General features: G+C 58.5%; 36 protein-coding genes. 25 read left to right on the top strand and 11 right to left on the bottom strand.

What is annotated here, in order from left to right:
- The 3 genes from F3H98_RS26535 to F3H98_RS26525 form a co-directional block, all read left to right on the top strand.
- On the top strand, window positions 1–196 hold a 196-nt coding region (locus F3H98_RS26535; protein ID WP_280178027.1), incomplete at its 5' end, for a sigma factor-like helix-turn-helix DNA-binding protein.
- Window positions 197–469: 273 nt separating this feature from the next.
- Window positions 470–1,744 (top strand): hypothetical protein, encoded by a 1,275-nt coding sequence (locus tag F3H98_RS26530; protein WP_244621918.1) that lies wholly within the window; start codon window positions 470–472, stop codon window positions 1,742–1,744.
- A gap of 542 nt (window positions 1,745–2,286) precedes the next feature.
- Window positions 2,287–3,303, top strand: a complete 1,017-nt coding sequence (locus tag F3H98_RS26525; RefSeq protein WP_149763405.1) for a chemotaxis protein CheB — start codon at window positions 2,287–2,289, stop codon at window positions 3,301–3,303.
- On the opposite strand, the gene F3H98_RS26520 is transcribed toward F3H98_RS26525, so the two are convergent.
- The 4 genes from F3H98_RS26520 to F3H98_RS31310 form a co-directional block, all read right to left on the bottom strand.
- Complete coding sequence (locus tag F3H98_RS26520; protein WP_244621917.1) at window positions 3,293–3,607, bottom strand: response regulator; 315 nt, start codon at window positions 3,605–3,607, stop codon at window positions 3,293–3,295. The two genes, F3H98_RS26525 and F3H98_RS26520, sit on opposite strands and share 11 nt — an antisense overlap.
- Window positions 3,608–3,620: 13 nt before the next feature.
- Window positions 3,621–8,081 (bottom strand): PAS domain S-box protein, encoded by a 4,461-nt coding sequence (locus F3H98_RS26515; RefSeq protein ID WP_188130581.1) that lies wholly within the window; start codon window positions 8,079–8,081, stop codon window positions 3,621–3,623.
- Between the two features lie 1,024 nt (window positions 8,082–9,105).
- Window positions 9,106–9,291 (bottom strand): hypothetical protein, encoded by a 186-nt coding sequence (locus F3H98_RS26510; protein ID WP_244621916.1) that lies wholly within the window; start codon window positions 9,289–9,291, stop codon window positions 9,106–9,108.
- Window positions 9,292–10,273: 982 nt separating this feature from the next.
- Window positions 10,274–10,483, bottom strand: a complete 210-nt coding sequence (locus F3H98_RS31310; RefSeq protein WP_188130580.1) for a hypothetical protein — start codon at window positions 10,481–10,483, stop codon at window positions 10,274–10,276.
- A 70-nt stretch (window positions 10,484–10,553) separates the two neighbouring features.
- Here F3H98_RS31310 and F3H98_RS26505 point away from each other — a divergent pair, with 70 nt between their 5' ends.
- Entirely contained in the window at window positions 10,554–10,700 is a 147-nt protein-coding gene (locus F3H98_RS26505) for a hypothetical protein (protein ID WP_244621915.1), read from the top strand.
- Between the two features lie 88 nt (window positions 10,701–10,788).
- A complete protein-coding gene (locus tag F3H98_RS31590) occupies window positions 10,789–10,968 on the top strand; it encodes a hypothetical protein (RefSeq protein ID WP_210249712.1) in 180 nt (59 codons plus the stop codon).
- Between the two features lie 9 nt (window positions 10,969–10,977).
- On the opposite strand, the gene F3H98_RS26495 is transcribed toward F3H98_RS31590, so the two are convergent.
- The 3 genes from F3H98_RS26495 to F3H98_RS26485 all read right to left on the bottom strand — a co-directional run bounded on the left by F3H98_RS26495 (window position 10,978) and on the right by F3H98_RS26485 (window position 14,002).
- Entirely contained in the window at window positions 10,978–11,190 is a 213-nt protein-coding gene (locus F3H98_RS26495) for a hypothetical protein (protein WP_149763397.1), read from the bottom strand.
- A gap of 557 nt (window positions 11,191–11,747) precedes the next feature.
- On the bottom strand, window positions 11,748–12,371 hold the full coding sequence (locus tag F3H98_RS32620; protein WP_188130579.1) for a LuxR C-terminal-related transcriptional regulator: 624 nt from the start codon (window positions 12,369–12,371) through the stop codon (window positions 11,748–11,750).
- A gap of 377 nt (window positions 12,372–12,748) precedes the next feature.
- Window positions 12,749–14,002 carry a sensor histidine kinase gene (locus F3H98_RS26485; protein WP_149763393.1) on the bottom strand — a complete coding sequence of 418 codons (1,254 nt, stop codon included), beginning with the start codon at window positions 14,000–14,002 and terminating at the stop codon, window positions 12,749–12,751.
- Window positions 14,003–14,623: 621 nt separating this feature from the next.
- Between F3H98_RS26485 and F3H98_RS26480 the strand changes: the two genes are divergently transcribed.
- The 15 genes from F3H98_RS26480 to F3H98_RS26410 all read left to right on the top strand — a co-directional run bounded on the left by F3H98_RS26480 (window position 14,624) and on the right by F3H98_RS26410 (window position 39,449).
- Complete coding sequence (locus F3H98_RS26480; RefSeq protein ID WP_149763391.1) at window positions 14,624–20,809, top strand: peroxidase family protein; 6,186 nt, start codon at window positions 14,624–14,626, stop codon at window positions 20,807–20,809.
- Between the two features lie 72 nt (window positions 20,810–20,881).
- Entirely contained in the window at window positions 20,882–22,639 is a 1,758-nt protein-coding gene (locus F3H98_RS26475; RefSeq protein WP_149763390.1) for a type I secretion system permease/ATPase, read from the top strand.
- A 251-nt stretch (window positions 22,640–22,890) separates the two neighbouring features.
- Window positions 22,891–25,209 (top strand): calcium-binding protein, encoded by a 2,319-nt coding sequence (locus F3H98_RS26470; RefSeq protein WP_244621919.1) that lies wholly within the window; start codon window positions 22,891–22,893, stop codon window positions 25,207–25,209.
- Window positions 25,210–25,224: 15 nt separating this feature from the next.
- Window positions 25,225–26,526 carry an HlyD family type I secretion periplasmic adaptor subunit gene (locus tag F3H98_RS26465; RefSeq protein WP_149763386.1) on the top strand — a complete coding sequence of 434 codons (1,302 nt, stop codon included), beginning with the start codon at window positions 25,225–25,227 and terminating at the stop codon, window positions 26,524–26,526.
- A gap of 48 nt (window positions 26,527–26,574) precedes the next feature.
- Window positions 26,575–27,249, top strand: a complete 675-nt coding sequence (locus tag F3H98_RS26460) for a response regulator (protein ID WP_149763384.1) — start codon at window positions 26,575–26,577, stop codon at window positions 27,247–27,249.
- A 752-nt stretch (window positions 27,250–28,001) separates the two neighbouring features.
- Window positions 28,002–28,724, top strand: a complete 723-nt coding sequence (locus F3H98_RS26455) for a sugar transferase (protein WP_244621913.1) — start codon at window positions 28,002–28,004, stop codon at window positions 28,722–28,724.
- 17 nt (window positions 28,725–28,741) lie between these two features.
- Complete coding sequence (locus tag F3H98_RS26450; RefSeq protein WP_149763382.1) at window positions 28,742–29,971, top strand: glycosyltransferase; 1,230 nt, start codon at window positions 28,742–28,744, stop codon at window positions 29,969–29,971.
- Complete coding sequence (locus tag F3H98_RS26445; protein WP_188130577.1) at window positions 29,940–31,175, top strand: polysaccharide pyruvyl transferase family protein; 1,236 nt, start codon at window positions 29,940–29,942, stop codon at window positions 31,173–31,175. The genes F3H98_RS26450 and F3H98_RS26445 overlap by 32 nt, the downstream gene beginning before the upstream one ends.
- Window positions 31,172–32,614: a hypothetical protein gene (locus F3H98_RS26440; protein WP_149763378.1), complete on the top strand. Its 1,443-nt coding sequence runs from the start codon at window positions 31,172–31,174 to the stop codon at window positions 32,612–32,614. The genes F3H98_RS26445 and F3H98_RS26440 overlap by 4 nt, the downstream gene beginning before the upstream one ends.
- Window positions 32,615–32,632: 18 nt before the next feature.
- On the top strand, window positions 32,633–34,468 hold the full coding sequence (locus F3H98_RS26435; protein WP_149763376.1) for a GumC family protein: 1,836 nt from the start codon (window positions 32,633–32,635) through the stop codon (window positions 34,466–34,468).
- A complete protein-coding gene (locus F3H98_RS26430; RefSeq protein WP_149763374.1) occupies window positions 34,465–35,088 on the top strand; it encodes a methyltransferase domain-containing protein in 624 nt (207 codons plus the stop codon). Before F3H98_RS26435 ends, F3H98_RS26430 begins: the two co-directional genes overlap by 4 nt.
- Window positions 35,089–35,104: 16 nt before the next feature.
- A complete protein-coding gene (locus F3H98_RS26425; RefSeq protein WP_244621912.1) occupies window positions 35,105–36,040 on the top strand; it encodes a glycosyltransferase family 2 protein in 936 nt (311 codons plus the stop codon).
- Window positions 36,041–36,177: 137 nt separating this feature from the next.
- The gene (locus tag F3H98_RS26420; protein WP_188130576.1) at window positions 36,178–37,344 is read left to right on the top strand and encodes a glycosyltransferase family 4 protein; all 1,167 of its coding nucleotides are present in this window, start codon (window positions 36,178–36,180) and stop codon (window positions 37,342–37,344) included.
- Between the two features lie 132 nt (window positions 37,345–37,476).
- Window positions 37,477–38,310: a class I SAM-dependent methyltransferase gene (locus tag F3H98_RS26415; protein WP_149763370.1), complete on the top strand. Its 834-nt coding sequence runs from the start codon at window positions 37,477–37,479 to the stop codon at window positions 38,308–38,310.
- Window positions 38,283–39,449 (top strand): glycosyltransferase, encoded by a 1,167-nt coding sequence (locus F3H98_RS26410; protein ID WP_188130574.1) that lies wholly within the window; start codon window positions 38,283–38,285, stop codon window positions 39,447–39,449. The genes F3H98_RS26415 and F3H98_RS26410 overlap by 28 nt, the downstream gene beginning before the upstream one ends.
- A gap of 29 nt (window positions 39,450–39,478) precedes the next feature.
- On the opposite strand, the gene F3H98_RS26405 is transcribed toward F3H98_RS26410, so the two are convergent.
- On the bottom strand, window positions 39,479–40,300 hold the full coding sequence (locus F3H98_RS26405; protein ID WP_149763366.1) for a glycoside hydrolase family 16 protein: 822 nt from the start codon (window positions 40,298–40,300) through the stop codon (window positions 39,479–39,481).
- 136 nt (window positions 40,301–40,436) lie between these two features.
- Here F3H98_RS26405 and F3H98_RS26400 point away from each other — a divergent pair, with 136 nt between their 5' ends.
- The 4 genes from F3H98_RS26400 to F3H98_RS26385 all read left to right on the top strand — a co-directional run bounded on the left by F3H98_RS26400 (window position 40,437) and on the right by F3H98_RS26385 (window position 46,115).
- Complete coding sequence (locus tag F3H98_RS26400) at window positions 40,437–42,002, top strand: lipopolysaccharide biosynthesis protein (RefSeq protein ID WP_149763364.1); 1,566 nt, start codon at window positions 40,437–40,439, stop codon at window positions 42,000–42,002.
- 151 nt (window positions 42,003–42,153) lie between these two features.
- On the top strand, window positions 42,154–43,401 hold the full coding sequence (locus F3H98_RS26395; RefSeq protein ID WP_188130573.1) for a polysaccharide biosynthesis/export family protein: 1,248 nt from the start codon (window positions 42,154–42,156) through the stop codon (window positions 43,399–43,401).
- 630 nt (window positions 43,402–44,031) lie between these two features.
- Window positions 44,032–45,471, top strand: a complete 1,440-nt coding sequence (locus F3H98_RS26390; protein WP_149763409.1) for a sensor histidine kinase — start codon at window positions 44,032–44,034, stop codon at window positions 45,469–45,471.
- Window positions 45,468–46,115, top strand: a complete 648-nt coding sequence (locus tag F3H98_RS26385) for a response regulator (RefSeq protein WP_149763360.1) — start codon at window positions 45,468–45,470, stop codon at window positions 46,113–46,115. The genes F3H98_RS26390 and F3H98_RS26385 overlap by 4 nt, the downstream gene beginning before the upstream one ends.
- Window positions 46,116–46,211: 96 nt before the next feature.
- On the opposite strand, the gene F3H98_RS26380 is transcribed toward F3H98_RS26385, so the two are convergent.
- A complete protein-coding gene (locus tag F3H98_RS26380) occupies window positions 46,212–46,766 on the bottom strand; it encodes a hypothetical protein (RefSeq protein ID WP_149763358.1) in 555 nt (184 codons plus the stop codon).
- A 1,050-nt stretch (window positions 46,767–47,816) separates the two neighbouring features.
- Here F3H98_RS26380 and F3H98_RS26375 point away from each other — a divergent pair.
- Window positions 47,817–48,596 carry a Crp/Fnr family transcriptional regulator gene (locus F3H98_RS26375; RefSeq protein ID WP_188130572.1) on the top strand — a complete coding sequence of 260 codons (780 nt, stop codon included), beginning with the start codon at window positions 47,817–47,819 and terminating at the stop codon, window positions 48,594–48,596.
- 204 nt (window positions 48,597–48,800) lie between these two features.
- Here the strand turns inward: F3H98_RS26375 and F3H98_RS26370 are convergent, their stop codons facing one another.
- Window positions 48,801–49,844 carry a Gfo/Idh/MocA family protein gene (locus tag F3H98_RS26370; RefSeq protein ID WP_188130571.1) on the bottom strand — a complete coding sequence of 348 codons (1,044 nt, stop codon included), beginning with the start codon at window positions 49,842–49,844 and terminating at the stop codon, window positions 48,801–48,803.
- Between the two features lie 1,085 nt (window positions 49,845–50,929).
- A partial coding sequence (locus tag F3H98_RS26365; protein ID WP_483237996.1) for a dioxygenase family protein occupies window positions 50,930–51,280 on the bottom strand: 351 nt, incomplete at its 5' end.

Raw genomic sequence — 51,280 nt, 5'->3', positions numbered from 1 at the left:
CAATGAAGAAACCGCGGAACTGCTCGGCCTGCGTCCCGAAACAGTGCGGACGCGGCTCCATCGCGCTCGCCGTCTCGTTCGCAAAAAGCTGGACGAACAGATTGGTCCCGTGCTGCTGAATGCATTTCCCTTTGAGGGCCGACGCTGCGAGCGACTAACCGCGACCGTTATGGATCGTCTCCAACTTCCAACCTAGCTGCGTGAAGGAAGACGCCCTTTTTCTGCGTCTGACCTTTCGGGTGTCGGCAGAAGTTCAGTGGTTGATAGGTCGGCACGCTGGATGACGGGAACCTTTTGCCCGTTCGATCATCCAATAGTGTGGGCCCAGATTCGGTGACACGTCGCCGAACCGATGCGCCGACTGGAAAATCATGTTCGGGAGGACAGGGCAGTGTCTGCACGGTTCAATCGAATTGGCGTCTCCATGGTCTTTCTACTGTCTGCGGCTCTCATACCAGCCGCCGCTCAAATGCGTTCGAAGGAACCGAGCGGCGGGAACGAATACGATGCCGCTGCCGCCGAGCAGGCCGAGCAATATCTGGAGGAAGGCCGCGAGACGTTCCGGTTCGACACGTTTGGCAGCGAGGACTTTTGGGGAGCCAGGATGAAGCTCCACGAGGCCATCGCTGGCGAGAAACTTGGCGGCAAGGGGCCGGGTCTCAGCCCGAAGACAGCTCTCGAGCTTGGGCTGAAGGTCGACATCAACAAGATTCCCGAGGCTGTCGCCAAGGCGCTCAACAAGGGTGAGGTCGACCTCACCGATCCGGCCAGCACGCTTGTCCTTCTCAAGGCCAACGCAGTCGTCGGCGTGACCGGTTTCTTTAGCGCGGACGGCAAGGCGCTGGCCTCGGTCGGCATTCAGTGCGCCCTGTGCCATTCGACCGTCGATGACGCCTACGCGCCCGGGATCGGTCACCGGCTGGACGGCTGGCCCAACCGCGACCTCAACATCGGGGCGATCGTTGTGCTGGCGCCTGACCTGACTGCCTTTACCGAGATGCTGCAAATCTCCGAGACCGAGGTTAAGAAGGCGCTCGAAGCATGGGGGCCAGGCAAATTCGATGCCCAACTGAACCTCGACGGAAAGGCATTCCGGCCCGATGGCAAGACATCGGCCACGCTCAATCCCCCCGCCTTCGGATTGGCCGGGGTGAACAACCATACCTGGACTGGTTCCTGGGGCACCGTCAGCTATTGGAACGCCTATGTCGGCAATCTCGAAATGCACGGCAAGGGCGTGTTCTACGATCCACGTCTTGATGATGCCGAGAAGTATCCGGTCGCGGCCAGAACGAAACAGGGCCACAAACACGACAAGGAGGATCGGATCACGGCCAAGCTGCCGGCGCTTCATTTCTATCAACTCTCGCTGCCGACGCCCAAGTCGCCCGAGGGTTCCTTCGATCGCGCCGCCGCCAAAAGAGGAGAGGCACTTTTCAACGACAAGGCAAAATGCGCCACATGCCACGTGCCACCGATTTTTACGGAACCTGGGTGGAACCTGCATACGGCCGATGAGATCGGCATCGATAACTTCCAGGCAATGCGCTCGCCGGACGAGCGCTACCGGACCGCGCCGCTACGGGCGCTATGGGACATGGATAAAATCCACAAGGGCGGGTTCTACCACGACGGCCGGTTCGCCACGCTCGGCGACGTCGTCAAGCACTACGATAGTCATCTCCGGCTTGATCTCACCGAACAGGAGAAGAGCAACCTCATCGAATACCTTAAGTCAATTTGACCGGCATCCGACGCCACCGCACTTCAGTGGGTGGCGATAGGGAGGAAAGTTCATGAACGAAGATCGTTGCGACATGAACCGCAGAGCGACACAAGATGGCGGAACGTTCTCCAGGCGCACGTTTCTTCGAGTGTCCATAACCGGCGCTGCGATTGTCGGTGGGAGCGGGCTTGCTGCTTGCATGTCGGGTCAACCAGCTGCGCGCGGCGCTGGAACAACACTAAAGTCTGTGGCACGGTACCAGTCTTCGCCAAATCAAGGTCGTCGCTGCGGGGGATGCAGCCATTTCCTCAGGCCAAACGCATGCGAGATCGTTGCGGGTGAAATCAGCCCGGACGGCTGGTGCCGCTTCTATGAGCCGCGGCCAACTTGACCGGCCGGTTCATTGCCCGTCCTTTTTTGGACCGCAGGCTGCGGCAGGCTTGTTGATAAGGGCGTCATGGCGGTTGCGATCAGTGCGCCGCCAAGCAGAGATCCACTGAACCTTCCTCTGTTTCCGGCGTTAATTCAATTGGGTCGTCGAACCGCGTTCCGAGGGTCTCATGGCACGCTCCACAGTCATTGCAATCGGCGCGTCAGCGGGCGGAGTCGCAGCCCTGTGTAGGATCGCGGCCGCTGTGCCAGATACGCTCAAGACCCCCATTCTCGTCGTATTACATATCGGCACTCATCGAAGTGAGCTGCCTAAGCTTTTGAATGCAGCCGGACCCTTACCCGCAAAACATGCCGAGGACGGCGAAATGATTAAGCCTGGCCATATTTATGTTGCGCCGCCCGACCGCCACATGACCGTGACGCGAGGCAGTCTGCGGTTGCTACGGACCCCGAAGGTGAACTGGGCGCGGCCGGCAATCGATCCGCTGTTCCGCAGCGTGGCGGAAGGCTACGGTCCCAGTGCCATCGGAGTGATCCTGACCGGCAATCTGAATGACGGTTCGCTCGGCCTCGGCGAGATAAAGCGTTGTGGCGGAATCGCGATTGCGCAGGATCCGGACGACGCCGCCTACCCGGAAATGCCGGCCAGCGCAGCCGCACATGTCGCGCTCGACTATCGCGTGCCAATTGCAGAGATGTCGAATTTGCTCATTCGACTGGTCAGTGGAGATGATGGAAAGGAACTGGTCATGCCGATCACGCTTTCTCAACCGAATGCCGAGCCAGATCCTCAAATTATCGACGGCCAGCCCTTCGAACGTCCAATCGCGGTAACTTGCCCGGAATGCGGCGGCGCACTCCACGCATCCGGAGACGGAGAGATCATCAAGTTCGGCTGCCACATCGGCCATAGTTACACCGCAGAGATCATGGCCACGGCACAGTTTGATGAAATGGAACGGACGATGCGCGCGGCCGTCAGATTTCTCAACGAACGGGCCGAATTCTGTCTCCAGATGGCTGAGCACGCCCGCCTAACGCAACCAGACGCCTCTGCGGCTTGGCAGGCTGCCAGCAAACAGGCACTTGATCGCGCCTACAAGCTACGCGACCTTGTCGAGCAGGATTGGATCACGCCAGAAACGTTCGCTGTGGACCAAGCAACCCGTCAAGTCAGGGCTTGATCGGCCTGAGTTGCGCAGCGATAGCTTGCCTCAGTTCCTGCGGTCCATATGGCTTTCGCAAGACCACTTCGTTGCGATAGCCGTCGACGAGACCTTCGGCGCCGTATCCGGTTGAGAAGACAAAGGGGATATTTCTGTTACGCAGTATGTCGGCCACAGGAAAAGATTGCGCGCCAGCGACATTGATATCGAGCACGGCAAAATCGATCTGCTCTTCGCGCGCGAGTTCGATCGCATCTCGCAAATGGTTAGCAGGTCCAACTACCTCAAACCCCATCTCCGTCAGCAAATCCTCAAGGTCCATTGCGACTAGGAACTCATCCTCTACGACTAGAATCCGCCTCGCGTTTGCCTGTCTCACCTTGTCCCCCGAGCACATCTTGCCCGACCGGCATGGGTGCATTGATTGTGCAGACAAGACCGGAGGGTTCGTATTGAACGCGCACCTCGCCGTCGAGTTCCGACGCCAGAGCCCGTTCGATCAGGCGTGATCCGAAGCCTTTTCGCTCTGGGGGAATAACTTCCGGGCCGCCGCTTTCCTCCCAGCGCAGGACCAAACGGCGATCCTCCCCTTCTTCATCGATGCTCCAAACGACACCAACGTGCCCGCTCTCCGCGGACAGAGCACCGTATTTGGCAGCGTTTGTGCTGAGTTCGTGCAGCGCCATCGACATCGCCAGCGCGGCGGTCGGCGAAAGTTGCACATTCGGTCCGTCGACGTCGAAGCGGTTTTCACCGCCCGCATGCGGTTTGATCGTGTCGGAGACAATCTCTCGAAGGCTCGCGCCCACCCAGCTTTCACGCGTCAGCACGTCGTGCGCATTCGCCAGATTGATCAACCGCGCTCCGAATGCGGCACGTGCCTCTTCCATCGTCGATGCGCGGCCAAGTGTCTGCGACGCGATGGACTGGACGACCGCCAACGTATTCTTGACGCGATGATTGAGCTCGTCGATGAGGATTTTGCGGTGTTCGTCCGCGCGCCGCCGTTCGGTCATGTCGCGCGCGATCGTGGATGCGCCGATGACCCTGCCTTCGCCGTTCCGAAGTGGCGAAATGGTCAACGAGACCCAAACGGGAATTCCATCCTTGCATAGCCGGATCGTCTCATAATGTTCGATGTGTTCGCCCTGGCGAATGCGATTGAGAATCCCTGCTTCCTCGTCATGTCGGTCTTGCGGGACCAGCGTCATGATGGATTTGCCGACGATCTCCTCCGCAGTGTAGCCGAACAGGCGCTCGGCTCCGTTGTTCCAGCTGGTGACTGTTCCTCTGAGGTCTTTGCTCAGAATCGCGTCGTCGGAGGTTTCCACGATTGCGGCCAGCCGTTCCGCCAGCGCCTCCGCTCGTTTGCGCTCCGTGATGTCCACCAGCATGTTCACCGCCCCGATAAGAGAGCCTAAGGCGTCGAAGCGCGGTGTTGGATAGACGAGCAAAGGCACGAGATCGCCGTCCGGCCGCTCGACCACTGCCTCGGCCCCCCGTATCGGCCGTTTCTCCTTCAGAGCGATGGCCATCGGGCACTCGTCGTGCCGCATTAGCGTGCCGTCCGGTTTTCGCATACGCCATGACCCGCAGAATTGCTCTTTCCCGAGCACCGGCTCGCGGCCCCAGATTTCGACGGCTGCCGGATTGTAGGAGGTGATCATCCCGGCAGCGTCGGTCGTGTAGACTGCGCCTGGAAGGGCCTCTATCAAGTCTTTCAGGCTTTGCTCGCTGTGGCGGATTGCACTCTCGCTCTTCCTGCGCTCGGTGATGTCCTCGATGGAGAGCAGAACCATATCGTCGCGGCCGCCGTTGCGCGACAGCTTGTTGGCGTTGAGCAGCATGCAACGCCGACCTATGTCACGAAATTCATGCTCGACTTCGAAATCAACGACCGCTTGGTTCTTGGACAAAACTTCTTCGATAAGCGCCCGCAGGGCGGGAATGTCCCATTGGCCGTTGCCTAGCTCGTAGACGAGTCGGCCAGCGGTTTCCTGCTGGCGAACCTGAAACTGATCGTAGAAGGCTAGATTTGCCGACTGGACGCGTAGCTCCCCATCCAGAACGAGTAGCGGTTGGCGTGTGGTTTTCACCACGGCTTCTGCATAGACGCGCGCTTCGTTGACCGTGTCGGCAGCCTGTTTGCGGTCAGTGATATCGCTGAAGGTGACGACCACGCCTGCGATATGGTTGTCGCGCGTGCGATAGGGAAGCATGCGGCGCAAGAACCACCGGCCGGTATCGCTCGGAACCTCGACCTCAATTGTGGTTAGCTTCTTCAGCACGGTTTCGGCATCTGTCAACAAATTCTCATCGGAGAACTTCCGGGCGAAATGGATGATCGGGCGGCCGACGTCCGAAGATACCAGGTCGAAAAGTTCCTTTGTCGCTGGCGCGAACCATTTGATACGCAACTTGTCGTCAAGAAACAGCGTAGCCGTCTCCGACCCAGCCAGGAGATTGTTCAGATCATTGGTGGCGCGTTCCAGTTCGCCGATCTTGTGCTGAAGCTGGTTGTTGACCGTGTTGAGCTCCTCGTTGAACGATTGGAGCTCCTCTTTTGACGTTTCGAGCTCCTCATTGGTCGACTGAAGCTCCTCGTTCATTGAAGTGGCTTCCTCATTCGAAGCTTTCAACTCTTCATTGGCCGTCTCCAGATGTTCGATGGTGTGACGCAATTCTGCGCGGGTCGTCGTCAACTCTTGCTGAAGGGCGCGCTCGCTCGACGTAGCCTCCCCGGCATCCTCACGAATGGCCGCTGGACCGGCCTCGGCAGTCGGGGAATCCGGCAAAAAACTTACAAGCAGATGGCCACCGCTCTGCGGGGAGGCCGGCAAAGGAGTAACCGTTATATCGACGGAACGGCTCGAACCGCCCTGCCGGATGCGGGCCTTGACAGTCACGCTGTTCCTTCCCTCCGATGCCTGACGCATGGCAGCCCGCAGTTTATTGGCGAGCCCTTCACGTGCCATGATTAGGAGATCCCTGGTCGGCTCTCCCGATGGCTGCTCAAGGTAGTCCCTGGTCGTTCCGTGGAAATAGAGGACACGGCCCCTCTGGTCGGTCAGCACGGATGCGGGTGCATAGCGCTCCAGCAGCGCCCGCCGCGCCAACTCGGTCGCCGAAGTGGTCGCCAGCTCTGCTTGCGGCGGCAGCTCATCTTGCATGCCCGGTTCCGTTACGCTGCGGGGTGGCGGATAGTCTATGAGGTCATGCCGTGTAGGACCGACGCGCCGATATATCCGCCATTTTTTTGAGACCGTTTCGAACAAATCGTCGTGCCGCCCGATTGTTTCAGCGTTGCCGAGAAACAGATGTCCGCCTTGCCGCAGCGCGAAATGGCAAAGCGCGATGATCTTCTGCTGCGCCTCGGGTTCGAGATAGATCAGAAAATTGCGGCACGAGACAAGGTCCAGCCGTGAGAAGGGCGGATCACGCAACAGGTTCTGCGCCGCGAACATGACCATGTCGCGCAGTTCCTTCGTCACTTGGAAAGAGCCGTCGACCTTTTCGAAGAAGCGCCGGAGGCGCTCCGGCGGCTGGCCGGACAGAGCCGCGGCCGGATATATGCCGTCCCGCGCCTTGCGCAGATTATCCTCTTGAGCATCGGTTGCGAACACTTTCAGGTCGAACTGCTTGCCGACCGCCTCGGCCTGCTCCGTCACCAGCATGGCGATCGAATAAGCCTCCTCGCCCGTCGCGCAGGCGGGAACCCAGATACGCAGCGGAGTGCGGTTCTGACGCTCGGTGACCAGCGGCGCAATCACTAGTTCCGAAAGGATCCGCCAAGCCTCGGCATCACGAAAAAAACCGGTGATGCTGATCATCAAATCCGTGACAAGGGTCGTGACTTCCGCATGGTTGCCGCGCAATTCGTCCATATACTGGCCGAGCGTCGCGATGTTGCGCAGACCCATGCGGCGGTGGATGCGTCGTTGCTGAGTGCTGCGCTTGTAGCTGTTGAAATCATGTCCGGCCTGCGCACGTAAAAAGTCGAGAACCTGTTCAACCGTCGCCTCACCGCTCGGTGGAGCGCCCTCAACCTCGACATCGACGGAGGCGGAAGCGTAGCCGTGGCCGATGTAGGCAAGCAGCGCGTCCGCCATTTCTTCCGGTGCCAGGATATGATCAGCCATGCCCGCGTCGATGGCGCTTTTCGGCATTCCGTCAAATTTCGCAGTTTCGGGGGACTGCACCAGGCTCATACCACCTTCTGCCCGGATGTCCTTCAGCCCCTCGGTGCCGTTGCTGCCCGTGCCAGAGAGCACGATCGCGATCGCTCGTTCGCGATGCTCGACGGCAATCGAGCCGAATAGCGAGTCGACCGGATGCCGCTGGCCTCGGCGCACCGAAGGTTTGGAAACATGCAGCTCGCCATCGCGGACCTTCAGTTCGGTATCGGGCGCGATGACATAGACGTGATCGGGGGCGATCCTCATTCCGTCCTTGACTTGAGCGACGGGCATCTTCGTGCGACCGCTCAGAATACGCGCCATCTCGCTTTCGCGGGTCGGATCGAGATGAAGTACGACGACGAAAGCGCAGCCGCTGTCAGTTGGCATGGAATCGAAGAAGGTGCCCAGAGCCTCAATGCCGCCCGCCGATGCCCCGATGCCGACGAGCGTTATCGGCGATGTTGCCACTGCCCGGTCCTTGGAAATCGTGGAAACGATCTGGTCCCGGTGTTCCCTTGTGCCCACCTGCCGCCCTGCCGCCTGTGACTTTACGTTTTTCCGAGGCGCGGTTTTTGATTTTCCGAAACGTTTGGCTGTTCGCGATGGTTCGTCGGCCATTGGTCCTGCCCACCCGGCGCGGCACCCGTCAAGAGTGCCCATTCCTTCGTTCTCTGCCCATGACACGGCATGCGAGGGGCCTCAGCGAAACTTCGCATACCCCCCCTCTTTCGGCAATTAACTTCTGCACGGTCAGAGCGAGGGCACGCACCCAGACTCCAGAAACCCGTCTGCTCATCTTAATCGGAGATCGAAAGCGAGATGGCGTACGGTAGCTAGGTTTCGAATCTCGACATCCATTATTGGCCGGCGAAATGGGGCTAAAGCTGAAAGCACGGGTTCAGCAGGCCGTGGTCGCCCCGAAACGCTCCCTTCTGCTTTGTATAAGGAGCGATGCTGTCATGCAAAAAACATGCAGGCGAGCACCGCCAGCGCAATAGACGCAGCGATCCACAGAGCCGGCTCCCATGGCTTCATCGGCCGGCCGCCGTAGTCCGGTGATTTTTCGCAGCCCGTCATAGGTTTCCCTCAACCATTGCGTGCCCGATAAGGCGACTTGGCAATGCAGCCAGGTAGACAATAGCCGAAGGTGCAATTTCTACAACGTCACCACATCACTTGAGGCCTTGCGTACCTCACCCGCGCTTTTCGCGACCTCGCCCGCTGGAATGAGCCGTCGATCGATATCTATCCGAACACGCTTGGGCCGGGGATCCGCGTTTCTGCCGACCGCGAGCGAACTGACGGTGTTGAAATGGGAGATTCCTTCGCCGCCAGAGCGCATCAAGGCAAGGCCGGCTACGGCACGCCTTGGAGCGAGGCTAAGGCGCTGCAACGTCCCTCCCCGACGATCAGCTTGTCATTGTCGAGAAACCCTCAAGTTTCCCGCAGCGCCGGCGCAGGGCGCCATGTTCTAAGGTCCGCCACGCCTCGTTGTCTTTAGTCCTTGGCCCCGGCCGAAAAGAACAGACAGCGCCACTTGCAGACGATGGGCGGCGATGGCGCCGAATGGCCTGATCGTGGCCGCTAGCGGACTGACAGCTTGTGTGCGCCCATATTTCTATCTGCAGGGAGGCGGAGTTCGCTACTTTTGGTCTCCGCGGTCGCCGTGCCCAGGTTTCACTGCGGTCTTGGCCTTCTTCCGCACGTCCTGTGCCAGCGATTTCGAAACGTCGTCGGTTTTAGAAAAGCGCCCTTCGTTGTCGCGGCGTACATAGCGCTTGTCGCCCTTACTGGGCTCAATCAATTCGCGTTTGCGACTCATCGCCATCCTTTCGGTTCCGATTGAAACAACGCGGTGCATTCGATTTTGTTCAGTAGCGCCGGCCAAGCCGGAAGGCGAGGGGTCACCTCCCGGCCCATGCTCCTGCCGCAGGTTTGGCGGTGTGGGGGATCGCGGCAGGGTGGACACAATGCGCCTGAGGGGGCGGCCCGTCCAATTACGTTGGAAGGAGCAATACAAACAGCACTATCTGAACGATCGGTACGGAGAACCACCGCCGCGCCCTCCCCTTGCGCTCAAGGTCAGGCCGATCTTTGCTCATGCGGATTGGCTGCCTTCATGTGGCGCGGCCACGCCGAATGAGGGTCGGTCAGCGTGTGATGGACGAAACCTAGCTTTTTGTCCGGCCGGCCAACTGCGCGGCATTTCGGGCAGTATGTGTAGGGTCGAAGGTCCTTGTCGAGACAGCCGTGATCCATGCCCGACCCGTCGGGCGAGCCGAATGCTTCGCAGTGAACGGATACCTCGTCGCCCAACGCGAGCATCTTGCCGATCGTGTCGACAGAAAGAGGTAGGGATTCTCGCCTTATGCTCACATGGGCACGGAATGCCTTCCCGGCAGCCTGTGAAATTTCAAGATGGAAGGCAGCGCTTGATCCCTCACTCTGGCTTGCGGTGAGCCGTGTAACCAACCATGGGAACACCGGCAAAAGCTTTCACGACCGACTTCGCGCCAGAGCGGGTGATCTTATCCATCATTCACCCTTGTCGATTGCGGCTCCTTCATCTGTCAGATGTAGGGCACTGCAGACCTCGGATACCGCAGCCCTCCCTGCCTGGGCCGCCCCCGCGCCTAGCATGGAAAAAGCAGCGCCGGGGTGATGGCGCAGCAGGACGCCAAAAGCCCGAAGGATCGCGCTCGACGTTATCCGCTGCAGGGCGGTGTCTTTATGGCTGCGCAGAAGCCAGCGTTCCATCGGGCGAGGCAATCCGCTGCGAGCCGGATAGCCCTTCTTACGTGAACCCCTTACTAGTTCACCGCCGCCCTTTTTGGGCGTTTCGAGTGCCCAGTTGCAGCCTTCTGTGTCGCGGGGAGGAAGGTGTGGGCCGCGCCGCGTACCACGTCGATCATCGCATTAGCCGCACTCTGCGCGGCCTCGACAGCCAGACTGGCCGCCTGTGCACCCTTCTTGGCGCCCTTCTTCGCACCCTTCTTGCCCGCTGCCGCAAGATTTCTCATCGCCAACTTCCAGGCAATGCGCTCGCCGGACGGGCGCTACCGGACCGCGCCGCTACGGGCGCTATGGGACATGGATAAAATCCACAAGGGCGGGTTCTACCATGACGGCCGGTTCGCCACGCTCGGCGACGTCGTCAAGCACTACGATGGTCATCTCCGGCTTGATCTCACCGAACAGGAGAAGAGCAACCTCATCGAATATCTTAAGTCGATTTGAGCGGCATCCGACCACCGCGGGCACGCTGCAACGGTCCCGGCAGGCACTGGAACAGACGGCAAGCCTGCGGCAACTGGGCGCCGAGCTGTTGCCGGCACATCTTCTGGGCAAGCTGCCCAAGAGCAGTCGCGGCAAGGACATCCACGTCGAAACCACTATGGGTGACCTGCTCGCCGGCCTGACCGGAGATGCTTGCTTCGCAGCAGTGAAGTGCCTCGATCTCGGTTCGCACGGCGAACCGAACGTCGAACTGCTCGAGCGCACCTAACCGAACAAGTTAGAGTAACAGGGCAATTGCAGCAAAAACCATGCTGATCATTGCAACGATGAGCGTTGTATCGCTGAACCAAGTGTTGCGCCGTTGAAGTTCCGCGCGCGCTATCAAAGCAAATGTGGCTTCATCGAGATGCGCAATCTCAATCAACTCGGCGTCGGAGAGTTTCCTAGCCTGCGCATTCATTTCGGATGGAGTTCCGTGCAGCTTATCCATCTGCCTTTGACCAGACCGTTCCAACCCAGTGCTCTGATGTAAAAAATGCTGCGGGTGCGCCTATTCAATCCAAGCCTAACATGCATCCTCGCAATTGCAACTCATTTGCAAAAAAGGGCGCCGCGAAAAAATGCCGGGGGCATTCACAGGCTTCGGGAACTGCCAGCACGTGCCAGGGTTGGTCGTCATGAAGGAGGGACATGGCATCATATCGATCGCGAACCATCAAACAAGAACCTTCGTGGACTGTTCACGTGCCGTGCCGGATGAGTCTCGTCGATCCGGAACGCGATCCGATCGAATTATAGGAATCAGCATGCAAAGCTCTACGCTGAACGGGCGTTTGCAATCATTCGCCTTCAGTCCTGCGCTTATTGAGCGCATTTGCTGACGTTCGCACGGGGACTGTCTTCCGCAGCCTTTCAGAAACGCTGATGGTGCATCCTCTAGATGCGATGCTCAAGTGGATCCAACGGCATGGGGCACGAACAATTCGCTGTTTTGCCATCGGTTCCCGCGGCACGGCCGCGCCGGGCGCCACTCAAAACGTGAGACTTTCAGTTAAAAAGGGGATTGCCAGTTGCGGACGCGGTGGGCCGGATTGCAAGGACGAGTTCAAGCCTGTTCCTGGCTCGCAATTTCTGCATGAGGATCGTCATGTAGTGCTTTATCGTTTTTTCGCTCAGGCCAAGATTGCGCGCCATTTCCCTGTTGGTCTGACCCTTGAGCAAGAGGCTGGCGATCTGCTCTTCCCTTACATTGAGCGCTTTTGCCGGCGCAGCCGTCTCGCGCGCCGCTGCGGCCGTTCTCAGCGCGGAAATAACTTTGGTGGCGATGTTTTGGCTTATAAAAGTTTCTCCGCTAAGCACGGCCTTGACTGCGTGCAGGAGTTCCTCCGCGGTACTGGTGGAGGAGACATAGCCTACAGCGCCCGCGTCGAGCGCACGTACCGCATGGTCGATGCTGATTGCGGATGTGAAGACCATGACCTTTGTCTGCGGGCTTTGCCGCGCAATGACGGCTATCTTATCGATTCCACGATCCGGTCCCTCGGAGTCCAGGACGATGAGATCGGGGTGCCGCCGCACGATCATGTCGACCGTTTCCGAAGTTGGAAGGCCGAGTTCAAGCAAAACAAGAGAATCATTCCCCGCGAAGATGCGAAGGAGACCTTCAAGCATTATTGGCTGGTGGTTTATAAGCGCGACTGTTTTGCCTGTCTGCAAGTTGATAACTCCCACGCGCCGCAGTGAAAGAAATATACTTGCAGGAATTTTCATGCAACATCGACCTAATGGCGGATGTTTACTTGCAAGTACCTCTTTTGTACGTGTCCACCAGGGTGGCGGCGCATCTCGAAGGAATTTGCACGACGCGCGTGATGTCACGGCGCCGGCCGCAGCAACGATCCATTCGCGTCGGCTCAGTCAGATTGCTGATGTAAACGACAGGCCGGCTTCCCGGGCGTAGTGCAACATGTGGGCGCTGACACGAAAAAGGAGATGCATGGCCTGTCCGCTTGGTGCTGACGAGGGTCAGTCATTCGCGGCGCTGGAATTCAGGCACCGTTTCCGGCGAGGGGGATTTTGATCAGAATCATGGCGCCGTTGTCGTCGGCGGAGATGATTTCCAAGCTGCCTCCGAAGGCATCGACACGGTTTCTGATTCCGTCGAGGCCAAGCGGCTTCCTTGTCTGGTCGGTCGCGGACCTCGCGGCAAAGCCTGGGCCACTGTCGCTAATCGACACCGTTATGATCTGGCGATCGTCAATTGCCGCTTCAACTTTTTGCCCCAAGCCAGCACCATGACGGAAGGCATTGTTGAGCGCCTCCTGTACGACGCGGTAGAGGCAAATTTTCAACGGATGGGCAACTTGCATCGACAGGTTTGTATAACGCTCCGCGACTGCGGTTCCGGTTGCGCTGCGGTGACGCTGAACGGCAAGCCGAAGCGCGGATTCGAGGGGAACGGTCTCAATTTCCGGCAAGACAAGACCGCTCGAGATTTCGCGGAGCTCATCGAGGACATGTTTTGCCAGCCGCTGAACAGAGCCGGCGTCGCTCGGCCTGAGAAGGAGGGCGCTTAGCACCTGGACGGGGCCGTCATGAATATCGGCGCCGATCCTGTTCAAGACACTTTCGTTCGATTTGCTCGCGTCCATTCGGGCCAGCTCGGCCGCCTGGCGCAGCTTGTCGTTTTGATCCGACAATGCTTGTGATGCGTCTAGTTGCCTATGAAGCAAATACCGTTGACGCACGATGAGGTCGTTGGCGCTTCGAACGATCAAATACAACAGCCCTGCCATCATGGCGGTCATCGCGCCGACGATCACCCAGGTGGAACGAGTGGATCGAGAAAGCGCTGCGATCATGCCTCCGGCTTTTTCGTAAAACTCACCCACAGCGATTACCTGGGAGCTGTCTTCTTTGTAAATCGGGGCATAGACCTCCAGAAGCGGATAGTTTTTTATCATTTGACCGGCATGTTCTTTGTCCGGACTCTGCTCTATCTTTGAAGAAACCTTTCCCGCAAAGCCTGCATCCACCTCGCTTGAAGGCATTTTTTTCCCGATCAGCGACTTGTCCGTGCTGTATGCGATCGTTCCATCCCGAAGCCAAATCTTCATGCCCTCGACCCGGTGCGCCAGACCGGTGTTGTCGAGAAGATCGTCGAGCAAATCGGCTTTGCCATCGGACAGTGCTGTTCGCCCGTCGGACAATTCCTGGACATGGGCAGCCAGAAAACCTTCCATGTAAAGGGCGCCGGCATCGGCACGGGCATGAACGTAGCTGGAAGTGATGCGGGCGCTCATCCACTGACCGAGAACTACCATCAAACAGCAGACGACCAGCACGGCCGTGGCGAGGAATTGCGTTTTGGGACTGAGACTTCGCCAAGTGCTTGCCGGGGTCCATCGAGAGGCCTCCGGAACCTGCCTTGTAGACTCCACGCTTTCGCCTGAGGGGTAAGTGCCCGTGAGCAGTTCAGCGTCTGTTTGTGCTTTCCGCAGTTGCTGTCCTCGGAGTAGCGTTGCACAAGCTAGTTGTGACGGACCGCAAGCATCAGAAATTTACAGGTCGCGGTCAAGGCGGGGGAAGTTCATAAGACTGGCTGCTTGGTACCATGGTCCGACTATTTATCAGACCAAAGTCAGATCATGCAGATACCAATGGGTTATATTCCTCTCTCCTAAAGTTGCTCAAGTAGCTCGACTTCCGCCCATACGCCGACCCCGGTCAAAGTTGCATCATGCTTGGAAGGAAGTCCCGGGGCATGCGCCTCGTCGCGGCCGGAACCTCCGAAAGAACATCGCGTCGTCTCGACTCGAATGCGAGCGAAGGATGATGGCGAGCGTGCGTTACGCAACCGCTACTCTGCTCTCTTGAGCCGAACGCCTTGGGAGCCAGCATAGCCAACCACTGGGGAGCAGAAAATGGTCAAGTACATCCGTTCGGATCTGGACTTCATCCTCGAGCAGATCAAGATTTCTGAAGCCCATGCGGCCGGTACGCCGCTCAGCGATCTCATCCCGGCGCCGAATCTAAGCTTCGGGCTGCGGACAGTGGATGGCACGTACAACAACCTGCTTCCCGGGCGGGAGAACTGGGGCGCGGCCGACAACGAGTTTCCCTCGCTGCTGGACCCGAATTATCGTCCCGCGACCCCGGTTGATATGAATGGACCGGCGCCGGGCGGTGTGACGGCTTCGTCTTACAACCCCTCCAACAATCCGGGCAACATCGTCGTCGACGGCAGCCTGCGCACGATTTCGAACCTGATCGTCGACCAGACGCTGGACAACCCTGCCGCCATCATGGTCGCGCTTGAACGCGCCGGCGTTGCGGGCGACCCGCTTGTGATCGCGGCAACCATCAAGGCGGAGTACCAGACCGTCAAGCCGTTCATCGAGGCGGCGGAGGACGCCAACCTCGCCAACATCAATGCGCAACGCACACTGGTCTCGGCGCAGCAAGCGCATGACACGAACCCCACACCGGAAACCCAGGCGGCCCTGGATGCCGCCATCGCCGCCGCCGCGCAGACACAGGCCGATGCCGATGCTGCCAATGCAGCGTTGGCCATTGAGCGCGTCGAGCTCGACGGGATGCTGACGGCCAATGGCATCGAAATGGACGGCGACAATATCAAGCTGACCAATATTGCACCGGACGAAGGCCTTTCGGCCTCCTTCAACTCGTGGTTCACGCTGTTCGGCCAGTTCTTCGACCATGGCCTCGATCTCGTCGCCAAGGGCAACAGCGGCACGGTGTTCGTGCCGCTTCAGCCCGACGATCCGCTTTACGATCCGACGAGCCCCACCAACTTCATGGTTCTGACGCGCGCGACGGTGCTGTCGCCCGGTGTTGACGGCGTTGCCGGCACCGCAGACGACCATGCGCTTCCACTCAACACGACGACATCGTTCGTCGATCAAAACCAGACCTACACGTCGCACGCGTCGCACCAGGTTTTCCTGCGCGAATATACGCTGGTCAACGGGCGGCCGGAGGCCACGGGCGCGTTGCTCGACGGTGCAAATGGCGGCTTGCCGACCTGGGGAGAGATCAAGGCTCAGGCGCGTGACATTCTGGGCATCGATCTGACCGATTACCACGTGGGCAATTTGCCTCTGCTGGCGACCGACGCCTACGGCAAATTCATTCCCGATCCGATAACCGGCTTCCCGCAAGTCGTTATGCTCGGCGTACCGGCCGGCTCGCCACCGACGCTGCAGTCGGGCACCGTGGCGAATCCGCTGGAACTGGTCGACGCAACGAACCCGGCGGCCGCCGTGCACCTTGCCGTGCGGACTGGGCATGCCTTCCTGGACGATATTGCGCATACGGCTGTGCCGATCGGCAAGATCGCCGACGGCGACACCGAGATCGGGCTTGGCAATCCCGGCAATGGCAGCACCGAGTATGACAACGAATTGCTCGACTCCCACTTCGTGACGGGCGACGGGCGCGGCAACGAAAACATCGGCCTGACCGCCGTCCACCATGTGTTTCACTCCGAACACAACCGGTTGATGGAACACACGAAGGACGTTGTGATCGATACCGGCGATCTCGACTTCATCAACGAATGGCTCGACGTCGCAATCACGGAGTTGCCGACCACTCCCGCAGCACTTGCCGCGCTCGACTGGAATGGCGAGCGTCTGTTCCAGGCGGCGAAGTTCGGCACGGAGATGCAGTACCAGCACCTTGTCTTCGAGGAGTTCGCCCGAAAGATCCAGCCGAACGTCAACGTGTTCCTGGTTCCTGACGGTTACGACGTGACGATCAACCCGAGCATCGTCGCCGAATTCGCCCATGTGGTTTATCGCTTCGGGCATTCGATGCTCACAGAATCCATCGATCGCTTCGATCCGCAGTTCAATGACGAATCGATTGGCCTGATCGAGGGCTTCCTCAATCCGATCGAATTCGCCTCACTGGGCTCCGAAGAAATGGCGGGCTCGATTATCCGCGGCATGACGCGCCAGGTCGGTAACGAGATCGACGAATTCGTCACCAGCGCCTTGCGCAACAACTTGCTCGGCCTGCCTCTCGACCTCGCGACGATCAATCTGGCCCGCGGCCGCGACACCGGTGTGCCCTCGCTCAACGCAGCACGGCGCGAATTCTACGAAGTGACCAACAACGACGCGATCCTGAAGCCTTATGAAAGCTGGATCGACTATGCCGGGCATCTCAAGAACGAAGCCTCGATCATCAACTTCATCGCCGCTTACGGCACACACGCACTGATCACCGGGCAAACCACCATCGAAGGTAAGCGCGATGCCGCGTTGACCATCATCACCGGTGTTTCGGTTGGCGGTCTCGCGGTTCCGGCGGATGCCGAAGACTTCCTCAATGGCCTCGGCGCATACGCGGCAGATCTCGGCGGCCTCGAGAACGTCGACCTGTGGATCGGCGGTCTCGCCGAACAGATCACGCCGTTTGGCGGCATGCTTGGCTCCACGTTCAACTTCGTGTTCGAAACAACGATGGAGAAACTGCAGAACGGCGACCGCTTCTACTACCTGCAACGGCTAGACGGGCTGCATCTCTTCAGCGAGATGGAAGCCAACTCCTTTGCCGCCATGATCATGCGGAACACCGACGCGACCCACCTGCCGTCGGACGTGTTTTCGACCCCGGGCCTCATTCTGGAGATCGACCGCACCAGGCAGTACAATCCAGGCCTCGGCGAAACCGCCGGCGCCGACGGTATCTTGGTCGACGACCCGACCACCACTCTGGTCGACGAGTCGGCAGACAACCTAGGCAACGACCCAACGGGTGGCTCGATCCTGACGCCTCTTGTGATCCGTAACAATCCCGGGACCGCCGGGCCCGACACCAACTACCTGCGCTACACCGGCGGCGACCACGTCGTGCTGGGCGGCACCGATCCCGGCAGCGCGGTCAACCCGTCCGGCAATGACATCCTGATTGCCGGCATCGGCGACGACACGCTGTTTGGCGACGGCGGCAACGACAAGCTTGAAGGAGGCCACGGCAACGACATCATCAATGCCGGCGACGGCGACGACATCGTTACCGATGTAGGCGGTGACGACAACATCAAGGCCGGAGAAGGCCATGACGCCGTCCAGGCCGGTCCGGGCCTAGACCTTGTACTTGGCGGCGCGGGCCAGGACTTTATCGTCCTTGGTACCGACATGGGTTCGGAAGTGTTCGGCGGCGAAGGCAACGACTTCATCTTCGGCAACAAGAACGCCGAGCGCATTCTCGGCAATGAGGGTGACGACTGGCTAGAAACCGGTACCTTCGATGGCGCGCCTGGCGACAACTTCGACGAAATCTTCGCCCGCGACGGTGTGCGCGGCAATGACGTCTTCCTGGGCGATGGCGGCTTCGACGAATTCATCGGCGAAGGCGGTGACGATATCATGGTTGGCAGCCCTGGCCGCGGCAAAATGGCCGGAATGTCCGGCTACGACTGGGTTACATACAAGGATAACCTGACCGGCGTGAACGCGGATCTGTCTATTCCGATTATTTTCGACGAATTTCCAACACTGCCGCCGAACGCCTCGCAAGACGCCTTCGAGTCTATGGAGGGACTTTCGGGCTCGGCATTCGACGACATGCTGACGGGTTCCGAGGTAACAGCAGCGGAGCGGCTGCCGGCCAACCAAGGCGGAACGGAAGGTATCGCTGGAAGCGCCCTCGACACCGAAGGTATTGCCCTGATCAACGGCTTACAAGCCCTGCTGGGAGCTGGGGTGACGTCGTTCAGCGAAGGCGACATCATCCTCGGCGGCGACGGCAGCGACAGGATTGCGGGCCTCGCTGGCGATGACATCATCGACGGCGACAAGTGGCTCGACGTACAGATCGGCGTTTACGCGCCCGGCGATACCGGACACACCGGCGCGCCGCTTGAACTTCACGAGAGCATGACGGCACTGTCATCCCGGATTTTCTCGGGCGCGATCAATCCCGGTCAGCTCGGAATCGTACGGCGGATTGTAACGGCAGACGGCGCCGGCGATATGGACACCGCAGTCTTCTCGGGTAACCAGGACGAGTACGTTTTTGGTACGGATGCGTTCGGACGCATGACTGTGTCGCACGTAGGCGGAACTCAAATAGACGGCACCGACACCATCATAAACATCGAACAGCTTCAGTTCGCTGACGGGTTCGTCAGCCTGGTCAACGATCCGGCGACCGGGGCACCGGCCATCAGTGATACGACCCCGACCGAAGGCTCGCAACTGACGGCTTCTGTCGGAACGCTTGCCGATGCGAATGGCTTCAATCCTGCAAACGTCACCTGGCAATGGCAAGTCGAGACGGGAGTGGGAACCGGTCTCTTTACCAACATCGCCGGCGCGACAAATGCCAATTTCACGCCAGGTCAAGCCCAGGTTAACAGGCAAGTCCGAGTGGTCGCGAACTTCCTCGACAACCGTGGCTTTGCCGAGAGCGTGGCCTCTGCGGCCACCATCGTTGTCGGCGATTTGGTGACGGGGCTCGCAGGGGCCGAAATCATCGTCGGCACCGAAGGTCAGGACAATCTGTCTGGTGCTGGAGGCAACGATACCATCAGCGGCCTTGGCGGTAACGACACGCTAAATGGCGGTGACGGTGACGACACCTTGGACGGTGGCGCTGGCAACGATACCATGACTGGCGGCAACGGAAACGACACCTTCGTTGTCGACAGCGCCCTGGACGTCGTCAATGAAGGCACCGGTGGAGCCAGCGGCATCGACACAGTGCAGACCACTTTGGCCAGCTACACACTGAGCGCCAACCTCGAGAACCTGACCAAGCTCGGCGGGGGCAACTTCAACGGCACCGGCAACAACGGAGCGAATGTGTTGACCGGCGGCACCGGCAACAACACCCTGAACGGGCTGGGCGGCAACGACACGCTGAACGGCATGGGCGGCAGCGACACGCTCAACGGCGGCGATGGCAACGATACGCTGAATGGCGGCGACGGGGTCGACACGCTGAACGGCGGCAACAACGATGATGTCCTCGACGGCGGCGCTGGAAACGACGGTATGGCCGGCGGCGCCGGCAACGACACCTATATCGCCGGTACTGGGGATGTGATCATCGAGAACCTGAACGCCGGCACCGATACAGTGCAAACCGTGCTCGGCAATTATACACTCGGTGCCAACGTTGAGAACCTGACAAAAACCGGTCCCGGTATCTTTAACGGCACAGGCAACGCGCTCGCCAACATCATCATCGGCGGCGGTCTGAACGATACCTTGTCCGGCCTCGCTGGGGACGACCGTCTCGACGGTGGTCTGGGCAACGACACCATGATCGGCGGCGCCGACAACGACACCTATGTCGTCAACGCAGCAGGCGACGTCGTGACGGAAGCGGCGGGCGCCGGTACGGATACTGTCCAAACAACGCTCGCATCCTACACATTGAGCGCCAATTTGGAGAACCTGAGCTACACCGGCGCCGGCACCTTTACCGGAACGGGCAACGGTTCAGGCAACGTCATCACTGGCGGCGGATTGAACGACAGCCTGAATGGCCTGGCGGGCAACGATACGTTGAACGGCGGCAACGGAGACGACACGTTCCTCGCCCAGAACGCGGACGGCAATGACGCTTACAACGGCGGAGCTGGCACCGACACCTTGAACATGTCCGCGGTAACCGGCGCAACTTCGGTCAATTTCGCGACCGGCGCCGTGACGGGAGCCGGAACCGACACGATCAACTCGGTCGAAAACGTGATCGGCGGAGCCGGGGTGAATACGTTCACTGCGAGCAATACTGCAGGTGTCGTCAACACCATGACCGGCGGCGGCGGAAACGACGTGTTTGTCTTCGGCACCAATGCCGCTGCCAATGGCGACGTGATCACCGACTTCCAGGCGGGCGACCGCGTGGACCTGTCTGGCATCGACGCCAACTCGGTTACCGGAGGCAACAACGCCTTTACGACGCTGCTCCAGGGCAATGTGGCGTTTGGCGCCCAAGCTGTTTTGCGCACCTACCAGTCGGGTGGCAACACAGTCATCGAGGGCAACAACGACGGCGACACCGCGGCCGACTTCTCGGTCACGCTGTCCGGAAACGTGGCGCTTACTCTGGGTGGAAGCTTTATCGCTTAGGCAACGAAGGGGACCGGCCGCGGTTGCGGCCGGCCCCCGATCACTTCCATCAGCCATTCTGGGGGCGGGTAAATGCCGAAAGAACAGCCAAAATCGATTGCGCGCCGACGCAGCGTTGAATCCATCACCAAGGAATTCCGCGGCATCGGCCTTTTCCTTTTCCTCACCTCTGGCCTCATCAACGTCCTGGCGTTGACCGGGGCGTTTTATATGCTGCAGATCTACGATCGCGCGCTGACCAGCGGCAGCATCCCGACATTGGTCGCCCTGTCCATCCTCGCGATCGGCCTGTATCTTTTTCAGGGTGTGTTCGACGTAATCCGGTCGCAAGTCCTTGTCAGGGTCGGAGCGCGTCTGGACAAACGCCTCGCCCCGCTTGCGCACCAGGTTGCGGTCGACATGCCCCGCTACGGGTTCTCGAACGCGGAGTCGCTCGAGCGTGGGCGCGATGTCGACGTGGTCCGCAGCTTTCTCGGCTCGCAGGGACCGATGGCTCTTTTCGACCTTCCATGGGTCCCGATCTATCTGATCTTCGCCTATTTCCTGCATCCGATGCTGGGGGCCCTGACGTTCGGCGGGGCCTTCGTGCTTGCGCTGATGACAGTGGCTGCCGAACTGTTGCTCAGGCGGCTCTCCAGCCATGCGCAGCAGTCTGGCGTGAGCCGCGGCGCCATCGCAGACTCCAACACCCGTAACTCCGAAATCCTGAAAGCCATGGGCTTCGCCGACAGGGCCGTCACGCGCTTCGAGGTGGCCAACAGCGAGCATCTCGCCCTTCAGACCCGCTCCAGCGACATCAACGGCACATTCGGGGCCATTTCGCGGGTGCTGCGCATGATCCTGCAATCAGCGATCCTTGGACTTGGCGCATACCTGACAATCATCGGTGAGCTTTCCGCCGGCGCAATCATCGCATCGTCGATTGCCTCGTCACGGGCGCTGGCCCCAATCGATCTTGCCATCACCAACTGGAAGGGCGTCGTCGGCGCGCGGCATTCCTTCAGACGGCTGGTCGATACGGTAACGGCACTGAACGAAACACCGAAGCCGATGGTGCTTCCCACACCCAAGTCGACGCTCACCGTCGACAAGATGACGGTCGTTGCGCCAGCCTCGGGACGCATTCTGCTGAGCGACGTTACCTTCGAACTCAAGGCGGGCCAGGCGCTTGGCGTCATCGGACCAAGCGCCAGCGGCAAGACAACCTTCGTCAGGGCAATCACAGGCGTCTGGCCGGTGCTTCGTGGCAGTGTGCGCTTGGACGGTGCTGAGATGGGACAATGGGAAGATACCGCGATCGGCAAGTTCATCGGCTACCTGCCGCAGGATGTCAGTCTGCTCGATGCAACAATCGAGGAAAACATTTCCCGTTATGCCGAAAAGCCGGACCCCATGGGCGTGATCTCCGCCGCCCGCGCCGCGGGTGTCCATGAGATGATCGTTCATCTTCCGGAGGGATATCACACCCATATCGGTCCTTCCGGCATGGTGCTTTCCGCGGGGCAGCGACAGCGAATCGGGCTTGCGCGCGCGCTCTATAACGACCCTTTCCTGGTTGTCATGGACGAACCCAACTCCAACCTCGATGGCGAGGGCGAGGCTGCCCTAACCGAAGCCATCCGAGGCATCCGCGCTCGCGGCGGCATCGCCATCATTATTGCCCATCGTCCGAGCGCGCTTGCCGCCGTCGACCTCGTTGCCGTGATCCAGAACGGCAAAATGGCCGCGTTCGGCTCGAAATCCGAGATCCTGGCGCCCCAGCCAGTCAATGGACGCCCCGACGTTCGGCCAATGGCTGCAAACACTGCCCGCCAGGGAGCAATGTCATGATCGAAGTTACCGGTCTTCAACAGCAGAAAGAACCTGCCGATCCTCGTTCGGCGCGCCGTTTCGCATTCGAATCCGCCGAGACCCTGTCGAAGCTACCGATGTACATTGCGCTGCTTTTGACGGGCATCGCGGTCTATTTCAAAAGCGCGATGCCGGCGCGAGCCGAGGCTTCGCCCGAGGTCGCCCCGGAACCCGGTCCGTTCGAGGACGAGAGCGGTGCTGCTCCAGTCGACTTCGGCCGGTTGACCGCGGTGCGTCCAGATGCGGTGGCGTCAGCTGAAGAGGACCGCGAGCGGCCAGAACGGCTGGAACCGCTGGATTTTTTTGCCCAAGCCCCATCGCGTGGGAACGTCATCGACTTCCCGTCTCCAATGAAACTGATAAGGGTCGGAACCAACCCGTTCGGTCTCGACACCTTGCCGCCGATAGAAGCTGCGTCGCAATTTTTTGGGTCGAACTACACCGCGGCGGCCCATGTCTCATCCGCCAGGAAGACCGCCGAGCCGTCCACCCAGCCCGAAGACGAAAGTGACGACCTGCTTGCACGTCTGCTGGAATCTATGAGTGGCGGAAAGGACAGCGAGACACCCACGCCAAGCTCCAGCCAGACCGGCAACAACCCCGATCCCGTCGATCCCATCGATCGCGATCCCGGGCCCGTCACCAACAATCCTGATCCTGATACCGAAACCGACGGAGGAGATCCGGAAGAGCCTCGGCGCGGCAACCGCGCACCCACCGTGGGCGGCCAGAACCGCCTCAACGACGTAATGATGGCGCAGGTTGTTCTGATCGGACTGAGCGAATTGCTGATGAACGCTGAAGATGCCGACGGCGACGAACTCACCGTCACCGACGTTTCAGTGTCCAGTGGCAGTGTAGTCGCGCACGAAGCCTTCTGGATTTACACGCCACAGCCCGGCCATCTCGGCGAGGTGAGGGTTACGTATTCTGTTTCCGACGGACTGGAAACTGTGGCCCATTCGGCGAACTTCAATGTCGTTGACACGATCCCGATCATCCCTCGCGGAACGGCGACCCTTGGAGACGACTGGCTTGTTGGCACCGCGGATGCGGACGTCTTTGACGGGTTGGCGGGCCATGACACTATCGAGACGCTGGAGGGAAATGACGTCATTCGCGCGGGAGATGGTAACGACACGCTCAACGCGGGAAGCGGCGATGATATCGTGTTCGCCGGCGGCGGCAACGATGCGGTGAATGCAGGGGACGGCAACGACGAAGTGCATGGCGAAGAAGGCGACGACACGCTGTTCGGCGAAGCAGGCGACGACACGCTCGACGGTGATGCAGGTGATGACCAGATTTCAGGCGGTTCCGGCGACGATATGGCCAGAGGCGGCGCCGGACGCGACATCGTGCAAGGCGACGATGGCCAAGACACTCTGCACGGCGGCGACGGCGGCGACATGCTGGCTGGCGGCGACGGCGACGATGATATCGCTGGTGACGCTGACGACGACACCCTCTATGGCGACGCCGGTAACGATGCCTTGGACGGTGGAGAGGGCGACGATTCACTTTTTGGCGGCGACGGCGATGACAGTGTCTTGGCGAGCCTGGGCGCTGACTTTGTCGAAGGCGGCGCCGGACGCGACATCGTGCAGGGCGAAGACGGCAACGATTCCCTCCATGGCGGCGCCGACGACGATATCGTGTCCGGCGGTCAGGGCGACGACACAGTTGCCGGTGATGAAGGGCAGGATACGCTTTACGGCGACGCCGGAAACGACGTGCTGGACGGCGGCGACGGTGACGATTCGATCTTTGCGGGCGATGGCGCCGACACCGTCGCGGGGGATGATGGATCCGACTATATCGACAGCGAGGATGGGGACGATGTCATCGACGCGGGCGCCGGGGTTGACATTGTTTTTGCCGGTAGCGGCAACGACGAGATCGCGGGAGGCGATGGCGCCGATGTCATCGACGCTGGAGATGGAGCCGACACGGTGTCTGCAGGAAGCGACAACGACCTCATCATCGTAACACTGGACGCCGACGGCGACGTCTATAACGGGGGCGATGGGGTCGATGCGCTGGACATGTCGCAGACAAATTCGGGCGTGGCTGTCGATCTGATCAACGGTACGGTGTCGAGTGCAGAAATCGGCACCGATGTCGTCTCGGGGTTCGAAAGGATCATCGGCGGCTTCGGGAACGATACATTCCAGGCCGGCGGACAGTCCACCACTTTTGCCGGCGCGGCAGGCAACGACACCTTCACGTTTGCAATGTCAGCAACCAGCGGCATAGCGGCCGGTCAGCTGGTCCATGAAATCATTGATTTCATGGTGGGCGACCGCGTGATGGTCGAGCAGTTCGAGATTTCCGATACAGCGCGGGATGCGGCGGAAGATCTCTTCTCACGCGTTTACGATGGGCAAAGCAACGGCGGTAGCGCTGTGCCGATCCGCATCCGATACGAGCGGTTCGACGACATGGATCATACGGTGATCGATGTCGACTTCGATCTGAACAACGAATTTGAAATGTCGATCGACATCTACGGGCACCACACGCCGTATGTCTACAACACCGTCGCGTAACCTGGAGGGCATGGCATGTCCGGACAATTCAAAACTGCGGGCGGGTTCGGCCTTCGCTCGCGCGTCGTCTGCGGAGCTGTTTTCGGTGCTCTCCTGGTCGGCGGTTGCGGCGCGTGGGCTGCCACCAGCAGGCTTTCCGGAGCGGTGATCGCGCAGGGTGTGCTGCGGGTCGACGAGCATGTCAAAGTTGTTCAGCATCGTGATGGTGGCATAGTCACGGCCATTGCCGTACGCGAAGGCGACGCGGTCAAGCAAGGGGACGTGCTGATCAGCCTCGACGGCGTACAGGCACGCGCCGAACTGGCGATCATTCGCTCGCAGCTCGACGAACTTGCCGGCAGGCGTGCTCGCCTCGTTTCGCAACGCGAGGGAAACGAGTCTATAATATTCCCAAAAGGCTTCGCCGATGACTCTCCGGAGAAAAACCTCATCGCCATGGGAGAGCTTCAGCTCTTCAAGCGGGATCTTCAGAACCGGATCCGGATGAAGGAGCAATTGAAACTGCAAGCCGACCAGCTCGACCAGGAAGTGGCAGGTCTGGCGTCGCAACTTTCGGCCCTTAACGAAGAGATCGCGTTGGTCGAAAAGGAACATGCAAAAATCGAGGGGCTTTCCGGCCAGGGATTGGTCGAGGGATCGCGCCTGTACACAATCAGCCGCGACCTGGCCCGTATGACGGGTCAGCGCGGAGAGATCGAGGCAAGCCGGGCGCGGGCGGCAGCGAAAGGCAGCGAAATCCAGCTCCAGATCATCGGGATAGAGCAAACAGCGAGAACGGAAGCGCAGCGGGAATTGCGCAGCGTCGACGCTACTATGTCCGAACTCAAGGAGCGATATACCGCGACGGAGGACCGTTTGATCCGCACCGAAATTCGAGCCCCGATCAGCGGCATTGTCAACGAGTTGAAAGTGCATACAGTCGGCGGCGTGGTTAGTCCGGCCGAAACGCTCGTCACGCTGGTGCCACACAACGCTCATCTGAAGATCGAAGTTCGTCTGCGCACCGTCGATGTCGACCAGATCGGCCTCGGTCAGAAGGCGAAGTTGCGATTTTCGGCATTCAACCAGCGGACAACCCCGGAAGTCGAGGGCCGAGTCGATCATATATCCGCCGCTGCACAACACGATCCGCGAAGCGGCGACGCCTTCTACATTGGCGATGTCGAGATCGTTGGCGACTTGACACGTATCGGCCGCCAGTCTCTCCTCCCTGGCATGCCAGTGGAGGTATTTGTGGAAACCGAGGAAGTCACTGCCATCAGTTACCTGGTTAAACCTTTCACTGACCAGATGGCACGTGCCTTCAGGGAAGAGTAGGTCGCAGATGATTCCCAGTCGACGGTTGTTAGCAGGAAAGACGGCAACGTGAAGCCCATCACTGTCGCATTGATTGACGATCATCCGCTGGTGGTCGATGGCTTGACCCGGGTCTTCGAGCAGGACGGCGATTTCAAGGTGGTTGCCAAAGGGGTTTCGGCGGACGAGGCGGTCATCCTTGCCGAACAGCACCTCCCGGCGATCGTGTTGATGGATCTCAGTATGCCCGGCGACGCATTCGAGGCCATCACGGAGATCGTACGGGCACCCGCCGAGGCCAAAGTGGTCGTTTTTACAGCCTTTCCTAACATAGATCTTGCACTTCGGGCGCTGGAAGCAGGAGCAAGTGGTTACATTCTGAAAGGCAGCCCCGCACACGAGCTTTTGAGGGGGGTCCGAGCAGTTCACCAGGGCGAAACATACATAACCGAAGGTTTTGCTTCCAAGGTCATCACCGCCCTACGTAGTGCAGCTGTCAAAGCCATCGCTTCTCAACCCGTCAAACTCGGTTTTCGCGAACAGCAAATCGTGGCGCATTTGGTAAAGGGGCACACGAACAAGGAAATTGCTGCCGACCTGGGTTTGAGCGAGCAGACGGTAAAGCGCCACATGACGCTGATTATGCAGAAGCTTCACGTCCGCAACCGCGTTGAAGTCGCGATGGTGGCGCAAAAATTGGGTGGAGAAAAAGACCCCTTCGGCCCCACAGCAGTATCGAGGTGAAAATGCAATCAGCGGCGAATTGAATTGGCCGACTGGTTCCGTGTTTTTCAAAAGCGCGTCGTTTGCGGAGAAGCGACGACTCTCATGCGTGATGCGCGCCTGTCCGATGTTGCGAACGTTAGCTTCTTTTCGCGCTCTTTTCGTCCATCCTGCGTATCCTCCGCTTTCGACGAGAATCGCGCGACGCAGCTAATGCAGGGATAACGGCCCGTCGATTGGGGCCGACGGGCTACTGTCGCAGAACGGTAGCGACATGGCTTGGGCCTTCGCTCGCGACAACCGTCGCCACCGCCGATGACGGAATGGCAACCGCGAAACCACCCGAATTCTCAGCCGTGGAGGTCGGTGACTGTGGTGTGTCTGTCAATTGTTGGTCAGAAGCCGCCGCTCAAGCGATGCGAAGTCTGAAGTAATCGGACACGATTGCAGGTTCGCGTACCACCCGGGGATTTTGGCGCTGTTCAATTTGGCGATCGACAGCAGTTGCGTGGCTGCGATTTTCGCTGCTCAGCAATTTCCGAGCAAGTTGTCCTCAGACGTATGCAGGGTGGTTCCAGATGCGCCGCTCCGGACCCTTCCCGGACCTTGCCGCCGAAAGAAAATTGCAGACGAATCCTGAATCCAAACCACACCTTGGACGCCGTCCTGCCGCGGGCCCGCTCCAATCAAAAGGAAAAATATGATGTCGCTGTGCCTGCGGTCACAGCTAATTGGATTTTACATCTCTAATAAGGGGAGCTGTGAGATCGCTCTTGCCCGTCGAGCAGGATAAAGAGGCTATGGTGGACCACCTTGGTTTCTTCAATGAAAGACTGGCTGCTCGACGCGCTGTTTGGTCGCTGCCGGGGTTTAGCATAAGTCCCACTGGCGGGATTCAGAAACGAATTTTTGATATATTACTCGCTTCTCTATTTCTTGTAATACTTTCACCTTTGTTTCTCTTTGCAGCTCTCGCTATTAAATTATGCGATCGTGGTCCTGTCTTTTTTACCCATACGCGAATCGGTTTCTTGGGTTGTCCGTTCGGATGCCTGAAATTCCGAACAATGGCTATCGATGCAGATGAGAGGTTGGCTGCATATTTGGCAGCCGATGAAGAATTCGCCGCCGAATGGGCCACCAAGCGCAAACTGAAAGCCGACCCGCGCTTGATCAGAATTGGCGCCGCCTTACGCCGGTCGAGCATCGATGAGCTACCACAGCTGATCAATATATTGCGCGGTGAGATGAGCTTGGTCGGACCCAGACCGATCGTAGCCGACGAGCTTGCCTACTACGGGGCAAGCGCCGAACTTTACCTCGGCGCTCGACCTGGCTTGACGGGCGCCTGGCAAGTCGGAGGTCGCAGCGACACCTCCTACGAGATGCGCGTCCAAATGGACAAGAATTATTGTCTAGATTGGTCGATGTTAGGAGATGTTGCTATAATAATTAAAACTATCCCTGTAGTTTTTCTCGCACGTGGATCCTATTGATAGTGGATGCGTCAAATATGAAAGTAGCAATTGTACACTATTGGTTGGTCGGGATGCGAGGCGGGGAGAGAGTCCTTGAGGCGCTTTGCGATCTATATCCAGATGCGCACGTATATACACACGTCTATTTACCAGAAGCTGTGTCTCGATCCATCTCCAGTCACATGGTGACTACGACCTTTATCGGGCACATGCCCTTTGCGGCAACCATGTACAAAAAATATTTGCCGTTAATGCCAATGGCGCTCGAACAGCTCGACCTGTCAGGATACGACCTCGTTATCAGCAGCGAATCTGGGCCTGCAAAGGGAGTTATCGCGCATCCCGATGCCGTACATCTTTGCTACTGCCATTCTCCGATGCGTTACATCTGGAACCTATACCATCAATACCGCTCCGATGCTGGAATGACGACGCGGTTCATGATGCCGGCATTCGCCCACTATCTCAGAAGCTGGGACCAACTGAGCGCCGACCGCGTCGACGCTTTCGTGGCCAACTCCCACAATGTGGCCCGCCGGATCTGGCGCTATTACGGTCGCAGGGCTGCCGTAGTCTATCCGCCCGTCGATATAGATTCGTTTCGCGCCAATTCTGGTACCCCCCGAGGCGATTTCTACCTCTTGGTTGGCGAACTTGTTGCTTACAAGCGCGCCGATCTCGCGGTGCGGGCCTTCAACCACCTGAGAAAAAGGTTGGTCGTAATAGGGGGCGGCGAGATGCTTGCCTCGTGTCGCCAGCTCGCAGGCCCGACAGTAGAAATTTTGGGCACGCAGCCGATTGATGTTCTGAGGTCTTCTTACGCTCAGGCCAAGGCGCTGGTTTTCCCCGGGGAAGAGGATTTTGGCATTGTGCCGGTCGAGGCCATGGCCGCCGGTTGCCCGGTTATCGCGTTCCGAAAAGGTGGCGCTTGTGAGACCGTCCTTGAAGGTAAGACCGGCGTTTTCTTTGAGGAGCAGACAGTAGAAAGCCTCGTCAGTGCGGTTCGGAATTTCGAAACGGTTCGCTTTGATCCGGAGTTCATTGCCAACCACGCTGCGACCTTCGGAACAGCACGTTTCAAGCGGGAAATGTGCGAAGTCATTGATGCCGTCATGGAAGCAAAGGGACAGCGGCCAACACCGGTAGCGCCTTATAGGGCAGAGAATTCGACACGAATTCCATCCACTCATCCCGTTGATCTATCGTCGATCACGCATGGCTCGCAGGCTGCACATGCCGAATACGATCGCTCTCTTCAATCTTAAATACAGTCCCAATCTCGGCGACGGGATCATTGCTCTATGTCTTGAACATGAGCTGCGCCGACATTTTGTCTCATGGGATATGCGGTCCATCGATCTGGCGGGTCGCACTGAATGGGCTGCGCCCACGAGAGGCGCTGGCCGGGCGGCGGCGCTAACGTTACTCAATCAATTACCTTCCTGGGCGGGCGAAATTGTTGTTCGAACCGCTCTGGGTGTGGAGTTTCGACAGCGACTTTTGCAATTTTACAGGGAGGGAGTTCGTGGCTGTAGATTCGCCATATTCGGGGGCGGGCAGCTCTTTCAAGATGGGGACCTCAATTTTCCGTTGAAGGTCGCCGCGGCCGCCGAAACGTGCAGCGCCGCCGGCGTACCTTTCGCGATCTACGGAGTCGGCGCGACTGCCAGTCGCTCACAAACTGGCAAACGATTGTTCAACCGTGTTTTGACGGCATGTCAGCGCGATGTTGTCTTTGCACGAGATGACGCCTCCGCCGAACGCTTGAGAGGTCTTGGCGCCTCTCGCGCAAAGCGATGTCTTGATCCTGGGCTTTTGGCATCCGACTTGTGGCCGAGCTCGACGCGCTTGCCTGTCCGTCGACCGACTGTTGGCCTCTGCATCACCCATCCAGCAGTGCTTGGTCACCACGGTGGAACAACCAAGGGCTCCCCCAAGGCATTGTTGGACCGCATCATCGCTCTTATCGGGCGCTTGATGGATGGCAACCATATCGTGGTGTGCTTTACAGACGGGGCAAACGAGGACGAGTTGTTTCTGGCGCGCTGCCACGACCGGCTACGCGAGACGGAGATAATCGGGGATCAGGTCGTCATTTGGCCGCGGTGCGCGAACCCGGCCGAACTCGCGCGTCTGATCGGCTCTTTCAACGTCGTCATCGCTCATCGCCTCCACGCCTGTATCCTCGCCCATTCCTACAGGGTCCCGTCGATCGGCTTGAAGTGGGACCCGAAGTTGCAAGCATTCTTTGACGTGGTCGGTCAGTTCGACGGGGTGCTCGATTTCGAGCGTACGTCTAACGATGTTTTCGCATGCAGGGTCGCTGCCGCACTTGCAACACCCTTTCCGGCAGAACGGCACAGAGCGGCACTCAAGTCGGCGCGCGCGGGCGTGCGCGAATTGGCCGATGGCCTTAAGAAAATCCTTGCGAACGAAGCAGGCGGGCCAGAAGAAAGGGTGGTGGCATGACGCTCGAACCCCTTGGCTGGTTCTTCCTTCCGCTCGGCGTTCTGATCTTGTGGAGAGGTCCCAGCCTTGGCCTCTTCTTACTGTGTCCGGCGACGCTCCTGGGGGCAGCTGCGGCCTTCAAGCTGCCTGCACTTGGCGGGGCAAGCATTCAACCTGCCTACCTTCTGCTCGGTTTTCTAGCAGTTTCGGTCTTCTGCCAGAGGAGCCTTTGGCAGGTAGCCCTGAGGAGCTTGGCTTTTCCCAATGCCGGCTTTTGGTTCGCGCTCTTCGTTGTCTACGGGTGCATGTCGGCATTTTTCTTGCCTCGCATTTTCGCGGGCCTGACATACGTCTTTTCACTTGCGAGGTTTGGCGACGACGTCGGAATCCAGCTCCTTCCTCTCGCGCCACGACCCAGCAATATCACTCAGGCTGCTTATCTGATTGGGAATTTTGTCTGTTTCGCGGTCGTGGCCGCCTTTGCGCGGCTGGGCGGTTCATCGATCATCGCGAGAAGCGTCGTCCTCACCGCCGTGCTGTGCCTTGTATTTGCCGCTGCCGACCTCCTAACATATGTGACGAACACGCAATATCTCCTCTCGTTTATCCGCAATGCGAACTACCGAATGCTCAGCGATGGCGAGATCGGTGGCCTGAAGCGGATCGTAGGGTCTTTCTCGGAAGCCGGCGCTTATAGCTATGCGGCCCTGGCCCTCTATGCCTTTGTGCTGGCCCTGTGGCTTGAGGCCTATCCAATGAAACGCCTTGGGTTGCTGTGTAGCTTGCTTCTTGCAACGATTTTGCTGTCGACATCGTCGACTGCCTATGCTGCCGTTCTTGTCTTTTCTCTCATCACCCTTCTTGGGTGCCTGTCTCGGTTCGCGCAAAACCGGGCGACATCGCGGCAGATGTCCTATGTCGGCCTGGCGTTTGTGGTTCTGCCGACAATTCTAATGGTCACGATGTTGCTGTCGGGTGTGTGGAGCACGATTACAGGGCTCTTCGAGGCAACAGTCGTCAACAAATTGGGATCTCAGTCGGGCATTGAACGCATGCTCTGGAACGAGCAAGCTCTTGTGACCTTCCTGGATACGTCGGGGATGGGCTCCGGGGTGGGAAGCGTAAGAGCCTCAAGTTTCATCGTGGCCTTGGCGGCGAGCGTGGGCTTGCCTGGCGTCCTTTTGTTCGCTGCTTTCCTATTCAGCCTATGGCGAACCGCCGCTGTCCACGCGAGTTCGAGCTCCGCAGACGCGATCGTGATGCGGGCCGGCACCGCGGCCTGTCTTGCCCAATTCATTGCTGCGACAATCAGCGCGGCCGGAACCGATCTCGGTCTGTTCTTTAGCATAGCCGCTGGCCTTGCGAGTGTTCCCGTTGCCGAACGGATAGTCCGTACTGAGTGGGGAAGGGACGCTGTGGCGGTCCCCGTGGTCACCCCTACAGCGCGCTCGATACCTTGACAATTTGAGGCTGAGACGATGTCCACGCAAATCACACCCAACGATCTCAACCTACGCGTCGTTGCTGCTGGCAGTGTGCCACACGAGCGGTCCCTCGGTCTTCGCAATTTCCTGCCCTTTCTCGCCTCAAATTGGTGGATCATCGTGCTGTCCAGTACGTTATTCGTGGGCGGTGCGCTTCTCTACATTGTCAACACTCCCCCGAGTTACGTCGCCACGGCGCAACTGATAACGCGGATGTACGGGGAACAAGCAGCAGATCAGCTATCGAATTTACCCGACGATGCGGTCATCGAAGGTCAAATCGAGGTCATCAAGTCCGACGACGTGCTCCGATCGACGATCCGCAAATTGGGCCTCGTCAGCGATCCGGAGCTCGCCTCTCAAACTCCGTCAGTCGTATCACTCGCACGGTCATGGCTTGCAACGGCCTCGCCCGCTGATCTCCAAGCAATGCTTTCGTTCAATCCCGTGCAAGCGGAGATGACGGTCGCCGAAAAAGAGCGTTTCGTAATCGCTGTCATGCGTGGCCGCCTTTGGGTCCGCCGAATCGGCCGATCTTCCGTTCTGGACATTGCCTTCAACTCCAGTGACCCGGAGAAAGCCGCAACGATCGCCAACACCATCGCCAAATCCTACATCGAAAAGGACATTCAATCGAAATCGATCGCGGCGACACAAGCCACCGATTGGTTGTCAACTCGTCTGACCGAACTCCGAGAACAGGTCTTTTCCTCGGATCGGGCTGTAGAGCGATTCAAGGTTCAGGGCGATGGCGCGCGGTCGGGAGGAGGTCAGTTCAAGCTGAAGGAACTGCAAAGCGTAGCCGACACCTATCGAAAGGTGTACGAGGGGTTCCTTCAGCGTTGGGCTGAAACCCGGCAACGTATATCCTACCCCGTTGCGGATGCGCACTTTGTGACACGAGCCACGGCGCCTCTCAGTAAGACCGAGCCGAGATCGGCCATTATCATTACGTTCGCGGCCTTGCTGGGTATCGCGACGGGCGGCGCGATAGCTGCGGTTCGCACAGCCTTGAACCGCAGGATTTCTTCCCCGTCCGACGTTGCCATCGGAACCGACTTGCCATGCTTGGGCGGCGTTTCTCTAGTCAATCCTATCCGAAACAGTAATCCTGAAAGCTCTCCACCTATCCCCCTGATCGCGGTGCCGCGAACCCAGCGGTTTCAGGCAAAACCAACAGCGCGTCGCCGCCGATCGCAGGCGGTCATTGCGCGGGATATTCGCCATCTGAAAGCAACGCTCGCCGGGCTATGTCATCAAAAAAGAATCAGTGTCATCGGATTCGTGGGTCTGCATCAAGCAGCGGGCACGACAACGATCGCGGCCAATCTGGCTTTTTTGCATTCAGCCTCCGGCTCACGCGTGCTGCTGATCGACACTTGCGCCTCAAGCCCTACAATCAGCCGCTATTTTGCCGACGAAGGATCGGCAACACTCCTCGAACTCCTGAACAGTGCGGACCCTTATTCACTCCTGAGGATCGACGAATCGGATCATCTGACGGTTGTGCCGGTTGGACGCTTCGATGAAAGGGTATCACCGGGCGACAGGCTCTCGTCCCGGCGGGCGTCTTTATCGCTGACCGATTTCAAAAAGCGGTTTGACGTCACTTTGGTTGACCTTCCATCGCTGAAGGATTCGGCCGACGCGCGGGCGATAGGCCCTCTCCTGGATGCGATCGTTGTCGTCGCACGCGCAGGAACCACGACGCTGGACGATCTGGACGACGGGATCGCTGCACTTGAAAGCGTGGGCGCGCGCGTTGTGGGGGTAGTCCTCAATGCCGTTACCGATCTGAGCGCGCGGCATGAACACAGGGTAGTACGATGACCCTTTTTTCCCTCAAAGATCACCCTCAGGTTAAGCGCCGGCTGAAAACCGTCCTAGAAGCTATCGGCTACGACACGGTCGATTGGGCGCGGGTCGAAATGTACCGCGAGTCGTTCAATTTCTTGCGGCAGCTTGGCCCCCAAAAACTGGAGGTCCTTGAGATATCGGGCGGGGTTCATTGGCGCCGAGAGTTCAATTTCAAATCCTATACCACGACGAAATACCCTGAATTTGACATCTGCGCGCAAACTCTTCCCCAAACATTCGACGTTGTTATCGCGGACCAGGTGTTTGAGCACCTGGCATGGCCATTGCGAGCGGCGAAAAACATATACGAAATGGTGCGACCCGGCGGCTATTTCATCATCGCCACCCCGTTTCTGCTTCGTGTGCACAATTCACCGATCGACTGCAGCCGATGGACCGCCACTGGCCTCTCTCACCTTCTGCAGGAGGCCGGCTTCGCTGCCAATCGCATTCAAACCGCCTCATGGGGAAATCGGGCCTGCCTGCGGGCCAACTTTAAGAAATGGCCAAAAAGAGGGTTCACCGGCTCCCTGAAGAATGAACCCGATTTTCCGGTTATGGTTTGGGCCTTCGCACAGAAGGCTCCTCCCTAGGACAGGAGGATTGTAAATGGACGCATCGTTCAGCTTGCGGGAACCGCGCGAGCGGCCTCCCAGGAGGGATATACGCCCAAGAATTGCCGTCGGCATAGCGACCACGGGACGAGCTGATACGCTTTGCAAGACTTTGAACTTGCTCTCGGATCAGCTTCGGTTTCCGGACGCGGTCTTTATCAGCGCGCCAACTGCTGCCGATGTGAAAGGCGTCGCAGCGTGCTTCCCAACGAGCACCATCACGCTCGGCCACCGCGGACTAACGCGACAGCGAAATGTTATCCTGGAAATGGCCTGCGAGAAAACCGACTTGTTGGTGTTCATCGACGACGATTTTTTGCCCGGCAGAGCCTACCTGCAGGAAACGCTTGCCGCTTTCGCCGACCACCCTGATGCAGTCATGACCACCGGTCACGTTGTTCGAGACGGAATTCGCGGCCCCGGACTGGATTTCGACAGTGCGTTGGCTGAACTCACTCGATGCGATCAGCAAACATGTTCCGAAGAAATCAGGGACGTCGAGGATGGATACGGTTGCAACATGGCCATGCGCTTGGCCGTAGCTTCGGCACATGGCGTCCGATTCGACGAAGATCTACCGCTCTATGGCTGGTTAGAGGACGTCGATTTCAGCCATCGCCTTGCGAAATACGGTCGCATAGTAGCGGTCCCGAGGGCCAAGGGAATCCATCTCGGCATCAAGCGCGGTCGCCAGTCCGGTGTTCGACTCGGCTATTCACAGATCGCCAACCCTTATCATCTCGCGCGAAAGGGCAGCGTTTCCTGGCGCCGCAGCTTTTATCTCGCCAGTCGCAATATTGCGGCCAACCTTTTCGGCCTGATCAAGTCCGAGCCCTACATTGATCGCGTCGGCCGGCTCACTGGCAATGTCAAAGCGCTCGCCGATCTCGCTAAGGGGCGGATCTCGCCATTGCGGATCCTTTCACTATGAGCGCAAATTCCGTCCCCGCAACGGCTCTACCGAACCGAATTCCAAGGGCAGCATTGCTGTTGTCTTCGATCGGCCGTCCCATCGATCAGGTTGTCATCATCAACGATGCGTCTGTCGCCAAGGGCGGCGCAACCGAGATGGTCCTCAAGACGCTTCGCCTTCTGGAGGAGCGTGGGATAAGGGCGTTGCTTATCTGCGGCGACGACGGCAAGGGCTTTTCCGGTGCTGCAACCAAAGTTGAACCGGTGGGTGGCGTCCATATTGCCGACGCTGCGCTGCCATTTTCGATCGTAAACGGCCTCTACAACTACCATGCCGCGAAGTGCATCAGCAGGTGGATTGAGGCCCACGATACGCCCGGCACGATCTACCACCTTCACGGCTGGTCGAAAATTCTTTCGCCGTCGACCTTTTCGGCGCTTCGACCCGTTATGCGCAGGGTGGTCGTTCACGCTCACGACTTCTTCCTTGTCTGTCCCAACGGCGGCTATTTTGACTATCAGGCAGGGTCACCCTGCGAGCGAACGCCGCTTTCGCTCGAATGCCTTGTCACAAACTGCGATCGCCGGAACCGGGCCCAGAAATTGTGGCGAAGCGCGCGCCAGTTTGTACGGCGCGGTCTCGTCAGGTTCGAACCGAAGCAAATAGGCGCGGTCCTGGCGGTCCACGATGGAATGCTGGCGCATTTGAGTCGCGGGGGAATTGACATCCAATGCTTGAGGGTCCTGCGAAATCCCGTCGAGCCCTGGCAGGGTTTGCGCGTGAGGGCGGAACACAACCGTGACTTCATATTTATCGGGCGGCTTGAAGCCGACAAGGGCCCGGATCTTCTGGCACGGGCGGCACAGCAGGCGGCCGTACCGGTCCGCTTTATCGGAGACGGGCCGCTCGCAAACGATATCGCTTCGATCTATCCCGGTTCGGCGAGACTTGGACGACTGTCGCTCAACGCGATCATGGAAGAATTAAAGACCGCGCGCTTGCTGGTGATGCCGAGCCGGACGCGCGAAACCTTCGGCCTGGCGGCCTTTGAAGCCATGACGGCCGGCGTTCCCGTGATGGTTCCAAGCTTCGCGATGATCGCCGCTGAAATTGCTGCGGAAAACTTCGGCATCACCGTCAACCCTTACGACGTGGGCGCGTTGGCCGCCATGTTGCATCGGCTTGCCAGGGATGACGCAATCGTTTGCGCCATGAGCAAAGCCGCTTATTCGCGCTCTGGTCAATTCGCGCCGAGTTCAGCGGAATGGTTGGATCAGTTGCTCGGCATATATGCGGAGGTGCTTCATGCAGCCCATCAATAACCTCGATCCAGATAAATCAATCGCCGAACTGGAGGCCGTCGCCATCTCAGGGCGAGGCTTGTCCAATCGCCTCACCGGTAAAAGCGCAATGACGCCACTCCATCAGCAACCGTCAAGTCAGGGGCCAACCTAATGCTCCACGCAACTTGGAACACGATCGAAAAGTCTCCCTCGATGATGGGGCTTTACCGCACCTATCGACGGTTGCCCGAAGCCATCAGAGTGCCGGCACGCTGGATGCTCATGCCGCGCTGGCAGTTGCTTTGCGCCTCTGTCCGCCGACGCGCAATGAACCGGGTACAAAGCGGTCCTTTCGCCGGCATGAATCTCGAACTGACGCCGCTGTCGAACCGCAATCTGCTCGGCTATCTGCTCGGGACGCATGAGCTCGAACTGCATCCGGTCGTGGAGACCATTATCGCCCGAAACTATCCCCGTATTGTCAACATCGGCGCCGCTGACGGCTATTACGCCTTGGGGCTCGCCCGGCGGATGGCGAATGCGGTGGTGGAAGCATACGAAGCCCTTGAACAGCACCACGCCTTGCTGCGAAACGCGGCCGAAAGAAATGGTGTGGCTGATCGCGTCTGGCTGCGTGGCCTCTGCACGATCGATAGTCTGAACGAGAGCCTCGGCGACGGAACCGGCAAAGTTTTTGTACTAGCCGACATCGAGGGCGCGGAAATGCAACTTCTTAACCCGGTGAAAGTACCAGCTCTGCGCAAGACGGACATGCTGATCGAGACGCATGACGTGCTTCAGCCGGGTTGCTCCGATTGTCTGAAGCAGCGGTTTTCGGAGACCCATCTGATCGAGATCGTGCCGACGCGTCCTCGAAAGCTCGCGGACCTGCCGCGTCAGGCGATTCCAGGATGGGCGGGCTCGATGCATGCTCTGCTCGTCGAACTGATGAACGAACGTCGCATGGGAAAACAAGAATGGATGTTCCTTTCGGCAAAAGCGTAAGCGACCGTTGCAAGGGTCGGGAACGGGACACGGGCCATTCAGCCGGTGACGGTGAGGACGGTATCGACATCCTGCTGGCGAGCGGTACGCCGCACCTGCCTCAGGAGACGGGCGGGCTACAAGTCAACACGCATGAACTGGCTCTGGAGTTGAACGCGTGCCGAATTTCGACCGCGGTGCTTGCGAAACTCTCGGTCAAAGACGCCTACGGCGCGCGCGCCTTTGTGTCTACAGGACTGAGACGTGATGGCGTGGTCGTCGACAAAGATCTCGGATACCGGGTTTTTCGATCGCGAAACCCATGGGGCGGCCTCCGGGGAATGCCTTCACCGACCGTTGTCATAGTTCAGAACGGCCGAATGGTGGAGATGGCGACAAGCTTCGAGAATCGAGGCGTCCCCGCCGTGGCCTACTTTCACGGACTCGATTTCGAGCGGATCACTCGGCCGTGGCCGGCAGGGGCGGACTTGCCGTTCCGAGCGTATATCGCAAATTCCAGGTTCACCGCCAAACGCGCCGAACGTCGGCTAGGCGTCAAACCGGCCATAGTGCCGCCGGTTTTCCGGCCAGAACGCTACCAAGTCATATCGTCCCGGCGCTTCGTGACATTTATTAATCCGGTTCCGGAAAAAGGGATGAGGGAGGCGCTAGCGATCGCCGCACTCTGCCCCGACATTCCCTTTCTTTTTGTCAAGGCATGGCAGCTCTCTTCGAAGGAGGTGAGCCGGTTGGAGCGGGCGATCGAGCGTCTGCCCAATGTCGAGCTTGTTGATCGAACCAGCAATATGAGGACGGTCTATGCGGAGACAAAGATCCTCCTGGCTCCCAGTCAATGGGAAGAGACTTGGGGAAGGGTCGCGACCGAGGCTCACTATAGCGGAATCCCTGTTTTGGCCAGCCGTCTCGGTGGACTGCCGGAAGCGGTCGGTCCCGGCGGAATCCTGGTGGATCCGGCGGCCCCGGCCGCCATTTGGGTCAAGGAGCTGCAACGCATGTGGCGAGACGATCAACTTTATGGACGTCTCGCCAGTGCGGCTTCTGACTATTCAAAGCGATGCGAGATTACTGTTAGCCGGCAAATCGAAACACTGCTTTCGGTGTTGGAAGGCGTTGTCAAAGGAAGGCTGACGTCATGCTGATTAGCGGAGGTGTCCTGGTGACCACACACTCAGCGTTGCCGCTCCCAAACTTTGACGTAGTCAACAAACATGTAAGACGGATTTGGTGTCTCCGTAATCGAAAAGCCGCTTCCAAGCGCGAGATCGATGAGAATGTATTTCGGCATGCGGTGCTCCGCCGGCGTAGGCGTGGCCCAAACCTCACGACGATCGAAGTAGATACGAATAAAGTCTTCCTCGACGCTGACGCCATAAGTGTGAAAGTCCGCAGAAAGCGAGCCCGGCTCCACCGCGACTTTCTGATGGACGCTGACGCTGCGACCTTTGCCAGCGCGGGCCCAGACGTGAACCGCGCTGGTGAACCGCTCCGGAAACTCGCCGTGATGCTCGACGACATCGATCTCTGCGGTATAGGCATCCGTTCGGCCTATGAGCCAGAATGCCGGCCAGAGACCAGGTCCCGAGGGAAATTTCGCGCGGGTCTCGAAATAACCATAGGATTGGGTGAATCCGTCGTTTCTTGGATCCACGGAGGCCAGGAGGCCCGACTGCCAGCCCGATCCCTCCCGATTTCGCGCCTCGATCCTCAGGATACCGTCCCGTGTCGTAAACGGAAAATCCGGACCGGGGTCAGCAAAAGCGGCGTCGCCGAAGTCTCCGTTCCATGGTGTATGGGCGATCCAGCGCGTGCCGGGTCCCCGAGAGGAAACGTCGAGCCAATCGAATTCATCGTCGAAAACCAGCGTATAGCCAGAAAGGTCGATTGTGGCCGCCTTAGTGGGTCCGCCTGCGGCTGGACCTTCCAACGGCAGGGCTCCTGCTGCGGGCAGGAGGGCCGCGGCGATCGTCAGGTGAAAAGCATATCCGCGCATATCTTCTCCAGTGTGGAAATACGCCTTGGCAGGAAACCTAGGGCCGCGGTGGGGTACCGCAAGTCCGATGCAAATTTCACGGTAGTGGTATCGACCTCATGGGAACTCCGTTGATGTAAGTGAAAAGGTTATCGCCTTGTTGACGACATTTGCTCAGCATACTGTCCTGAACGCGGTTTCCGGCTCGTGCCTGATGCTGGCAAGTCTGTTCAGCGGGATTGTCATCGCGCGCCTCCTCGGAACCGAGGGCACCGGGACCGTGGTCCTTTCATTGTGGATTGCATCCGTCATTACTCCTCTTATCGGCGGTGGCATGTCAGCCAGCGTCGCTAGGGCCCTTCCCGAACTCCGAGGCCGAGGCGAAGAGAGGCAAGCCCAAGCCTTCTCCGGTTGGCATTCGCGCCGCCTCCTCACCAATCTCCTGCTGGCGTTTGCGGGCTTCGCTGCGGTCATCTCAATCCAGACAGGTATGGCCGCCCGCATCGGGGCGTTCTTGAACCCGCAGGGCAGTGAAGCTCAGAGCAAGGCTCTGCTTTTTCTGCTGCCCGCTCTCATAGCCGCACAGGTGATGGCTCTATTCGGCAATAATTACCTGCGTGGCTTGCAGGACTTTTCGCGCCTCGCACGGCTTTCAGCCTGGTCGCTGCTGATACAGGTCATTTTTGTCGGCATCGGCGCGGCCTATCATGGCGTTCCTGGCGCGATAGCCGGATATCTAATCGCTCAGCTACCGCTCGCTTCCACTGTTTGGACGTTGCTGCCCCGGGTGGGCGAAGTCGAGCCAGCCGTCCTGCAGCGTTCGCTTCGCTACGCGCGCTTCGCCTGGGCGGCTAACATCGCAAACACCTTCGTCTGGTCACGCCTCGAGATATTCTTCCTTGATCGATATTGGGGACATGCTGAAATCGCTTTCTTCAGTATCGCACTCGCGCTGTCGAGCCTCGCCAGTCAAGGACCACTGCTGCTGACGGGCGCCTTCCTGCCGCTCTTCGCAAAACAGCGTGGACGCGGCGACGAAGCAGCCATGAAGGCAATTTACGTCACCGGCACCCGGTTGACCGGAATGCTTGCCATCCCCGCGTGCCTGGGCATGGCCGCTATAGCACCAGCGATTGTTCCGCTCTTCTACGGCGTGGAATTCACAGCTGCTGTTCCGGCTACTGCCGTCATTGTCGCAGCGGCTTCAATATCGGCGACGACGGTGATCGGAACGCATCTCGTCAACGCGTCGGAACGCAGCGACATTATTTTCTACACCGCCATTTTCGGAGCAATTCTGGCGGTCGTCGGGGGCCTGCTTTTGGTGCCGGAGTTCGGCCTGATGGGTGCTGCCGTCTCCCGCGCCATCATTCAGATCGTCATGGTCGGAGTGGGCATGTGGTTCGTGACGTTAAGGCTCGAATTTCCGTTTCCAGCCCGATCAATCCTTTGGATTTACCTCTGCTCTGGCTGCTCGAGCGTGGTTGCGTGGGGTATCGTTGCGACGCTCGAAGCGCCACTCTCAATACTCGTTGCAATCGTGGCGGCCAGTTTTGTGTACCTCGGCTGCCTCCGGCTGTGTCGCGCCGCCGACCCGGACGACCTCCAGATCCTGTCAGAAATCGTCGGTTCTTTTCCAAAGCCGTTGTCCCTGTTTGGCGGGCCGGTTCTCTGGTTGCTCGGTCATCCCACGAAACCGACGGAACGGCAACATGTCCCCTAACGAAAGGACAAATCCCATGCCAGGTCCCAACAGCTACAATCGCAAACCCTCGCTTTCGTCCCATTTCATACGACCAGCAGCCTGTTCTGCCCGGGCATACGGAATAATCGACGCTCTCGTCACAGGCTCCCGACAAGCGGGACTTCGCGTCTTGCTATTAGCGACGTTCCTGCTCGCCACCTGCCTGCAATCAAGTCTGGCAGACAGCTATCGTCTCAGCCCGTATGACAAGATTGACCTGCGCGTCGTTGAGTGGCGGCAAGGGGAGGCGGAATACAAGGAGTGGGAAGCGCTGACTGGAACGTATGCGATAAGCGATGGCAATATCTCAGTGCCGCTCGTCGGTGAAATTTTGGTTGAGGGCAAAACCATCGGAGAGGTTTCCAAGGAGATTGCCGAGCGTCTTCAGGGGCAAACCGGTTTGCTGAATGCGCCATCCGTCAGCGTTAACATTGCGTCTCACGGCTCCATTTACGTGATGGGCGACGTGCAAAATCCCGGCGAATTTCCATACAGCACGAACATGACCGTACTCCAGGCTGTTACTGTGGCGGGGGGCCTTCGTCGCAAGGTGGACGCCGCCTTTATGCGCCTCGATCGGGATCGAATCGCCGCTGCTGGAGAGTTGGAGGAAGCCGAACTCGCGTATACCCGGATGCTGGTACGTCAGGCGCGCCTCGAAGCCGAGTTGGAAGAAAAGAATGATTTCGGGGTACCCGTGGAACTCAGCGACCATCCAAAGGCATCGGGGATTGCGAAGGAGGAGCACGGCTTCATGGCTGCGCGGAATTCGATGCTACGCTCAAAACTTGACACATTGGTGGATCTTCAAGCCCTTAATGAACAGGAGATTGTTACTCTCGATGACAAGATCAAGTCGCAGCACGTTCAGATAGAACTGGCTAAAAAAGAATTGAAGGGGGTGACGTCCCTGCGGGAGAAAGGTCTCGCAGTAACCTCCCGTCAGATGGCGCTCCAGCGCGAACTGGCCGACGCGGAATCAAAGCTCCTTGACCTGGAAATCGCTTTAGTCCGAAGCAAACAGGCGCTGAAGAAGGCAGAGCGAGACGGCGAGGATCTGAGAAGCACCCATCTCGCCGAAATTGAGAAGGATCTTCAGGAGGTGCGACCAAAACTTGAACAAGCAAAGGTTCAGATGCGCACCGCAGCATTGCTCGTAAACGAGGCGACAGTGACCACTCCCGCAATTCTGGAGGCTCGCGAAAAAAATGCAGTGCGTTCCGAACCTACCTTCGCGGTCGTCCGCGAAGTAAAAGGTTGGCCGAAGAGGATCTCCGCCGACGCTTATTCGACGCTGCGACCGAGAGATATCGTAGAGGTCGTGATAGTTGACGCGCCAAATGCCGGGCAATCGCTGCGGATCCCGCCCGGGAACTAGCCAAAATCCAAGTGTTCCCCAAAAAGCCTGTTCCAGCGCTCGCATTCGCGCTCTTTGTTTCTCGCCGGCACAGCGTTATGGTGGTGAAGCAGAGGGTTCAGATGTTATCGACGCTCGTAGCGCTTGCCGTGCTGTCAGCCGCTTCGGCGTACTGGCTTCGAGTTGTGGGTTTCGCGATAGTCATGCCAATCGCTCTAGTAGTCCTCGGTTTTGCATTCCGGAATGAAATACAGACGTTCGGCGAAGCTGTGGTCTTTGCGCTTGTGGTCCTTGTCATCATGCAGGCTGGCTATTTCCTGGGAGTCCTCACCTGTTGGGCTCTTCCGCTCCGCAGCCAAAACAGGACCGTGAACGCGAGTAAATTTCGACTGAAGTTCATCAAGTGGTAACGCTGCACAGGCCGTTCTTGCTGAAATGGCGGACGCAACGTCTAGCAGTTTAGCAAGATCCTCTGCCTCTTATCGAAGAGCGCAGAGGCACCCAGTCCAGCGGCTGGCGACTTGAAGTAGCCCGCAGCCATATTTTGGACTGAAAACTGCCGTGTAACCATTTTTGAAGGGAAGACTGCCTGTAGAGCCTGGAGCGCACTGGCGAACTCGTTGGTGGCGACTGGTGATGGGGACTTCGACCATGTCGGCGGCGTCGAATTGGCCTGCGCTCTGGCGGACGTGGCAAACCTTGCCGCTTTTAGATCGTTGGAATGGGCGATCGCTGGCGCATCAGTTTCTGTTAGCTGGTGGCGTAGTTTCTCTTGCTGCGATGGTCGCGGTAGGTCTGCTGGTGACGAAGCTGATCGAGACCGGGGTCACTCGCAATTCCGCCGCGGCTACCGCACTTTACGTAGACAGCATTATCGCCCCGCTCTTGCCGGATATGCAAACCAACGAGGTGCTCGGCGACACGGTCACGCGCGCTCTTGATGAGACGCTGGGGCAGGGCGCACTTGGCCGCAGACTGGTTTCCTACAAACTTTGGCGCCGCGACGGAACAATCCTCTATTCCAAGGACAAAAGCGTTGTCGCTATTCGTTTGGAGATGAACCAGGACCTTGCGAGAGCCTTCGCCGGAGATATGACAGCACGGTTCGAGCGCATCGAGGATATTGAAAGCGAGGCCGAGCGCGCCATTGGTCAGCCCCTGCTTAAGATTTACAATCCGGTGCTGCAGCCTTGGTCGGGAGAAGTGGTTGCAGTTTCCGAACTTTCTGAGATTGCAACAGAGCTTGAACGCAGTTTGCGGCAAGCGGCGCTTTTGAGCTGGTTGGCAGTCGCTTCTGTGACCTTGGGCTTTTTTCTCGTTCTTTCGGCGATTGTTTTTCGTGGTAGCCGCGAAATTGGGAATCAGAGTCATGCGCTGGAGGCGCGAGTTCGGGAGCTTTCGGACCTGCTCGCCCAGAACAGATCACTTCGCCTGCGCGTCCAGCGAGCGTCGCAGCGTACTACTGCGCTCAACGAGAGCTTTCTTCGACGGATCAGTGCAGATCTGCACGACGGGCCGGCACAACTGGTTGCGCTCGCGTCGCTCAAGCTGGACAGTGCGGCGCTCCTGGACCCGAACTCATCTGCTGAAGAGCGGGAACGCATCGCCGTCGCCATAAAATCGAGTCTCGACGGCGCCATGCGGGAGATCAGGAATATATGCAATGGTCTGGTGCTGCCGCATATCGAGTCGGCACAGCTGACCGAGGTTTTGGCCCTGGCTGTAAGCGAACATGAGCAACGTACCGACTCCGGGATCGAACTTTCGCTTTCCAACCCGCCTCAATCGCTATCGCCTTCGGCGAAGATCTGCATTTATCGTTTTGTCCAAGAGGCACTGAACAATGGATACCGTCATAGCAACGGCGCTCGGCAGTCGGTGATGCTGACGTCAGAAAACGGACAAGTCTTCGTTGAGGTCTGCGACAACGGCCCGGGTTTTGATCCAACGGTCGTGCGGCCGGGTTGCCTCGGTCTGGCGGGACTTCGCGAGCGGGTAGAAAGTCTCGGCGGCGGCTTCGAAATAGAGTCTTCAAGTAATGGAACGAAGCTGAAAATGTTCCTCAATATAGACGAAGTCAATCGGGCATGACAGCGTCAATAAAGCTGGCGGTCGTCGACGATCACCCGCTGTTCAGGGAAGGTGTGACTCGCGCGCTTTCGGAGATTGGCGGTTTCGAGGTTGTCGGGGAAGGCAGCACAAGAGAGGATGCGCTGCGGATCACCGAGAGGCACCGTCCCGATGTTGTCCTAATGGACATATCAATGCCCGGTGGCGGATTGAGCGCTATACCCCTAATCCTCGAGCGGTATCCCGATCAGAAGATCGTCATGCTGACTATTTCCGAGGCCAGAGATGATATCATCACCGCCTTGAACAGCGGGGCCCGAGGCTACGTGCTCAAAGGCGTTGGCGCACGGGCGCTCGCTGAGATCTTACGCACTGTTGCGTCCGGCGAGAAATATGTCTCTCCCACATTATCGGCACGCTTGCTCACCGATCTCGCGGCAAAATCCGCCTCATCGGCGAAAGCCGGCACGCTCGCCGACCTGACAAGTCGAGAGCGAGAGATCTTGACCTTAGTGGCGACAGGGCTCAGCAACAAGCAAGTCGCATTGCAACTAAATCTTCACGAGAAGACGGTGAAACATCACCTAACCCGAGTCTTCGTCAAATTAAATGTCAGCAACCGGATGGAAGCCGCCATCGCGCTTCGCGATGCCGATTCCCGTTGATCGCAACCAGGAGCGATCGCAATCGATCCAACATCGATGTCGGGAACGCCCCTTCTTGGCGAATTCGAACGAATGGGCGCACCTGGCGAACTCGCTTCAGCGCATCAATCCGCGCAGTCTGGCACTGTCGGCTTCGGTTGCGGGCCGATTGATGATTGTGCGGCCCACGGCATCTTTCATGACGTAACGGCCGTTCTCGATCTGCTCCTTCATTCCTTCCGGGTGCAGTACTTTGATATTCGAACCTTTGAGCTCAATCAGATCGCCAGTAACCGGGTTGACCCGTTGAAGGCCGCCGCCACCGGACTTCCTTTCGGCGGCTGAATCGTTACGGGCATTGCTCTGAGCTGCGGCGCTGTCATCGCCTCCGCGACGCCCACCGTTCTTGCCAGACCCGCCACTGCTTTCACTTTTTGAGCCAGCCTTACCGGTGCCGCCGCCGGTGTCAGCCTTGCCACCGCTCCTACTCGAGCCGGCCTTCCCGGTGCCGCCCTTCTCAGACCCGCCGCCCGAGCCTTCCTTTGCCCAGGCAGCCTGTAACGAGAGTTCTGGTGAATCGGCGTTCAGCGTTATTCGGCTTGGCGCAATGACGAAAACTAGGGTTGCGGACGCGCCAAGGAGACCCACAATTGACATTCTGCGCAGGAGCATCCCCGTGCTTCCACTCTTAAGCTCTACACTCCTGCACAATAGGCATACAAGTCGAGCCGACCCCCTAGTTTGTCCGAAAAAGTGGCTCAGTGTCGCTTCGAGCTCATAGTTGCCCGTGACAGCCGTCGCCTAGCGCATCTTTGACGATGCATACCGTCTTTGGCGTGCATCGCGTCCATCAAATCTACCTTGTTTCCAGTGGTCCATCTCTTGAATCGACTGCCAAAGGAAAACGGTTCCGCTACCAAGACGGACCGGCGCAAGAAGAGTAGTTGGGTGCGCAAGCCACCGAGCCGCGCTGGTCGCTTGACTCTGTGCGGACATTATAAGGACGTGACTTGGAGCGTTGAGCGCATCGGTTACCGTCGCCACGAAAGGGCAGCCTGCTAGCGGTTCAGCCGGGCTGCAACTAGATCCATGCCCGAAAATCGGCGCCGGAGCCATAGCTTGGCGCTGCGCTCCTCGCATCCCACTTCGACCGAACCTTCTGTGCAACGGGACAGCCCAAATTGGACTTCTATACATTCGATACAATGGGCGTTTTGGCGCGGCGGCGTCAGACTAAAGGCCCGGCGAGGGGGGACTAGGGGCAAGGAGGGATCAGACTGAAGCCCGAATCCGGAACGATGGAGGAACGTTCCGCGACGACGGTAATTAGAAGGATGGATGAGAAGGGATGGATCAAGCTCGGTTGGCGCCGGCAGCAGTGTGGGCGCGCAGGCCGAGGGTGGAGAGAACCATGTCAAACGCCCAGCTCTGTGCGCGCCATTCGCACGACGCGCTCTCCCAACCGCTGCGCGAGCTGCTTCCTCCTGTGGGGGCTCTGTCGATGGAAGTAATCGCTGTCGCGGAAAGCAATCTTGGCGTCAGTTCACCGATGGTCATCGGATTGTCGGTTCGCCATGACATATTGCGGGGCGGCTCGCAGTCCGGCGCGCGCCCCCAGAAAAGCGCGCTTATATCAGAGTATTCAGATCTTTCTGAGCCTCGGCGTCGCGAGCCATGGAGGCAGGGGTCAAGCGTAGTAGGCGGTGCCAGAGGACTTTAACTATGCGAGACCTCGAAAATGACTTCGTGGTCAATCAGCTCGCCAGAGCAACCATGTTCCGGCGATTCGGACGGGCGATTTTGACCGAAATAGCTGAAACCGCCGCATATCGTAGGTTTGGCAAAAACACGACCGTGATCTATCAAGGGGACACGCCCACCCATGTTTATGTCATCGTTCGCGGAAGGGTCCGGCTGAGCCTTCCACTATCTGACGGTCGAGATTTTATTTTCTCGGATTTAGGTCCCGGCGATGTATTTGACCTCAGCAGTTTGTTCATCGCGCAGGATAGCCGCATGAACGCTGTCTCGATCTCGGAAAGTCATATGCTGCAAATCGGAGTTACCTCAGTGGTTTCTTTGTTTGACCGCCACACCGATCTCGCTTTGAACGTGGTTCCGGTATTCTGCCAAGCGATGCTGGACGCTCAGGAACGCATCATTGACGGCACTGCCGGCCTCCCGATGCGACTGGCAACCACACTTTTCAGGATCATGAAAGATCCGCACGGCATTGAAGTTTCGGAAGATGAACCGCAGACAATTCATCTTTCGCAGACCGACCTCGCAGCGATGGTTCCGGCATCTCGGGAGAAAGTGAACCGCTGCCTGCGTGATTGGCAGCGCCGGCAAATAATCCAATACGACCACGGCTTTCTAACCATCCTAAATCGCGACTACCTAAAGTCGATCGCTCTCGGCCGACGGAACACGATAGGTTTTGGTTGGATGCCAAAGGCGCCACTCCGACAAGAAGGCTTCGGCTGCCGGATTTCACCGTAGCGAGGCATTAGGCTTTCCCGCAGCGGCTATGCTTCAACCGACACCTCGACTGATGCGAAGCTGTGGCGAAGTCATGAACACGAAGTGCCGGAAAACTGGCGCTCGTACCCTGAAAATCTCCCTCTACTTTTTCGGTGTAGCGCATGAGCGAAGTTGTTGGCCGGAAACTGAAACCCTGGTGACTTGCGGGACGTGCCCCGTAGACTAAGGCCAAATTGCTCGGGCGATCTTCACAACGCTTTTAGCCCGGGCGATCGGCGCGGGAATTTCGCGACCTTGTTGAAGCGCTTTGTAATGAATGCGGATGAGATGTGCCGGATCTCCCGGTCCTGGGATCCGAAACACCGTGGTCCCAATTGCGTTTTGGGCCGTCTGAATTAGGACATGGAGTGCCGCTCCACTCACCCGCACCCCCCTCGCAAACAATCGTAGCCCGGACCTGTCGCGCCATAGCTGGAGAAGCATGTTCCTCAGGTCAATCTGGAGCGTTGCACGAGTGCCGTAAATCGTCACGATGAAGTCGGTCGGATGCGATGAAAGCGACAAGGTGAGATCGACAGTAAGCCCGTTGCTGCCGGCAAAAAGAAGACGCATCTCATCGTGTAGAGGGAACGGCAGTCGGCCACTTCTAAGAGCGTGCTGGTGAATGAGCTGAAGTTCCTGATCGGCTAGCGCTCGCGCCACGGTCAAGGGATGTGGAAGCAGATCCTCGAGAATCCCGCCCGGAAGTTCTTTGGCCCAAGACCAGTTACTCAAATCTGCGTTCACAGAACCTGCATCGAAGCCGAAGAATCCAGCTATGTGTACCAACTTCCCGAGCGTGCCACGCGCGATTGAAGCACGGCCGGCAAGGATGCGAGGGTCGAAAGCAAAGTTCTCGTTCACTCCAACCGTGAGGCCAGTAGCCTCCGCTTTCTTCTGGAGTGCATCACAGCCCGCGACCGTCAGCGACGGCGGCTTTTCGACTAACACGTGAACGCCTCTATCTAGCGCCTGATCAGCTAGCTGTTCGTGCGTGTGAGGTGGTGTGACAACGTGAACTAGTTGCGGCTTGGCATTTTCATAGAACTGGTCTGGGTTGCTGAAGTGGTGGGGAATACCGAACCGGATGGCAATATCCTCCGCAGCCCTTGCATCGATATCGAAGATCCCCACTACCTCAACACCCGAAAGGTGCCGCAGTGCTCTGATATGAGCGGAGGAGGTCCTGCCCGCTCCTATGATCCCAACTCGTTTGATAGTCGGCATTACCCCCCTCCTGAGTTGGACATTTCGCCGCAGGAAGTGCGCTTTCGATAGAATGCACATCGATGTCGACCGGCGCGTTGCAAGTCGCGAATACGAAACGAATGCCAGGGCAACCATGATTCTCGAAAGGATTGTTGGCAAGACCGAGTTCGTTTGATCAAAAAAGGCCCAAAAGGGTGAGCGAGCGCCAATGCTAGGTATCGGTAAGCTGCCGGTCGGTCGGGCCTTTAAAGTTCTTATAGATAACGGGCATAGTCGTTGACCGCCATTAGTATAATTCAAATGTTTGTGTTGTACTTGACTATCGAAAAGTTTGTCGTAACTTGAAACACGATAGGGGGCTTCATTAAGAACCTGTAACACAGACGGTAATGAGACCCTTATGACTGTCTCTATATCTGACTATCTGAGAAGTGCGCCGCGCACGATTCCGCCCGGTAAGATTGTCGTTCACAACGACATTCGTCCTCATCTCATATTGGGAACGGATGGCTTTCGTGCCTGGACGGCACCAGCCCCAGCTTCACCGGAGTATGAAATCTGCCATTGCCGTTGGGCGCGGCATTTGTCCGAGCACTATAAAGTTAGGCGGGGTTTGCAATCGATTCATTAGTCTCGGCCGACAGCGGCGGTCATTGCGCTCCCGCATATGCACTCGGGCCGAAGGCGGTTCGAGGCTGTACGGGCGATATTGGTTGAAGGGCTTCCCGGTGAAGTTACAGGTGGTCGGACGTCTTCTTTCTGTCAGATGTCCAAAATCGTTTGGGGCTTTGCATCCACTTCCGACAAGGACGGAACGAACCACGTTGTTTCCCCGGGCGTACATGCGCTATGCGTCGAGCGTCGAAGCTTTCCTCAAGAATGACTGTCACATTGATAGCGGTGCACGGTATCGGGTGTTCCGAGGAAATGCAGTGCGCTTTTGGGCCTTCGCTCAGGCGATGGGCCACGCAAGCGGCTACTCAACTTCTATAAGAAGTACAGATTGGACCCGCCGGCACTTCCGTCTGCCTGATTGAATCAAGTCGACAGCGTCGAAGTCGTGGCTGCCCTGAGCTTATCCGTACTATGCGGAGTCGCCAGCCTCACCCCACTACGAAGTTGTATCTGCCGAACTTGCGTTCGCTGGCCGCGGCAATGTCGAGCAAGAGGGCAGAATCAAAAATGAAATCTCGGTTGTTTTCAGGTTCGTTCGGGAAATAGAGTTGCGTGGTCAACACACGTCCCCCCGGCCTCTGAACCTTCAGGTGATAGTGCCGGGTGCGGCCGGGATAGAGCCCTGGAACGATCGTATCGAACCACCATCTGCCTTCAGCATCGGTGAATTGATGTCCGCGGAGTTTGAAGCCGGTGTTGTCGTAGGTCCCGGTTTGATCGGCATGCCACAGTTCCACGAGAGCCTGTTCCACCGGTTCGCAATTCCGGGTCAACACGTA

Source organism: Neomesorhizobium albiziae (genome assembly GCF_900114255.1).
Taxonomy (GTDB): Bacteria; Pseudomonadota; Alphaproteobacteria; order Rhizobiales; family Rhizobiaceae; genus Neomesorhizobium; species Neomesorhizobium albiziae.
This window is presented reverse-complemented; position numbering and strand designations above follow the sequence as displayed.

What these genes read in the sequence shown, in the direction of transcription:
- F3H98_RS26530 (WP_244621918.1), top strand. Translation starts at nt 470, where the DNA reads ATGCGTTCGAAGGAACCGAGCGGCGGGAACGAATACGATGCCGCTGCC.
- F3H98_RS26525 (WP_149763405.1), top strand. Translation starts at nt 2,287, where the DNA reads ATGGCACGCTCCACAGTCATTGCAATCGGCGCGTCAGCGGGCGGAGTC.
- F3H98_RS26520 (WP_244621917.1), bottom strand. Translation starts at nt 3,607, where the DNA reads ATGGACCTTGAGGATTTGCTGACGGAGATGGGGTTTGAGGTAGTTGGA.
- F3H98_RS26515 (WP_188130581.1), bottom strand. Translation starts at nt 8,081, where the DNA reads ATGGCCGACGAACCATCGCGAACAGCCAAACGTTTCGGAAAATCAAAA.
- F3H98_RS26510 (WP_244621916.1), bottom strand. Translation starts at nt 9,291, where the DNA reads ATGGCGATGAGTCGCAAACGCGAATTGATTGAGCCCAGTAAGGGCGAC.
- F3H98_RS31310 (WP_188130580.1), bottom strand. Translation starts at nt 10,483, where the DNA reads ATGAGAAATCTTGCGGCAGCGGGCAAGAAGGGTGCGAAGAAGGGCGCC.
- F3H98_RS26505 (WP_244621915.1), top strand. Translation starts at nt 10,554, where the DNA reads ATGGATAAAATCCACAAGGGCGGGTTCTACCATGACGGCCGGTTCGCC.
- F3H98_RS26495 (WP_149763397.1), bottom strand. Translation starts at nt 11,190, where the DNA reads ATGGATAAGCTGCACGGAACTCCATCCGAAATGAATGCGCAGGCTAGG.
- F3H98_RS32620 (WP_188130579.1), bottom strand. Translation starts at nt 12,371, where the DNA reads ATGCTTGAAGGTCTCCTTCGCATCTTCGCGGGGAATGATTCTCTTGTT.
- F3H98_RS26485 (WP_149763393.1), bottom strand. Translation starts at nt 14,002, where the DNA reads ATGAGCGCCCGCATCACTTCCAGCTACGTTCATGCCCGTGCCGATGCC.
- F3H98_RS26480 (WP_149763391.1), top strand. Translation starts at nt 14,624, where the DNA reads ATGGTCAAGTACATCCGTTCGGATCTGGACTTCATCCTCGAGCAGATC.
- F3H98_RS26475 (WP_149763390.1), top strand. Translation starts at nt 20,882, where the DNA reads ATGCCGAAAGAACAGCCAAAATCGATTGCGCGCCGACGCAGCGTTGAA.
- F3H98_RS26465 (WP_149763386.1), top strand. Translation starts at nt 25,225, where the DNA reads ATGTCCGGACAATTCAAAACTGCGGGCGGGTTCGGCCTTCGCTCGCGC.
- F3H98_RS26450 (WP_149763382.1), top strand. Translation starts at nt 28,742, where the DNA reads ATGAAAGTAGCAATTGTACACTATTGGTTGGTCGGGATGCGAGGCGGG.
- F3H98_RS26445 (WP_188130577.1), top strand. Translation starts at nt 29,940, where the DNA reads ATGCCGAATACGATCGCTCTCTTCAATCTTAAATACAGTCCCAATCTC.
- F3H98_RS26440 (WP_149763378.1), top strand. Translation starts at nt 31,172, where the DNA reads ATGACGCTCGAACCCCTTGGCTGGTTCTTCCTTCCGCTCGGCGTTCTG.
- F3H98_RS26435 (WP_149763376.1), top strand. Translation starts at nt 32,633, where the DNA reads ATGTCCACGCAAATCACACCCAACGATCTCAACCTACGCGTCGTTGCT.
- F3H98_RS26430 (WP_149763374.1), top strand. Translation starts at nt 34,465, where the DNA reads ATGACCCTTTTTTCCCTCAAAGATCACCCTCAGGTTAAGCGCCGGCTG.
- F3H98_RS26425 (WP_244621912.1), top strand. Translation starts at nt 35,105, where the DNA reads ATGGACGCATCGTTCAGCTTGCGGGAACCGCGCGAGCGGCCTCCCAGG.
- F3H98_RS26420 (WP_188130576.1), top strand. Translation starts at nt 36,178, where the DNA reads ATGGTCCTCAAGACGCTTCGCCTTCTGGAGGAGCGTGGGATAAGGGCG.
- F3H98_RS26415 (WP_149763370.1), top strand. Translation starts at nt 37,477, where the DNA reads ATGCTCCACGCAACTTGGAACACGATCGAAAAGTCTCCCTCGATGATG.
- F3H98_RS26410 (WP_188130574.1), top strand. Translation starts at nt 38,283, where the DNA reads ATGGATGTTCCTTTCGGCAAAAGCGTAAGCGACCGTTGCAAGGGTCGG.
- F3H98_RS26405 (WP_149763366.1), bottom strand. Translation starts at nt 40,300, where the DNA reads ATGCGCGGATATGCTTTTCACCTGACGATCGCCGCGGCCCTCCTGCCC.
- F3H98_RS26390 (WP_149763409.1), top strand. Translation starts at nt 44,032, where the DNA reads ATGTCGGCGGCGTCGAATTGGCCTGCGCTCTGGCGGACGTGGCAAACC.
- F3H98_RS26385 (WP_149763360.1), top strand. Translation starts at nt 45,468, where the DNA reads ATGACAGCGTCAATAAAGCTGGCGGTCGTCGACGATCACCCGCTGTTC.
- F3H98_RS26380 (WP_149763358.1), bottom strand. Translation starts at nt 46,766, where the DNA reads ATGCTCCTGCGCAGAATGTCAATTGTGGGTCTCCTTGGCGCGTCCGCA.
- F3H98_RS26375 (WP_188130572.1), top strand. Translation starts at nt 47,817, where the DNA reads ATGCGAGACCTCGAAAATGACTTCGTGGTCAATCAGCTCGCCAGAGCA.
- F3H98_RS26370 (WP_188130571.1), bottom strand. Translation starts at nt 49,844, where the DNA reads ATGCCGACTATCAAACGAGTTGGGATCATAGGAGCGGGCAGGACCTCC.